This is a genomic window from Janthinobacterium sp. GW460-12-1-14-LB5 (assembly GCF_059423585.1).
The window spans coordinates 112,705-169,604 of record NZ_JBWKYD010000001.1 but is presented as its reverse complement, the minus strand read 5'-3'; the positions used below and the strand labels follow the sequence as shown (position 1 = coordinate 169,604).

Below are 56,900 nucleotides of genomic sequence, written 5' to 3'. Positions count from 1 at the left end.
AAAAGGCTGGCGGCAGGCATCGCGCTCGGTGCTAAAATCGGCCATCGCGCCTCCAGCCGGCGGCGCGCCCTGCCCGCGCCCCGGAGAAACCGCATTGGACGATCACAATACCCAGGAAAATACGCCCATTTTCCAGCGCATCAAGGATTTTCTGCTGGCCGGCATCGCCGCCGGACGCTGGAAGGAAGGCGACGTGATTCCCTCCGAGCAAGCCCTGGTGAAACAATTCGGCGTCTCGCGCATGACGGTCAACCGCGCCGTGCGCGAACTGACCAGCGAGCAAATACTGACGCGGCGCCAGGGTTCCGGCACCTATGTGGCGCAGCAAAAATACCAGGCGACCTTGTTGGAAATCAAGAGTATCGCCGATGAAGTGCGCGCGCGCGGGCATATCCACCGCAGCAGCCTGCAATTGCTGGAGCGCACCAAGGCGTCCGATTTGCTGGCCAAGCAATTCGGCCTGCCGCCGGAGCACCCGCTGTTCCATTCGCTGATCGTGCATTTCGAGAACGGCGTACCGATCCAGGTGGAAGACCGCTGGGTCAACCCCGAGTGCGCGCCCGACTACATGACGCAGGATTTTTCCAGCATCACGCCAAACGAATACCTGATGGCCGCCGCCCCCCTGCAAGGCGCCACTTACAGCATCGAAGCGCTGTCGGCGCCGCGCGACATCGCCGAAATGCTGGCCATCGACACGAAACAGGCGTGCCTGGTGCTGCGCCGCCAGACGCGCTCGGGCGGCAGGATCGCCTCGATCGCCACCATGTGGCATCCCGGACACCGCTATCAGTTTGCGGGAAGTTTCGCCTGAGGCTATCAGCTCAATTGAGTAGCACGATTTCGCGCCAACTTTCTCACGAATTCTCACCAAATCGCGAAAAAAAACAGCCATTCCGGGGCAAAAAAAGTCCCGTTTTGGCTGTTTCAGAACTTAACTACTCCGACTAAATATTCGATGCTATAGTTGCCGCCAGAAAGCGCCGCAGGCGTTTATTTGAACGCGCATCATGCACTGCCAGCCCCGTCCAATCACGCCCCAGAAAGGGATGCATTTGTCGTATTGCAGCCACACGAGTTTCGGCGCACCACGCCCACGGCGCCCTGCGCTGCGCCGGCTCGCGCGTACGATGCTGGCGGCGGGCATGGCATTCTCGCTGCCGGTGCAGGCGGCGGCACCCGGCATGGCGCCGGCACTGCTGTGGCCGTATGCAGCCGCCAGCGCCACCGCCCTGGCTGGACTGGCTTGCTGGCAAGCCTGGCGCTTGCGCCGGCAGTTGCAGCGCCAGCCCCTGCCCGCCCATGCCCTGGCCGAACACGATGCCATGCAAGCCTTGCGCGGCGCCACCATGGCTGGCTGGACCTGGCGGCGCCAGTCCGACCGGCTGCAATTCGCGCCCCAGTACCAGGACGTGCTGGGCGACAAGAATGCCAGGCTCGAGCATGCACTGGCCGACTGGCTGGCCGAAGTCCACCGCGACGACCGCGCACGGCTGAGTCTTGCCTTTCGCCAGCATCTGGATGGGCAAGCGCCCGGCACCTTCAATTGCGAATTCCGTTTGCGCCACAGCGACGGCCACTGGCGCTGGCTGCTGGCGCGCGGCGCCGTGCTGGCGCGTGCCTCGGATGGCGCCGCCACGCAGGCCAGCGGCATCGTCTGCGATATCAGCGAGCGCAAGCAGGACGAGGAATCGCGCATGCGCTCGATGCTGGAAGCGGCGCCCGAAGCCATGCTGGTGGCCGACGTCGAGGGCAAGGTGCATTACGCCAACCAGATCGGCGCGCGCTGCTTCGGCTATCCGCTGGCCGAATTGACGGGCATGTCGCTGGAGCAATTGGTACCGGAAAGCACGGCCAGCCACTCCGTGGGCGACCCGCAAGGACGGCACAGCCTGCCAGGCCGGGTGATGATGGCGCGCCGCCGCGACGGCACGCATTTCCCGGCCAAGGTCAGCCTGTCGCCGCTGCGCATGGCCGGGCAAGTGTTTTCCATCGTCTCGCTGCGCGACATGACGCAGCGGCAACGCGCCGAGGAAGCGCTGCACGCCAGTTCGGAACGCTACCGCCTGATCGTGCAGACGGCCGCCGAAGGCATCTGGATGACGGATGCGAACGGCAAGACCACCTTCGTCAACCCGAAGATGGCGCACATGCTGGGCTACACGGTGCAGGAAATGCTGGGCCGCCCCCTGCTCGACTTCATGGACCGCGACAGCCAGCTGCTGATGCAGCGCCGCCTGGCCAGCCACGGCAATGCCGCCAGCCAGCCGGACCAGGTCGATTTCCGCTTCTTCCGCAAGGACCAGTCCAGCCTGTGGGGCTTGCTGTCGAGCACCAGCATCCAGTCGGACAACGGCGAGCCGGGCGGCACGCTGGCGATGATTACCGACATCACGGAACGGCGCCAGGCGTCGATCGCCCTGTCGAACTCGAGCCAGCGCATGGCGTCCGTCTTCGGCGCCGTGACGAATGGCCTGGTGGTGCAGGACAGCCACGGCCACATCCTGGAAAGCAATGCCGCCGCCGAGCGCATGCTGGCGGCCAGTCCTGCCGGCAACAGCCTGTGGCAAGCCATCCGCGAAGACGGTTCCGCCTTCGATCAGCGCAGCCATCCCGTGCACATCACCCTGTCGACGGGCGAGGCCATGCGCGACGTGCTGATGGGCGTGCAGCAACCCGACGGCAGCCTGTCGTGGCTGTCCGTGAATACCGAAGCCATCCGCGATGAATACGGCAAGGTGGGCATGGTGGTGGCCAGCCTGACGGACATCACGTATCACAAGCGCAGCGAGAGCGCCTTGCGCGAGCTCAATGAACATCTGGAAGAGCGCGTGGCGCAGCGCACGGAGCAGCTGGACCAGGCCAAGCAGGTGGCCGAAGAAGCGAGCCTGGCGAAGGGACAATTCCTGGCCAACATGAGCCATGAAATCCGCACGCCCATGAATGGCGTGATCGGCATGGCCTACCTGGCCCTCAAGACGGACCTGGAACCGCGCCAGCGCGATTACCTGGAAAAGATCCGCTTCGCCGGCGAACATTTGCTGGGCATCATCGACGACATCCTCGACATCTCGAAAATCGAGGCGGGCAAGCTGGAAATCGAGCGCGTCAACTTCAGTTTCGACCACGTGGTGCAAACCCTGATGACGGTGGTGGCGCCGCGCGCCGCCGGCAAGAATCTGGAATTGCTGTTCGAAATCGACCCGCAGTTGCCCGCCGTGCTCGTGGGCGACCCGTTGCGCCTGGGGCAAGTGCTGATCAACTACGCCAATAATGCCATCAAGTTCAGCGAACAGGGCAGCATCACCGTGAAAGTGCGCAAGGTGGTGGCGGACGCCAGGCACTGCCTGGTGCGCTTTGAAGTGTGCGACCACGGCATCGGCCTGTCGCAGGATGAAATGAGCAAACTCTTCCAGTCCTTCCAGCAGGCCGACACGTCCACCACGCGCGAGTACGGCGGCACGGGCCTGGGCCTGGCCATCTGCAAGCAGCTGGCGCAGCTGATGGGCGGCGACGTGGGCGTCGACAGCCGTCCCGGCGCCGGCAGCACCTTCTGGTTCACGGCCAACCTGGGCATTTCCGACCAGGCGGCGCCCGCCATGCTCGACAGCATGGTGCAGACGGCGGCCGCCATGCGCGCCAGCGCCGACGCGGCCCTGGTGATGCGCACGCTCAAGCATGCGCGCATCCTGCTGGTGGAAGACAACACTTTTAATCAGCAGGTGGCGCTGGAGCTGCTGGAGGAGGCGGGCGCCTCCGTCTGCCTGGCCAACAATGGCGAAGAGGCACTCGATTTGCTGCGCCAGACGCAGTTCGACTGCGTGCTGATGGACGTGCAGATGCCGCTGATGGACGGCTTGCAGGCGACGCGCCACATCCGCGCCGACCCGCAGCTGGCGCACCTGCGCGTGCTGGCCATGACGGCCACGGCCACCAGCGAAGACCGCGTGCGCTGCCTGGACGCGGGCATGGACGATTTCATTTCCAAGCCCATCCAGCCGGCCATGATGTACCAGACCATCGCCAGCTGGCTGCCGGCGCGCGACACGCCGCCACCGCCGGCGCGCAGCCGCGCCGCGCCCGCCTTCAAGACCACGCTGGCGGGCGATCCTCAGGTGATCGACCTGTCCATCCTGGCAAAGTTGCTGGGTTACAACCCGGAAAAGGTGCGCAAATTCGCCTTCAAGTTCCTGCAGACCACGCAGGATGGCTTTGGCGACATCGATGCGGCCCTGGCGCGCGGCGACGTGCACCAGGTGCGGGAACTGGGGCACCGCATCAAGTCGTCGGCGCGCACCGTGGGCGCCCTGGGACTGGCCGAGCTGTGCCACAACCTGGAAACCCTGGCGCCGGGCGAACCTGCCGACGAGGCAGAGCGGGCCCGGCGCATCGTGGCGCGCCTGTGGCCCCTGCTGGAACAGATTACCGAACAAATCATGAATAACACCAGCTTTGCCAATGACGATTAGCTACCGCCAAATTCCGTTAAGGCAAGGTATCGGCATCGACAGCGATGCAGCATATCAATAGAAAGACAGGACGATGAACACTGTATCAAACCAAGCAAGCCGGGAACACAACGAAGCAGGCCTGGCGCCATTGCGCGTGCTGCTGCTGGACGATGACGTCTTCATGCTCGACGTGCTCAGCGACATGCTCGAGCAAATGGGCCCCTTCGACATCCGCTGCGAGTCGCACAGCGAACAGGCGCTGGCGACCCTGAAGCAGCACCAGCCCGACCTGCTGATCTGCGACCTGTCCATGCCCGACATCGACGGCATCGAATTTTTGCGCATGGCGGCGGACAATGGCTTCCGCGGCGGCGTGGTCCTGCTGTCGGGCCTGCATTCGGCCGTGCGCCTGGCAGCCGAACGCCTGGCCGTGGCCAATGGCCTGCATATATTAGGCACCTTCCGCAAGCCGATGGAAAGCGCGGAATTGCAGCTGATGGTGAACTTGCAACTGCAGCACACGGCGCGTCAGGCCAGCGTACAAGCCTGATCGCGGAGGGCGGGCATGGCGCTGCAGGCCAGCAGGCATGCGGCTTTGCCGCCCTGCCGGCACGTGCGGGGACGATATGCCTCAAGTTTTTCTGCAATAATCGCCACGCTTTGAAAAAATGGGTTATTATTTCAGCCATCCCCGCCTGCATACCTCTGGTCGCACCTTCCAAGAACATTGAAGTCGTGCCCATTGCCCCCATCTGCTAGCTGTACTCCAGGAAGCATGGATGGCGAACCAGCGTATGGTGAATTCCAGGCATTATTGATCCCACCCTCATTTGAGGAAAATATGAGCGAAAATATCAAACACATTAGCGATGCATCTTTTGAAGCAGACGTCCTGAAATCCGACTTGCCCGTCCTGGTGGACTTCTGGGCCGAGTGGTGCGGTCCCTGCAAGGCCATCGCCCCGATCCTGGAAGAAGTGGCCAAGGAATACGCCGGCCGCATCGTGATCGCCAAGATGGACGTGGACGCCAACCAGGCAGTGCCTGCCAAGTTCGGCATCCGCGGCATCCCGACCCTGATCCTGTTCAAGGATGGTGTTGCAGCAGCTCAAAAAGTGGGCGCCATGGCCAAGGGCCAGTTGACCGCTTTCGTCGACAGCAACATTTAATGTATGATAGGCAGCGCTGCGCCCGCAGCGCCGCCTGACTGGATAGACCGGGAAGCACTTTGCCATCATTCGTGCACAGCCTTCCCCAATAATTAATCAACGCCACGCAGTCCCCTCCCCTACCTTTACATCCCGTCTCGGGACACTCAACACATATGCATTTATCCGAACTAAAGGCCTTACACGTATCCGCCCTGCTTGAGATGGCGATCGGTCTTGACATTGACAACGCAGCCCGCTTGCGCAAACAGGAGCTGATGTTCGCTATCCTGAAAAAACGCGCCAAGTCCGGCGAACAGATTTTTGGCGACGGCGCCCTGGAAGTGCTGCCTGACGGCTTCGGCTTCCTGCGCTCGCCCGACGCCAGCTACATGGCGTCCACCGACGACATTTACATCTCCCCTTCGCAAATCCGCCGCTTCAATCTGCACACCGGCGATTCGATCGAAGGCGAGGTACGGACCCCGAAAGATGGCGAACGCTATTTCGCACTGGTCAAAGTAGACAAGGTCAACGGCGAATCGCCGGAAGCCTCGAAGCACCGCATCCTGTTTGAAAACCTGACGCCGCTGCACCCGAACGAGCCGCTGCGCCTGGAACGTGAAATGAATGGCCAGGAAAACATCACCGGCCGCATCATCGACCTGATCGCCCCGATCGGCAAGGGCCAGCGCGGCCTGCTGGTGGCATCGCCGAAATCCGGCAAATCCGTGATCCTGCAGCACATCGCGCATGCGATCACGGCGAATCACCCGGACATCACCCTGATCGTGCTGCTGATCGACGAACGTCCGGAAGAAGTTACCGAAATGCAACGCTCCGTGCGCGGCGAAGTCGTCGCCTCGACCTTCGACGAGCCGGCCACGCGCCACGTGCAAGTGGCCGAGATGGTGCTGGAAAAAGCCAAGCGCCTGGTCGAAATGAAAAAAGACGTGGTCATCCTGCTCGACTCGATCACCCGCCTGGCGCGCGCCTACAACACCGTCATCCCTGCCTCGGGCAAGGTCCTGACCGGCGGTGTCGACGCGAACGCGCTGCAACGTCCAAAACGATTCTTCGGCGCCGCGCGCAATATCGAAGAAGGCGGCTCGCTGACCATCATCGCCACGGCGCTGATCGAAACGGGTTCGCGCATGGATGACGTGATCTTTGAAGAATTCAAGGGCACCGGCAACATGGAAGTGCACCTGGAACGCCGTCTGGCCGAAAAACGTGTCTATCCGGCAATCAACCTGAACAAATCGGGCACCCGCCGCGAAGAACTGCTGATCAAGCCGAACGAGCTGCAAAAAATCTGGATCTTGCGCAAGTTGCTGTACTCGATGGACGAGATCGAGGCGATGGAGTTCATTCTCGACAAGATGAAAGCCACGAAGAACAACGCCGAATTCTTCGACATGATGCGTAGAGGCGGCTAAAACCTACTGCGCGGCCACATTTTCGATCTCCGTTGCTCACTGTACTATAAAGTACAGTTCCGCTACTCAATCGCAACTGTGGCCTGCTCGCTACGGTTTTATCTCGCCTCTCACGTAGGTGCAAGCCGCTCCCTGAGCGGCTTTTTTATTGCCGCCGGCCCGAAAGCGCTATATAATCTGCGGTTGCATTATTTTAACCCTGGCAAGTGATCGGCAATCGGGTCAAGAAGCTGGACGACCGACGAAGTGCTGTTTGGCTACCAAACTAGAGAGAAGACCATGAAAGTCGATACCCATCCAGAATACCGCGAAGTTGTTTTCCACGATCTGTCGTGCGATTTCAAATTCGTTACCCGCTCGACCATCCAAACCCGCGAAAAAATCACCCACGACGGTAAAGAATACCCACTGGTGAAGATCGAGGTTTCGGCTGAATCGCACCCATTCTTCACGGGCAAGCACAAAATCGTCGATACCGCCGGTCGCGTCGAGAAGTTCCGTCAGAAGTTCGGTTCGGTTGGTTCGAAAACCGCAGTCGCAGCAGGCTGATTTTTGCCGCTTTGCGGCAAAAAAGGGCAGCTTCGGCTACCAGAGAAAAAGGCAGCCACGGCTGCCTTTTTTGTCTTTGGCCGCTTTACTTTATACTCGCGCATACCCGACGCCATTCGTCGCGTCTTGCCACTATTCTGATACCGATTATCGATGAAGCCAGTCCGCCTTCCCGCCGCTGCCACACTCGCGCTGCCACGATGGGCCTTGTTTGCGCTCGGCCTGCTGTACATCCTGCCTGGCCTGATCGGCCGCGAACCGTGGAAGAACGATGACGCCGCCAGTTTCGGCATCATGTGGACCATGGCACATGGCGGCCTGAACGACTGGCTGTGGCCCAACGTGGCCGGCCTGTCGCTGCCCGATGAAGGCCCGCTGGCCTTCTGGCTGGGCGCCATCTTCATCAAACTGTTCGGCTGGATCGACGGCGACGTCTTCGGCGCGCGCATGTCGACCATCGGCATCTTCGTCGTCAGCACCCTGTCCGTCTGGTACACGGCCTTCAATCTGGGCCGCCGCAACGACGCCCAGCCGCTGCGCCTGGCCTTCGGCGGCCAGCCGGAGCCGGACGATTTCGGCCGCACCCTGGCCGATGCCGCCGTGCTCATCTACCTGGGCTGCCTGGGCCTGCTGCAGCACAGCCACGACATCACGGCCGAAGCGCTGTACGTCTCCCTGATGGCTTATTTGCTGTACCGCGCCGTGCGCTACATGGAAGGCCCGTCCGTGCGCAATGCGGCCCTGCTGGGCCTGGCGATGGGCGGCCTGACCCTGGCGCGCGGCTGGATCACGCCGGCGGCGCTGAGCATCGCCTTGCTGCTGTGCACCGTCTTCCTGCGCCTGCCCTTGCTGCGCAGCATACGCCACCTGGCGCTGGCCATCCTGATCGGCGTCGCGCTGACCCTCGTCTGGCTGCTGCCGGGCGAATGGCTGCAGCCGTACGGCCATTCGCCGCTGCAAGCCTGGATGGAATGGAATTGCCGCCAGTTCAGCGCGCCCAGCCTGAAAAGCGTGCAATATTTCTTGCGTGTCGGCATCTGGTTCTTCTGGCCTGCCTGGCCGTTCGCCGCCTGGGCCGTGTATGCCTGGCGCCGCCAGCACCACGTGCTGCACATCGTCGTGCCGCTGACCTTTGTCGCCATGCTGGCCATCCTGGGCCTGTGCCATCCCGATCCCGACCCGAGCCAGCTGCTGCCCCTGCTGCCGCCGCTGGCCGTGATGGCCGCGTTTGGCTTGCTGACCATGAAACGGGGCGCCATCAACGCCATCGACTGGTTCTCCGTGATGGTGCTGACCATCTGCGCCCTCGCGCTGTGGCTGTTCTGGTTCGCCATCCTGACGGGCTGGCCACCGAAACTGTCGCACAATGCCCTGAAACTCATGCCAGGCTTCAAACCTGAACTGGACTTGCTGGCCTTTTTCGTGGCCGCCTGCGCCAGCGCCGGCTGGGTAACGCTGGTGCACTGGCGCATCTCGCGCCAGCCTGCCGTGCTGTGGCGCGCCGTGGTGCTGTCGTCCGGCGGCCTGATCCTGATCTGGGTGCTGATCATGACCCTGTTCCTGCCGCCGCTGAACTACAGCAAGAGCTACGCCAGCGTGGCGCACCAGATTTCCATTCACCTGCCGCCAGGCAGCAGTTGCATCAACAGCAACGTCGGCGCCGCACAGCGCGCCTCGTTCGCCTACTTCGGCCACCTGCCGTTTGCCAGCGTGGGGCAACAGCAGTGCGATGTGTTCCTGTTGCAAGACAGCATCAAGGTTCCCGACAGCAAGGAAAAACTGCCCGAGCACCATGGTGCGGACTGGATCAAGCTGTGGGAAGGGCGCCGCCCCACGGATGACGTGGAACGTTTCCGCCTGTACCAGCGCGTCAGGTAGCACATGAAAAGAACCGGGCTAGCCCGGTTTTTTCTTGCCCGTAAAGCAAGCTTTGCAAACAGCAAAAGTGTTGCTTTTAAATATACTTAATTACCTAAATTGAACTAGAATTGTTTTTTAGATTATAATGATGGCTTGCGCGATGGCGGTGTCTTGCTTTCCCGCCCGATTCGTCCCCCCATTCACCATGAGATTGTCCATGAAATTATTTGCTACACGCACCTTGCCGCTCATCAGCGCCGCCCTGTTCGCTTTCTCCTTCAGTGCCTCGGCCCAGGCGACCGTGATTGACCTCGGCGTCGCCAACGGCTACTCGGCCTTCATCTTCGGCAACATCGGCAGCGGCTCGGCCAGCGGCTTCACCAGCGTCAGCGGCAGCCTGGCCGCTGGCGGCAATATCTACCTGGACAACTACAACGTTGGCACGAATAAAAAACCAGGCAGCGCGACCAACGCCATCGTTGCTGGCGGTAACCTGAACACGGGCTGGGGCACCATCGTCGGTTCCTCCGTGTATGGCGTCAGCAACCCCAACGCCACCTTGACAGCCCCACAATGGTTCCCAACCAGCAACATCAGCAAGGGCAATGCCTCCACCCTGGACTTTGCGGCCGCCCAGCAACAGCTGACGACCCTGTCGGGCGACGTTGCCAAGCTGCAATCGAACGGCACCGTGATTTCGCAATCGGGCGGCTTCAAGCTGGTGGGCGACGTCAACGCCGACGTGAATGTCTTCACCATCGCTGCAAACGACCTGCATAACCTGACCCTGGACGTGTCGTCGCTGAAAAGCACGGCCAGCATCATCATCAACGGCACGGCCACCAACATCACCATGAGCGGCGGCTTCGACAATTTCGGCAGCTTCGCCGACCGCACGCTGCTCAACTTCGCCAATGCCACCACCACCAACCTGAACAACGTCGGCATCAACGGCAGCATCCTGGCGCCGAACAGCGCGTTTTCCGGTTCGGGCAGCATGAACGGCACCCTGGTCGCCAATTCGGTCAGCTCGATCAATTATGGCCACGTCTCGATGAACGGCGCCGGCTTCAACACGGTGAACGTGTCGGCCGTGCCGGAACCAGGCACCTACGCCATGCTGCTGGCCGGCCTGGGCTTGCTTGCCTTCGTGCGCCGCCGCACGCCAGCGCGCGCACCGCAAGCGCAACTGGCTTAAGCTTTACGCTGAATCAATAAAAAACACCGGGCCGCGCGAGCGTCCCGGTGTTTTTTTTATGCGCGGGCGAAAGACTTAGTCCCCGCTCAGCCCCAGATCCGTCGCCACCTGCTGGCGCAACAGGTATTTCTGGATCTTGCCCGTCACCGTCATGGGGAATTCCTCGACAAAGCGTACATAGCGGGGAATCTTGTAATAGGCGATCTGCCCGTCGCAAAAGGCGCGGATGTCGTCGCTGGTGGCCTGCGTGCCCGGACGCAAGATGATGCAGGCGCACAACTCTTCGCCATACTTGGCATCGGGCACGCCCACGCATTGCACGTCGAGCACGCTCGGGTGGCGGTACAGGAATTCCTCGACTTCGCGCGGGTAGATGTTTTCGCCGCCGCGTATCACCATATCCTTCGAGCGGCCCACAATGCTGCAAAAACCGTTGGCGTCGATCACGGCCAGGTCGCCCGTGTGCATCCAGCGCGCCGCGTCGATGGCTTCGGCTGTTTTTTCCGGGTCGCCCCAGTAGCCCTGCATCACGGAATAGCCGCGCGTGAGCAATTCGCCCTTCTCGCCGCGCGGCACGATGCGGCCTTCCGCATCGACAATCTTGACTTCCAGGTGCGGGTGGACGCGGCCGATGGACGACACGCGCATCTCGCGCGGGTCTTCGATCGACGTCTGGAAGCTGACGGGTGACGTTTCCGTCATGCCATACGCAATCGTGATTTCCGCCATGTGCATCAATTCGATGACCCGCGTCATGACTTCCATCGGGCAGGGCGAGCCGGCCATGATGCCGGTGCGCAAATTCGACAGATCGTATTGCTTGAAATCAGGATGGTCGAGGATGGCGATGAACATGGTCGGCACGCCATGCAGCCCCGTGCAGCGCTCAGCCTGCACCGTTTCCAGCACGGCTTTCGGATCAAACCCTTCGCCGGGAAACACCATGGCCGCGCCGTGCGTGACGCAGGCCAGGTTGCCCAGCACCATGCCGAAACAGTGGTACAGGGGCACGGGGATGCACAAGCGGTCCTGTTCGGTCAGGCGCATGGCTTCGCCGATGAAAAAGCCGTTATTCAGGATATTGTGATGCGTCAAAGTGGCGCCTTTCGGCGCACCCGTGGTGCCGGAAGTGAACTGAATGTTGACGGCATCGTCAAACTGCAAGGTAGCGCTCACTTCTTCCAGGCGCGCCAGGTCGGCATCCGTGATGCCATCCATCAGGGCGTCGAAGCTGTGCATGCCCGGCGTGGCGGCCGCGCCCAGGCGGATGACGTGGCGCAATTGCGGCAGGCGCGGCGATTGCAGGGCGCCGGCGCGCGAACGGGCGATTTCCGGCACCACGTCTTGCACGATGGCCAGGTAATCGCTGGACTTGAAGCTGGGCGAGAGGATCAGCGCGCTGCATTGCACCTTGTCGAGCACGTATTCGAGTTCCGAGCGCCGGTAGGCGGGGTTGATGTTGACCATGATCAAACCGGCTTTCGCCGTGGCAAACTGCGTCAGCACCCATTCCGCGCAATTCTGCGACCAGATGCCGACCCGGTCGCCCGGCTGCAAGCCCAGTTTCAACAGGCCGGCGGCCAGGCGGTGTACGCGCTGCTGGAATTCCAGATACGTCCAGCGCACGTTCTGGTGCGCCACGATCAGGGCGTCGTGCTGGCCATAGCGGGCGGCGATACCGTCCAGGTAGGCGCCTATCGTTTCGCCGATCAACGGCGTCTCGTGGGCGCCGTGTACATAACTCATTACTTGCATGCTGTCTCCGGGGTGGGTGGCGCGCTGCGCTCTTGTTATCGTCTTCGATGCAGAAAATTATAGCCGCAACCGCCCCCGCCCTGCATCAGCTTGCTGTAATGTGCAGGCCAGCACACCAGACACTCACGCACCATGACAGGCAACGCGCAGCACCCGCCCGAACAGGGCTTTATCTTGACCCGCCACTGGCGCGACACGCGCGATGGCACGGAGGTCGATTTCTGGCTGGCAACAGACGCCGGGCCCCGCCACGTGCGCCTGCCCGTGCAGACAGCCGTCGCCTTTATCCCCATGGAGCAGCAGGAACAGGCGCAACAGCTGCTGCGCGGCGAGCGCCATGCCGAGCTGCGGCCCCTGTCGCTGTGCGATTTTCACCACCGTCCCGTGCTGGGACTGTACTGCAAGCAATACCGGCATTTGCTGAAACTGGAAAAGCAGCTGCGCGCACACGGCGTCGACGTGTACGAAGCGGACATCCGCCCGCCCGAGCGCTACCTGATGGAGCGCTTTATTACGGCGCCGGTGACATTCAGCGGAGAAACACTGCAGGAAGTGCAGTTGAAACCGGCCCCAGGCTACCGCCCCACATTAAAACTGGCATCGCTCGATATCGAGACGACGGCGCATGGCGAGCTGTATTCGCTGGCCCTGGAAGGCTGCGGCCAGCGCCAGGTCTACATGCTGGGGCCGCCAAACGGCGGCGATGAGCTACTCGACTTCGACCTCGCATACTGCGACACGCGCGCACAGATCCTCGAGCGCCTGAACACGTGGATGGAACGGCACGATCCGGACGCCATCATCGGCTGGAACCTGGTGCAGTTCGACTTGCGCGTGCTCAAGGAACATGCTGAGCGTTATCAAGTGCCCTTGCGGCTGGGACGCGGCGGCGCCGTGATGGAATGGCGCGAGCATGGCGGCAAGCAGGAGCATTACTTTGCCGCTGCCGCCGGACGCCTGATCATCGACGGCATCGAAGCCTTGCGCTCGGCGACGTGGAATTTTTCGTCGTTCAGCCTGGAAAACGTGGCGCAGACCTTGCTGGGCGAAGGCAAGTCCATCGACAACCCCTACCAGCGCATGGCCGAGATCGACCGGCGTTTCCGCGAGGATAAACCTGCGCTGGCCCGCTACAACCTCAAGGATTGCGAGCTGGTCACGCGCATCTTCGCCAAAACCGAGCTGCTGACCTTCTTGCTGGAACGGGCCAGCGTGACGGGCCTGGCGGCCGACCGCAGCGGCGGCTCCGTGGCCGCCTTCGAACATTTGTATTTGCCGCTGATGCACCGGCAGGGCTATGTGGCGCCCAACCTGGGCGATGTCTCCGGCGACAACAGCCCCGGCGGCTTCGTCATGGATTCGCAGTCGGGCCTGTACGATTCCGTGCTCGTGCTCGACTATAAAAGCCTGTACCCATCCATCATCCGCACTTTCCTGATCGACCCCGTGGGGCTGGTGGTGGGCACGGGCGGCGACGAAGCCGATACCGTGCCCGGCTACCGGGGCGCGCAGTTTTCCCGTGTAAAACATTGCCTGCCGGCCATCGTGGAACAGGTGTGGCAGGGCCGCGAGGCGGCCAAGCGCGAACGCAACGCACCGCTGTCGCAAGCGTTAAAAATCATCATGAACGCGTTTTACGGCGTGCTGGGCTCCAGCGGTTGCCGCTTTTTCGATCCGCGCCTGGCTTCGTCGATCACCTTGCGCGGCCACGACATCATGCACCGCACGCGCGAGCTGATCACCGCACAGGGTTACCAGGTGATCTATGGCGACACGGATTCCACGTTTGTGTGGCTGAAAACGGCGCATAGCGACGAAGAAGCGGGCAAGATCGGCCGCGCCCTGGTGGCGCACGTGAACGCCTGGTGGGATGCACATCTGCGCGAGGAATTCGGCCTGGACAATGCGCTGGAGCTGGAATTCGAGACGCATTACCGGCGTTTCCTGATGCCCACCATCCGCGGCTCGGAAGAAGGCAGCAAGAAGCGCTACGCTGGCCTCGTCGGCAAGCCCGACGGCAGCGAGGAGATGGTCTACAAGGGCCTGGAAACCGTGCGCAGCGACTGGACGCCGCTGGCGCAGCAATTCCAGCAAGAGCTGTACCGGCGCATCTTCCAGCGCGCCGCCTACCAGGACTATGTGCGCGACTACGTGGCGCGCACGGTGCGCGGCGAATGCGACGCTTTATTGGTCTACCGCAAGCGATTGCGCCGCCCGCTCGACGATTACCAGCGCAACGTGCCGCCCCACGTGCGCGCGGCGCGCACGGCCGACGCCTACAACCTGGCGCAGGGACGGCCGCTGCAATACCAGAACGGCGGCTGGATCAGCTATGTCATCACGGTGGCGGGGCCGGAACCGCTGGAAACGCAGCGCTCGCCCATCGACTACCAGCATTACCTGACGCGCCAGCTGCAGCCCGTGGCCGACGCGATACTGCCCTTCCTGGGCGACGATTTTTCGCGCCTGGTCTCGGGGCAGCAGGATTTGTTTTAGGTCAATTTTTCTGACCAGCATGGCCAAGCTGGGGTAATATCGGCGCCTGCCGGGCCAGTCCGCGGGCGCTGTGCGCCGCGGCAGCGTAAAATACGCCATGGCGAAAGAATAAGAGCTCCACCGCAGAAGAAGATGCCATTCCAGACGAGAATCGTTCGCAAGAAGATTTTTACGGCTGAAATGGCGCATAATTTACAACTATGTTGAACCTGCAGGCAGCGCGTTTAGCCGTCTGCCCTGCTAATTTTTGAATGAATTGACACCATGACCGAGATCACGTCCCTGAGAGACATCCCGCAAAAAAATATCTTCCGCAAGGGCGACACCTTTGTGCTGTTCGGCGAGCTGTTCGGCCGCGGCTATGTGAATGGCTTGCTGGACGAAGCGCGCAAGGCGGGCATGAATATCGTCGGCATGACGGTCGGCCGCCGCGATGAAAACATGGCGCTGCGTCCGCTGAACGCGGAAGAGCTGGCCGAAGCCGAAGCCAACCTGGGCGGGCGCATCATCAATGTGCCGCTGATGGCCGGTTTCGACCTCGACGCGCCGGCCGGCGAACCGACGCCGACGGCCCTGCTGGCCGACATGACCCTGAAAAGCTGGCAGGAAGACAAGCTGGACTGGGCGCAGATCGAACGCTGCCGCGAAGCCGGCATCGCCCGCTTCAGCGCTTCCGTGGCAAAAGCCATGGCCGAGCTGGACAGCCTGATTCCTGACGGCAGCAATGTGTATTTCGCCCACACCATGGCTGGCGGCATTCCGAAGGTCAAGGTCTTCCTGGCCATCGCCAACCGCATCTACAAGGGCCGCGGCGAGCGCTTCATGTCCTCGCGCGCCCTGCTCGACAGCGACCTGGGTAAATTGATCCTGATGAACTTCGACGAAGTCACGGCCAACACGCTGCAACACCTGATCGACGGCAGCGCCGCCATCCGCGCCCGCATCGAGCAAACGGGCGGCCAGGTGCGCTACAGCGCCTACGGCTACCACGGCACCGAGATCTTGATCGACGGCAAGTACCAGTGGCAAACCTACAGCAACTACACGCAAGGCCTGGCCAAGATGCGCCTGGAAAACGTGGCCAAGGCCGCGTGGGAAAAAGGCATCAAGGCCACCGTCTTCAATTGCCCGGAAATCCGCACGAATTCGTCCGACATTTTCGTCGGCGTGGAACTGTCGCTGTTCCCCCTGCTCGACGCGCTGAAAAAAGAAGGCGGCGGCGCCTGGGCCGAAGACCAGTGGAAAATCTGCCAGGGCTTGCTGGAAGACGGCGTGTCGCTGCAAGACTTGCTCGACCGTATCGCCGCCTACAACGGCGACGCCACCAGCGTGCAGTTCCGCAACTTCGCCGCCTGGCCGATGGACAACACGCCAGAGCTGGCCGACGTCATGATCGGCACCTCGGACGACATCACCAAGCTGCACAAGGACCGCAAGGAACTGATCACCGACCACCTGAGCTCGCTGGTGCTGGAAGGCACGGGTCCGCTGATGTTCCACACCATGTCGGAACCGCCAGCGCCCGTCGTCTGGCTCAACCACGACATCATCGCGCGCCAGCTGAACTCGGTTCACAACTGAGCTTGATGTAGCGTAAGGTAAGCTGCAAGACACCGACGGCCCGGCTCATCCCCGGGCCGTCGGCGTTTCTGCGCATGCCTTATGCGCGCACGACGGACACGCCGCCATCGGCCAGCAGCGCCGTGCCGGTGGTAAAGCTCGATGCATCGGACGCCAGGTACAGCGCCGAGCGGGCGATCTCGTCCGGCGTAGCCAGGCGTTTTAACGCATGCAAGCCCGCCACGAAGGCCAGCGCTTCGGGCGTGGCGGCCACCGCGCGCCCCATGGGCGTATCCGTACCGCCCGGCAACAGGGCGTTTACACGCACGCCGGCCGCGCCATACTCGGCCGCCAGGGCCTTCGTCAGGCCGATCACGCCCGCCTTGCTGGCCGCATACGCGGCCATGCCGGCCATGCCCAGCGTATGGCCGACAAACGTGGAGGTGAAGATCAGCGAGCCGCCGCCGCGCGCCGCCATGGCGGGCAGCTGGTATTTGGCCGCCAGGAAGGCACTGGTGAGATTGGTGCCGACCGCCGCTTGCCAGTCTTCCAGCGCCAGCTCCGGCGTGGGTCCCATGGGCCCCAAGGTGCCCGCATTGTTAAAAGCGATATCGAGGCCGCCAAAGCGTTGCAGCGCCAGCGCCACGGCCCCTTGCGCGCACGCGGCGTCGGCCACATCGCCCACGCAGGCCACGGCCTGCGCGCCGCCGTCCGCCAGCTGCGCCACCAGCGCCTCGAGTTCCTTCCGCCGCCGCGCCACCAGCACCAGCCGCGCGCCCTCGCCCGCGAACAGGCGCGCCGCCGCGTGGCCGATGCCCGAGCTGGCGCCCGTGATGATGGCGACCTTATTTTCCAGTTGCAACATTTGCTTCCCCTTCAAGTGGTTGAAAGGGAAAAGATAGGCCGGCAAGCCGGGCGCGGCACTCCGCTTCTTGCGCTGGAATCGGCATCGTCACAGATTCTGCAGGCTTGGGCAAAACGCACGCCAAGCATAAAACTTGCCAGATTGTGACAAATCAGTGATAATGCGTCTCGCGTTGCCGGGATGGCGGAATAGGTAGACGCACGGGACTCAAAATCCCGCGCTGGAAACAGCGTGCCGGTTCGATTCCGGCTCCCGGCACCACAGAACACATCAAAGAAGTACCGATCAAGCCATTAAATCCAATAAAATCAAGGATTTAGTGGCTTTTTTCTTGCCTGATCAAGCCGATCACTCCCGATTAAACCGGATAAAACGGATGGGCGTTACGCCATGAAACGCTCAGGGGACTGGTGCGCGGAAATTGCCGTACTCGCGTTCGAACGCTGGCGTGACAAAGTCTCCGCGCGCAAAGAAACGCCCGCTCAACTCAAAGCCAGCGGCAATTTGCCCATGCCCTGAGCAAGGGCCATGAAGCACATCAAGGCAATGCCTGATGGCATGCCGATGCGGCCCTGGCCGCATCGGGATTTGCGGCCGCATCACTGGATAGCGGCCGACGATTCCTTGCCATCAAAGGAAGGTCATTTCCAGACCGGCCATCCTGACGACGAAGAAGGTGACGATCCCCAAGGCCAGCAGCAATAGCATGAAGACTGCGACCACCTTGCCGCTTGCGCGCAGCACCGCGCGATTCTGCTTTGCCTTGTTCTCATCCTTCTTGCCTTGATCGTAATGCCACTTGATGGCGAAGAACATGCCCGTGATGAGCACGAAAGCCTTGAACGTCACGAAGACTATAGGGGTCCAATCGATCATTTTGCGTATTTCCAGTCTATTACTTGACACTATCTATCGCGGGGAGCACTGCCTCAACACGCCGCTTCAGCAGCTGCTGCTCAAACCATCCCCCCGGCATTCCCGGTTTGAGTCTTTCATTATATCCAGCTATGAAATAACCATGGCATCTTGCCCATTGATTTGCCGAATGCAAAGGAGAGAGGAAAAAACGTCAGCAACTGCCATGCAAGGATGGTGCTGCTGTACGTTCTGATGCATACTACCTGAAAACAATTTCCATACATTGAGACAAAATGTCCCAGTTAAAAACCATACAAGATGAGCATTTGACTATCTGGATGCCCCGCCTGGCCGGGAACAAAGGGCCACGTTTCTTGCAGATTGCGGATGCCTTGCAAGCGGCGCTGGCAGTCGGATCGGTGAAGCCGGGCGACCGCCTGCCTACGCAGCGCCAGCTGGCGGCACAGCTGGACGTCGACCTGACGACGATCACGCGCGCCTACGACGAAGCCAGGCGCCGCAACTTGCTCGAGGGGCGCGGCGCCCGCGGCACTTATGCCGCGGCGCCAAAAGTCGAATTGACCGCCATCCTCGACCTGAGCATGAATACCCCGCCACCGCCGGATGGCGTGGACTTCGACGACATGTTGAAACAAGGCTTGTCGCAAGTATTGATGAGGTCAGACAATGAATTGCTGATGACTTATCACCTGGGCGGGGGAAGCGACTCCGACCGCAAGGCTGGCGCCACGTGGCTGGCACCGATGTTCGGAGATCTGGATGCTCGGCAGGTTGTCGTGTGTCCGGGTGCGCAAGCGGCGATCGCCGCATTGATCCTTGCGCTGACGGAGCCTGGCGAGGTCATCCTGACCGAGCCAATCAGTTATCCCGGCTTGCGTACCGCAGCGACCCAATTCGGCCGGCACCTCATTGCCGTCGAAGCGGACAAGCACGGGATGCTGCCCCAGATGCTGGAGGAAGCGTGCCGCCGGCACAAGCCCGGGCTGGTCTACCTCAATCCGACCTTGCACAACCCGACCGCCATCACCATGCCGGAACACCGGCGCAAGGAGCTCGCCAGCGTCGCGCAGCGCTGCAATGTACGCATCGTCGAGGACGATCCCTACTGGCTCCTTGCCGAGGCCCCGCCGCCGCCGATTGCCACGTTTGCCCCGGAACAGGTGGTCTACATCTCCACCCTGTCGAAATGCCTGACGCCCGGCTTGCGTGTCGCCTTCGTGCTGCTACGCGACCCGTTCGAGCGCGAACGCTTCCTGGTCGCGCTACGATCCTTTGCGCTGATGGTCGCGCCTCTGACGGCCGCACTGGCCACGCAGTGGATACTCGACGGTTCGGCTGACGGCTTGATGGAAGGCGTGCGCAAGGAGGCGCGCCTGCGCCACCGGATGGCGCGCGATATCCTGGCGGGGCGCTACAGCGGCGCGGAAGACGGCCTGCATGTATGGATCGAGTTGCCAGCGTACTGGAACTCCTCGCAGCTGGCGCATGCCGCCGCCAGCTCCGGCATCGCCGTCACGCCGGCGGAGGCATTCGCCACCGGCGGCGCATCGGTGAATGCCATTCGGATTTCCCTGGGCAGCATCAAGGACCGTGGCCGCCTGCAGGCGGGTCTGCAACGGCTGTCCCATCTGCTAGCGCGGCGGCCCGAGTCGTTCAGCGCCGCCGTGGTGTAACTGACCAGGAAACACGGCGAGAAAGCCACGCCAGCCGCCGGCGACGATGCGCACCGAGTGCACGCCGAGGCACAGCAGCAAACCGGGTATCAGCACCATCATCGTCCACTCCTCCAGTCAATGCCCGCTACCGGGCATGGCCGACGCCATGGCCGGCGTCGTGCGCGCAGATCAACGTTCCTCGCGATAGTAGTCGCAGCCCTCGAACGTGGTGCGCAGCGCCTGCTGCAGCTGGGCATAGCGCTCGGGCGTCAAATTGAAACGCACGTCGATCTGGCCGTCGTCATCCATCTGCATGGCGGCCTCGGCATCCATCTGCACGGACAGGCGGTTCGGATGCAGGATCACGGCGTGCATGTGGCCATACCAGGCAAATTCCTGGCCGCAGTATTCGATATACGGCTCGTCCATGCCCGTGGCCACGTCCTGCTCGTCGTATTCGTCGGCGCGCTGCAGCATCAGGTAGACGGGCTCGCCTTTGCCGGCTGGCGCGGCCAGGGTGGTGATCAGGGCGTCGTCTTCATGGATGACGGACAATTCGGTGGCGGTAAATCCTGCGGACATGGCATGCTTTCAACAATTCTAGGGATGGCGCCACGATAGCGCAAAAGCGCCGCGCACGACATAGGGCGCGGCGAATAAAGCGTGCCGCCCCCAACCGCGCTGGCCGCCTATAATGGCCATTCCATCCATATTGCACAGGAGAACGCCTTGTCCGCAGCATCGTCCTACACCACCCGCCTGGCCATCCCCGCCATCGCCACCTACCAGCAGCTGCGCGTTGCCGCCGGGCTGAGCGCGAAAAGCACGGAGGCGGCGGCCAAGGGCTTGCCGAATTCCCTGTTCGCCGTGCAAGTGCTGCTCGGCGACACGGTGGTCGGCATGGGCAGGGTCATCGGCGATGGCGGCTGTTTTTACCAGGTGGTCGATATCGCCGTGCTGCCGGCCCACCAGGGCAAGGGCCTGGGCAAGCTGATCATGCGCGAAATCCGCCAGTTCATCGACAGCGACGTGCCGGACAGCGCCTACGTCAGCCTGATCGCCGACGGTCAGGCGCAAGACCTGTACGCGCAGTTCGGTTTCAAGCATACGGCGCCCGCCTCCGTCGGCATGGCGCTGAAGCGCTAGGCGCCCGATGCCTGCCTGGCTGCTATGCAGCATGGCGCTGGCGTTGCTGCTGGCGGCCGGCGCCTGGCGCGCCGAGCCTATGCTGCAGCGGCGCGGGCGCGCGACGCGCTGGCTGTGGCTGGTGGCCATCGCCGCGTCCGTGCTGCTGCCCCTGGCGTGGCTGCCCGGCGTGCTGAAGGCCATGCCGGCGGAGCAGGCGCAGCTGAAACTGGGCTGGTTTATGGCGTCTGCAGGCATGCTGACGCTGCTGGCGCTGCGCAGCGTCTGGCTGCTGTCGCACCAGCGGCGCTGGCAGAAAACATCGCTGCTGGGCACGCCCGTATACTTGAGCGGCGGCATCGGCCCCTGCGTGGCAGGCTTGCTGCGCCCCCGTATCGTCATGCCCGTCTGGCTGCAACTGATTCCGCCCCAGCAACAGGCGCTGCTGTTGGCGCACGAGCAATGCCGGCTGGCCGCGCGCGACCCGCAGCTGCTGGCCCTGGCCTACGCCTTGATCCTGATCATGCCGTGGAACCTGCCCCTGTGGTGGCAGCTGCACCGGCTGCGCTTTGCCATCGAGGTCGATTGCGACGCGCGCATGCTGGCGCACGGCCACGCGCTGCGCGACTACGCCACCGTCCTGCTCCGGCACGGCCAGTACTATTCGGGCTTGACGGGCGCCTCGCCCATCGTGCTGAACGACCCGCTGGCACTGCGCCGGCGGCGCCGGATCATGGCCAGAATTACCCGGGACCGGGCGGCGAACTTGCTATAGTAGCGGCAACGCCGCGCGGCATGCCCGCGCCCCTGGCTCCCCCCTTAGAAATCAGAGAGATACCATGCTTTACCTGCTTGCCATCGTGATCGTCATCGCCCTGCTGTACTACGTCTTCAGCGGCCGCACACCCGTCAAACCGCTGCACAAGCCGCTCGTCTCCGTGCGCCAGTACGTGCCGGCGATCCCTGCCGGCGCACCGGCGCACCACTGGAGCGATGAGGGGCGCTTTGCGTCGGAAGTGGAAAACGAAGCGATGTACCAGCCCGCCATCGCCAGGCTGGCCGGCGAGCACGGTCCCGGCAACGCGGAAGAAAAATGCCTGGCCCTGCTCGTCTGCGACGATGCCAACCCGTTCCAGGACAAGGCCATCGCCGTCTTCATCGATAGCCAGCTGGTCGGCTACCTGTCGCACAACGACGCGCTGCGCCTGCGCCGCAACCTGGGCCGCATGGATCTGGTGGGCCAGCTGACCTCGTGCGACGCCGTCATCCGCGGCGGCGGCCTGTGGAATGGCAAGCGCCTGTCGTATGCCGTCTGGCTGGACTTGCAGCCGTACAACTAATGACCGCTATGCCGCGCGCGCCAGCCTGACGGCCCGCGTGGCGATAAAGCTGGGCAGATACTTTTCAATTTCAAAGCGCGGGTGGGGATGCATTTCCTCGTGGTAACCCGCCAGCATGAAACCCGCCGCCAGCTGGCCGCCGATCTGGCTGTCCAGGCCGTGGCCGAAGACCAGCGCCTCCCCCTTCTCCATGCGCGCCGCCAGCGCATCGGCATCCATATCCTCCACATCCGAATACGGCAGCACGAAACGGGGGCGTATCAAGCCCTGCTGTGCCCATTGCGGATCGCGGTCGCCGATGAAGACGGCCGGATTGAAGAAACTGCTCAGCAGCACGCCGCCATCGGCCAGCACGCGCGCGCATTCGCGCCACACGGGGGCGATATCGGGCACGTACTGGTTCGACACGGGGTGGATGATGACATCGAAGCTGGCGTCGGCAAAGCGGGCCAGGTCGCGCATGTCGCCCTGGACGGTGTCCAGTTGCAAGCCGTCGCGTTCAGCCACCATGCGGTCTTGCGCGAGTTGCTGTTCAGACAGGTCGAAGACGGTGACGTGCGCGCCGGCGGCGGCCAGCACGGGCGCCTGCTGCCCGCCGGCACCGGCCAGGCACAGGATGCGCTTGCCGCGCACCTCGCCCAGCCAGCCGGCCGGCAAGGGGCCGGGCGTCAGATGGATTTGCCACTGCCCGGCACGAGCCGCGGCGATGGTGGCGCTGTCGACGGGCTGCGACCAGGGACTGTTGCGTGCAGCCTGCGCATCCCAGGCTTGCTGATTGTGCTGCAAGAAGTTGCTACCGTGATTACCTAAAGGCATCGTCATCCTTTCAGAAAAACAGGATGCGAATGTAGCATGACTCCAGGCAAGGTGCCGAGAAGTGAACTCCCGCCACGGCCAGCGTTGTTGCGTCACACAAGGAAGTGCCGGACAGATGGCGCCGGCGCCGTTGCAGACCACTGGAAGGGCAAGGAGTTCAAGGCCATTATGGCTGCTGGCGAACCCGGCATTTTGATGCACATCAAACACCTCGCAATTTCCTGGCGGCGGCCTTGCGAAAGGTCATGGCCCGTGTTTTTTTGACCCACGTCAAGCGCCGCATAAGAAAACCGCCGTCCAGCACGGCAATGCTGGACTTGCCCGTGTTGCCGTTCTAGCCTTGTTGCCATCCTGACTAGCGAATGACACCATGGCCTACAAATCCATCCTCGTCCACGCCGACCTGTCGCGCCATGCGCCGCAGCGCATCGCCATCGCGGCGCGGCTGGCGCACGCGCACCAGGCGCACCTGATCGGCGCCGCCATGACGGGCATGTCGCGCTTTACCCTGGAAAACAACCGCGGCATGCGCGGCAGCGCCGTGGCGGCGCAGATCAATGCCCTGCACGGCCAGGCGGAGCAGGCGCTGGACCAGTTCGAAACGCTGGCGCGCCAGGCCGGCGCCGTCTCGCTGGAACGGCGCCTGATCGAAGACGATGAAGATGGCGGCATGGCCGTCAGCGCCCGCTACAGCGACCTGACGGTGCTCAGCCAGCACGACGCCAGCGAGGCGCTGCCGGGCGCCATGAGCGACCTGGTGCCCTACGTGATGCTGAACGCGGCCCGTCCCGTGCTGATCGTGCCGCACAGCGGTCAATTCGGGCAAGTGGACAACACGGTGGTGGTGGCCTGGGACGGCAGCATGGAAGCGACGCGCGCCATCGGCCACGCCCTGCCGCTGCTGCGCGCGGCGCGCCTGGTGGTGCTGGCCCTGCTGCACCCGCCCGCGGGCCACGCGCAGCCGGCCCGCCATCCTGGCGCCGACATCGCCGCCTACCTGAGCCGCCATGGCGTGCCCGTCGAGGTGCGCCAGACCGTCGCCATCGGCGACATCGGTGCGGCGCTGCTGGCCATGGCCGCCGAGGTGCATGCGGACTTGCTGGTGATGGGCGGCTACGGCCACGCGCGCTTCCGCGAAATCCTGCTGGGCGGCGTGACGGAAACCGTGCTGCGCCAGATGACCTTGCCCGTGCTGATGGCGCACTGAGGTTCCGCGCGCCACGTTCTGTTGCACAATGGCTATACTTGCCTGATTTTCCATATCAAGGCAATGTAGATGAAGCAACAACTAATCAATTGGGGCAGCGCCCTGGCGCCGTTCGGCAGCGACCTGCTGTGGACCGTCCTGCCGTGGATGCTGCTGTATGGCGTGCTCGGCTTTGTGCTGGCGCTCGGCATCTGCCACCAGCTGGCAAAAAAATGCCTGCTGGTGCGCCGTCCGCCCGCCTGGCATGTGGCCGCCAAGCTCAGCTATGTGTTGATCCTGCTCGCGCTGCCGCTCCTCGGTAGCGGGTTTGGCGCCGTGCACAGCGTGCACCGCGTGGTCAACCAGGCCCTCGAGCGCGACCTGCAGCCCGTGGTCGAGGCGCAGATGCCGGCGCTGCGCGTCTACCTGGAGCAGCAGGTCAAGCTGATCGCCCCGGGCCAGCCCATCAGCGTGCGCAGCCTGCTCGAACCCTTCGTGCAAGGCATGTATTACCAGCCCACGTCCAGCAGCTACTGGGAACGCAGCAAGGCGCGCTGGATCAATGAATTCATCCTGCGCCGCGGCAGCGCGCTGCTGACGCAAGTGCTGCAGGAACAGCTGATCGCCAGGGTCGGCCTGCTCGGCGAAGCGCTCAAGGGCGCCAACTTCCGTGGCCAGGCGACGGGCGAGCTGGCCGCGCTGGGCACCGACCTGGCCGTGCGCCTGACCACCGACGTGGCGCGCCAGGCCGATTTCAGCAAACTCGATCAATCCGTGCCGATGATCTTCATCGACGCCATCAAGCGCCAGGCCGGCGCGTATTTCAATTCGCTCAAGATCACGCTGGGCCTGTTCGCCCTGCTAACGCTGCTGCTGGTGTGGGGAGAGATCATGCTGTACCGCCACTATTACCTGCGCCGCCAGCCGGCCGCCACGGCCCTGCCCGTGCCACCGGCGTAAAAAAGCCGCGCCTCCTTGCGGATGGCGCGGCCTTCAGGCGGCAGCTAAAAGCTTAGGCTTTGCGCTGTGCCACGGCGTCGACGACGCACAGGGCCGTCATGTTGACGATGCGGCGCACGGTGGCCGATGGCGTCAGAATGTGCACGGGCTTGGCGCAGCCGAGCAGGATCGGGCCCACGGCGATGCCGTTGCCGGCCGCCGTTTTCACCAGGTTGTAGGCGATGTTGGCCGACTCGATGTTCGGCATGACGAGCAGGTTGGCGTCGTTCTTCAGTGCCGAATTCGGCATGAGTTTTTGACGCAGCTTGCTGTCGAGGGCCGTATCGCCGTGCATTTCGCCGTCGATTTCCAGGTCCGGCGCGCGTTCCTTGATGATGGCCAGCGCGGCGCGCATCTTTTGCGCCGAGGCGCTGTCGCTGGAACCGAAGTTCGAGTGCGACAGCAGGGCCGCGCGCGGCGACAGGCCGAAACGGGTCATTTCTTCGGCTGCCATGATGGTGATCTCGGCCAATTGGTCGGCGTCCGGGTTTTCGTTGACGTGCGTGTCGACCATCACCAACTGGCGTTCCGGCATGATCAAGACGTTCATGGCGGCGTAGACATTGCTGCCCGCGCGCTTGCCCAGCACCTGGTCGATATACTTCAGGTGCAGCTGGGTGGTGCCGAAGGTGCCGCAGATCATGCCGTCCGCGTCGCCCTTGTGGATCATCATCGAACCGATCAGGGTGTGGCGGCGGCGCATTTCCAGTTTAGCGTATTCCTCGGTGACGCCTTTGCGGCTCGTCATGGCGTAGTACGTATTCCAGTAATCGCGATAGCGCTCGTCGAAGTCCGGATTGATGACGTCGAAGTCGACGCCTTGCTTGAGGCGCAGGCCGAACTTCTGGATGCGCGCTTCGAGCACGGGCGGACGGCCCACCAGGATGGGACGCGCCAGTTTTTCATCGACCACCACTTGCACGGCGCGCAGCACGCGCTCTTCTTCGCCTTCGGCGTAGACGATGCGTTTCAGTTCGGCCGGCGTGGATTTGGCCATCAGGAACAGCGGCTTCATGAAGGTGCCGCTGCGGTAGACGAATTGCTGCAGACTGTCCGCGTACGCCTGCAAGTCCTTGATCGGACGCGTGGCGACGCCGGAATCCTCGGCCGCCTTGGCCACCGCTGGCGCGATCTTGATCAAGAGGCGCGGGTCGAACGGCATCGGGATCAGGTATTCAGGGCCGAACGACAGGTTGCTGATGCCGTAGGTGGTGGCGACGATGTCCGACTGCTCGGCATGCGCCAGGTCGGCGATCGCGTGCACCACGGCGATTTCCATCTCGCGCGTGATGGTGGTGGCGCCGCAATCGAGGGCGCCGCGGAAGATGTACGGGAAGCACAGCACGTTGTTGACCTGGTTCGGATAGTCCGAACGGCCCGTGGCGATGATGGCGTCGCTGCGCACGGCCTTGACTTCTTCCGGCAGGATTTCCGGATTCGGGTTGGCCAGCGCCAAAATCAATGGGTTGGGCGCCATCTTGCGCACCATGTCCTGTTTCAGCACGCCGGCGGCGGAAACGCCGAGGAAGATGTCGGCGTCCGGGATGACTTCGCCCAGGGTGCGCAGCGGCGTGTCTTGCGCGAAGCGTTCCTTGTCCGGGTCCATCAGTTCCGCGCGGCCCTTGTAGACGACGCCGGCCAGATCGGTGACGTAGATGTTTTTCAGCGGGAAGCCCAGGTCGACGATCAGGTCCAGGCAGGCCAACGCCGCCGCGCCCGCGCCCGAGACGACCAGCTTGCAGTCCTCGATTTTCTTGCCGACGGCTTTCAAGCCGTTCAGGATGGCCGCGCCGACGATGATGGCGGTGCCGTGCTGGTCGTCGTGGAAGACGGGAATCTTCATGCGGTCGCGCAGCTGGCGCTCGATATAGAAGCACTCGGGCGCCTTGATATCTTCCAGGTTCACGCCGCCGAAGGTCGGTTCCAGCGAAGCGATGATGTCGACCAGTTTATCGGGGTCCATCTCGTTGATTTCGATGTCGAAGACGTCGATGCCGGCGAATTTCTTGAACAGCACGCCCTTGCCTTCCATCACCGGCTTGGCGGCCAGCGGGCCGATATTGCCCAGTCCCAGCACGGCCGTGCCGTTGGTGATGACGGCCACCAGGTTGCCGCGCGCCGTATATTTATAGGCATTTGCCGGATCGATGACGATTTCTTCGCAAGGAGCGGCCACGCCTGGCGAGTAGGCCAGCGCCAGGTCGCGCTGGTTGGTCAGTTGTTTGGTGGGCGTCACGCTGATTTTGCCGGGGCGCGGGCACTCGTGGTACTCGAGTGCGGCCAAGCGCAATTGTTGACGCAATTCTTCTTTTTTATCAGATGACGAATCCATGCTGTGCTGCCTTCCTGTTTGGTCGATCGGGGTGCTTCCGATTTTATCAGACCGAATCTTTCAATTAGCTAGGTATTTTCCGCTAGCCACAGTCTGATATCACGAAAACGCATAACCTAGCATTGTAAGGCCGTCCGGCGGCACAAACGTCCTCAACAGGAAAAACTATCAAATTTTAGATTTCAATTAGTTTTTATGATGACTGGCCGGGCGCGCGCCACAGCGGCAGCGCGGCGACGGCGCGCTCGAGATCGTCCATGTCGTCGTCGCCCAGGCGGGTGTCGAATGGCGCGGACAGGATGCGGCGCATCAGCGCCAGGCGCGTCGTCGCCTGCTGTGCGTCGATGAAATGTGTCGTCTCCGCGCAATACTGCGCGCGGCGCAGCACATCGGCGCCGTCATCGTCGCCGTCGGGATAATAATGGCGGCCGATATTATTGAGCGATATCAACAAAAATTCGATCTCGCGCAGGATGCGCAGCGCATCCTCGCCGGACAGCACGATGCGGCGGTTGGCGGGCAGCAGGGAGGGCGGCGCGGCCGGACTATTCAAAATTGTCCTCGATCAGGAAGCCGTAATCCTCATCGATCAGCATTTGCAGATAGGCATCGAAACTGTCCGCGATGACCTGGTAATTGTCGGGATCGTGCAGGAAGCGCACGACCTGTCCCACCTTGCCCGACGCCGCGGGCGTGAAATCGACATACAGCCGCGAGGAGCCGCCGTTGTTCATGCAATGCGAAAAACACAGGCGCTGGCCTTGCTTGATGCCCGCATCGATGCGGGCGTCGACGATGCCGGGGTCGTCTTCCAGGTAATGGCCGTAAATATCGGCGATGCTGCGCTGGTTCGCTTGCCGGTCTTCCAGGATCTGTTCGACGGAACTCAGGTAATACGGGTACTCAAACACGTCCGAGCCCAGCATGTACACCAGCACCATGCCGCCCGCATATTCCTGGTAATAGGTGCCGTTGTAGTGGCCCAGCAGGCGCAGCAGGCTGTCCGGGCACAGCGGATACGCCTGGCGCAAGCTGTCCAGTTGCGCCGCGCTGGCGCCGCTGGCCAGCGCCAGTTCCGCCAGCGGCTCCGGTGGCATGGCCTGGCGCAAGCCGGTTAAATAGTGGTCGACAATGTTCATAGCCGAAATATATCAGTTGGCCGATACGCCATGCGCACGCTAGCGCATAGCGGCCAGCCGCGCCCCCGGCGCGAAGCGCGTGGCAATCAGCAGCAACAGCACCACGCCGCCCGCCATCACCATCCACGCCTGGGCCAGGCTGGACGAATGCTGGCGGATCAACCCGGCGATGAACGGCATGCTGCTGGCGATGATGTAGCCGCCGCCCTGCACGAAACCGAGCAAGGCGCCGGCGCCGGCAGGCTCAACCACGTGATCCATGCTGACGATCAGCGACAGGGGAAACAAGGAGCCGATGCCGCAGCCGAGCAGGATCACGGCGGGAATGGCCAGTTGCGCGGGCGCCACGATCAGGCAAGCGAGGCCGGCCAGCACGGCCAGCAATACCGACAATAACAGGATGCGGCGGTCGGGAAAGCGGTGGATGACACTGGAAATGACCAGTCCCGCCAGCACTTCCACCAGGGTCAGGGCGCCCAGCAGCAAGCCGCTGTCGGCCGCACTCCAGCCCAGTTCCGTGTAAAACGGCGGCAGCCAGGCCAGCACCAGCGTGTAGGCGCCCGTGCCGACGCCAAAGAACACCATCAGCAGCCAGGCCCGTGTGCTGCCCACGGGCAGGCTGGCGCCCGCGCCGCCGGCCACGTCCACGCGCGCGGCGGCGGCGCGGCGCCACAGCAGCGCGGCGGCCACGGCGGGCAGCGCCCACAGGGCCAGCAGCGCCTGCCAGCCCAGCGACTGCGCCAGCGGTGAAGCGGACGCGGCGGCGATGGCCGCGCCGCCCATGATGCCCGTCGTATAAAACCCCATCAGCTGCCCTGCCCGCTCGGGGAAATGGCGCTTGATGAAGGCCGGCAACAGCGCCTGCACCAGCGCGATGCCCAGGCCGCCCAGGGCCGCCGTGGCGATCAGGCCGCCGCTGCCATGCAAGGGCCAGCGCAGCGCGCAAGCGGCAGCGATGATGGCGATGCCGATACCGATGCCGCGCGCCACGCCCAGGCGGCGCTGCAGTTGCGCGCCCGCCAGCGCGCACAGGCCCATGGCGAACACGGGCACGGTGGTCAGCAAGCCCGCGTCGGCATTGCTGATGCCCGTGCTGGCCTGGATGCTGTCGAGCAAGGGACCGATGGCGGCCAGGATGGGCCGCAAATTCAGGCCCAGCAGGATGATGGCGGCCACCAGCAGGGCCGAAGACGATGAGGAAGAGGAGGAAGCGGCAGGTCGTGCGGATGGCATGGGATAGTCCTTGCCTCGCTGGGAGGCACATGGTTTAATGCGTCATCAAAATATGACTCGATGAAAAGTATCTTAACATAAAGATAGAAATCTATCTTGATGTCGAGATACATGCATACACCATGACGGATACCCCGCAAGAACACACGCGCGCGCAATTTGCCGCAGCACAATGGCAGCGCGAGCTGCCGCAGATGGATACCGCCGCCATGCAGCTGGTGGGGCAATTGGGCACGGTGGCGCAGCTGATGGCGCGCGACTGGCTCAACCCGCTGTTCGCCGAACACGGCTTGCAGCCGGGCGAATTCGACGTGCTGGCGACCCTGCGCCGCTCGGGCGCGCCCTGCAGCCTGACGCCGACGGCCCTGTACGAGGCGGCCATGCTGTCGTCGGGCGGCATGACCAACCGCATCGACCGGCTGGAAGCGGCCGGCCTGATCGAACGGCAGAAACACCCGACGGACCGGCGCGGCGTGCTGGTGGCCCTGACACACAGGGGCCTGGAATTGATTGAAAAACTGGTGCTGCTGCACGTGGACAACGAGCGCGCGATGCTGTCGGCACTGAGCGCGGACGAGCAGCGCCTGCTCGACCAGTTGCTGGCCAAGCTGCTGCACGGCATGGCGCAGGCGAAGAAAGGCTAGGAAAGCAACTGCGCCAGCTCGCGCAGCGCTGCACTGCCGCGCCGGGCCAGGCGCCGCAGGTCGGCGGGATCGCGGCTGTCGTACAGGGCCTGGACGTGGCCCACGCTGGCCGCGCGCAAGTCGATGTCGCTGTCGCGGTCCGCAAGCTCGGCATCGGCCACGTGCCCCTCGACCAGGGTCAGGTAGTAATGGCGGGGCTTGCCGCGCAAATTGGCGGCAAACTGCAGCACCAGGCCGCTGTCGAACAGCAGGGCGCCGCTGCGGCCGCCCTGTTCCAGCAGCACGCGAAACGCCGGCAACGGTTGCCGCGCCGCGCGCAGGAAACCGGCCAGGTGCACCTGGTAACCGAGATCGAGTCCATTCGCGCCCAGCTGGCCGCGCTGCAGATACGCCTTGAACGACGCCAGCACGGGCCGCTGGCCCCTGCGGAACAGGCGCTCATCCTCGTACAGGCACAGCTGGCCGCCGTCGCTGATGGCGTCGAAGCCCCACGCCACCAGTTCCTGCGCCTCGAAGGTGTTCAAGCCGACGGCTTGCGGGTCGCGCAGCCAGCCGTGATCGAGCCAGGATTGCAGTAAGACGTGAATATCGAGAATGGGCATGGCAAGTTGTTCGGCAGTGGCAAAGACCCGTATTGTAGGCCAGCCTATAATAGCCGGGCCACACCATCATTCAACGACCAGACTACGCCATGGCCCCACACGACGCGCTTTCCGAATTCGACCTGATCAAACACTATTTCGTGCGCCAGCGCCCCGGCCGCGCCACCCTGGGCATCGGCGACGATTGCGCGCTGATGACGCCAGCGGCCGGCAAGCAGATCGCCATCTCCTCGGACATGCTGGTCGAGGACCGGCACTTCTTTGCCGGCGCCGACGCCCGCATGCTCGGCCACAAAAGCCTGGCCGTGAACCTGTCCGACCTGGCCGCCATGGGCGCGCGCCCCGTGGCATTCACTTTGGCCCTGGCCCTGCCGCAGGCGGAGCGCGCCTGGCTGGCCGGCTTTGCCGAAGGCCTGTTTGCGCTGGCCGACGCCTTTGATTGCGAACTCATCGGCGGCGACACCACCAAGGGCCCGCTGAACATCTGCATCACCGTATTCGGCGAACTGGCGCCGGGCCAGGCCCTGCGCCGCAGCGCGGCCGTGGCGGGCGACGACATCTGGGTCAGCGGGACTGTCGGCGACGCGCGCCTGGCGCTGGCCGGCTACCGCATGGAGCACGAATTGGCGCCAGCCGACCTGGCCACTGCCGCCGCGCGCATGCACACGCCGACGCCGCGCGTGGCGCTCGGCTGCGCGCTGGCCGAAGCGGGCCTGGCGCATGCGGCCATCGACATTTCGGATGGCCTGGCGGGCGACCTGGGGCACATCTTGAAAGCGTCGCGTGTAGGCGCCACGCTCGACGTCGACGCCTTGCCGGCCGGCCCCGTGCTGGCGCGGCAGGAAACCGCCCTGCGCCGCCGCTACACGGCCGCCGGCGGCGACGATTATGAGCTGTGCTTCACGGCGCCAGCGTCCTCGCGCGAGGCCATCGCCGCGCTGGCGCTCAGCTGCGGCACGCCCGTCACGCGCGTGGGCCGCATCGAAGCCCAATCAGGCTTGCGGCTGGTCGATGCGCAGGGACAGCCGCTGGATTTACAACTGAGCTCGTTCGACCACTTCAGCGATTAACTCGGCTAGCGCACCGCCGCCCGCGCCAGCCCCGGCTGGTTCACCATCCAGTAGTGCTGGAAGGCCAGGCGGATATTGTCGCGCAGCTGGGTGTCATCCCACGGTTTCGTATAAAAACGATAGATGGCGCCCCGGTTGATCGAGTCGAGCACGGCTTCAAGGCCCGTGTAGCCGGACAGGATGATGCGGATGGTTTCCGGATACAGCTCCTTGACCTTGCTCAAGAACTCCGTGCCGCTCATGCTGGGCATGCGCTGGTCGCAGACGATGACGTGGACCCGGTGCAGGGCCAGCATTTCAAAGCCTTCGGCCGGCGTGCTGGCCGTGAGGATCTGGTAGCCCTCGGGGCGGAACAGGCGGTGCAGCGAGGACAGCACGTTGACGTCGTCGTCGACGATGAGCAGGGTTTGCGCGGGCTGGGCGGCCGGGTCGTGGCCGGGCGGCAGGCCGGCGCCGGCGGCGATCATCTGCCCCAGTTCCAGCGCCGGCAGGGCGCGGCTGAAATAAAAGCCCTGGATTTCATCGCAGCGGTTGCGCCGCAGGTATTCGAGCTGCGGGCGCGATTCCACGCCCTCGGCCACCACGCTCAGTTTCAGGCTGTGCGCCATGCTGACGATGGCCAGTGCGATGGCCGCGTCGTTCGGGTTGCTGGTGATATTGCGCACGAAGGCGATGTCGATTTTCAGTTTGTCGATGGGGAAGCGCTGCAGATACGCGAGGCTCGAGTAACCGGTGCCGAAATCGTCAATGGCCACCTTCACGCCGATTTTCTTCAATTTGCCCAGCACGACGATGGTGCGCTCGGCGTTCGACATCAGCGCCGTTTCCGTCAATTCCAGTTCCAGCAATTCCGGCGCCACGCCGTACTGCGCCAGCGCGCGCGTTACTTCGCCCTCCAGGTCGCCCTCGGCAAACTGGCGGCTCGACACATTCACGGCCACGCGCACGGGTCCCACTTCGCTGTCGCGCCATTCGGCGATCTGGCGGCAGGCAGCCTGGATCACCCAGGCGCCCACGCGCACGACCAATCCCGTGTCTTCCAGCACGGGCACGAATTCAGCCGGCGCCACCAGGCCATAGCCGGGGCGGCGCCAGCGCAGCAGCGCTTCCACGCCGCTGATGCGGCCCGTGCGCAAATCCACCTTGGGCTGGTAGTACAGGATGAACTGGTCGTGCTCCAGTGCATGGCGCAGCGCCAGTTCCAGGTCCAGGCGCGCCAGCACCTGCACGTTCATGCCGGCCGTGAAAAAGCGGTAGCCGTCGCGCCCCGCCTGCTTGGCGCCGCCCATGGCCGTATTCGCGTATTTGATCAGCGTTTCCGGGTCGGTGGCGTCGTCCGGATACATGGCGATGCCGATGCTGGCCGTCAGGGTGGCAGCATGGCCGCGCAGGTCGAACGGCGCGCGCAAGGCTTCGCGCACCTGGTTGGCCACGGCCACGGCTTCCTGCTGGTTGCGGCTCATGGTCAATATCAGCGCGAATTCGTCGTTGCCCAGCCTCCCCACCGTGTCGCGCAGGCGCACGCATTCGACCAGGCGGTTGCTGAACTGGCGCAACAGTTCGTCGCCCAGCGCCGCGCCCAGGGTGTCGTTGATGCTTTTGAAGCGGTCCAGCGCGATGAACAGCACCACGATGCGCCAGCTTTTTTCCTGCGCCAGTTCGACGGCCTGGGCCAGCGTCTGGTAAAACAGGCTGCGGTTCGGCAGCCCCGTCAAGCCATCGTAATGGGCCAGGTGCTTCAGGCGCTCCTGCGCCTGGCGCCGTTCGCTGATGTCGCGCGCCACGGCGATCAGCAGCAGGCCGCCCGTGCCAGGGGTACCAGGATGGCCGCCCGCCACGGGCGCCTGCGCATACCAGTGCCAGCCCAGTTCCACGGGCACCAGGCTCAGGTCGCGCCGCACCAGCTCGCATTCCGTCACTTCCGTGGCCAGGTGGGCCGGGCCGCCCGGCAGCGCGGCCAGCGGCGGGGCCGGCGGCGACGGCAGCAGAGTGCCGGGCGCCAGCGCCAGCAGTTCGGCGCGCGCATAGCCGAGCAGGCGGCAGGCGCCGTCGTTGGCGTCGACCAGGGCCATGCCCAGCACGTCGACGAGGAAGATGGCGTCGCTGGTGGCGTCCATGGCGCCGCGAAAGCGCTGCAATTCGGCCGTGCGCTGGCCCACCGTGCGTTCGAGCAAGGTGTTGTAGTGGCGCGCGGCGCGGTGCAGCAGCCGCACTTCGAGCATGTTGCGGATGCGCGTGAGCACCTCGAGCGCATCGAAGGGCTTGCTGATGAAGTCGCGCGCGCCCGCTTCCAGCGCGGCCAGCTTGGCGTCCGGGTCGGCGGCGATCACCAGCACGGGCAGATAGCCTTCCAGTTCCAGCGGGCGCAAGGTATCCATCACCTCATAGCCGCTCATGCCGGGCATCACCAGGTCGAGGATGATCAGGTCGAACTGCTGGCGCTGGTGCAGGCCGGCCACGGCGCGCGCGTCGAGGGTGCTGCTGATGGCCGTGTAGCCGCCGCCTTCCAGCAAATGCGCGAGCAGGCGCAAATTGACTTCCTGGTCGTCGACGATGAGGATTTTCGCCGCATAGATATCGGCCTGGCTGATCACGGCGCCCCCTTGCCTTTCTGCCTGCGCTGCTGTGCCACATAGGCCAGGGTGCTGTTGATCGCCTCGGTAAATTCATCGAGGTTGATCGGCTTGGTCAGGTAGCGGTAAAAGCCCAGCGCCATGCTGCGCTCGACGTCGCCCGGCATGGCGTTGGCCGTCAGGGCGATGACGGGAATGTGCGCCGTGCGCGGATCGGCGCGCAGCAGTTTCAGCGCGTCCGTGCCGTTCACATGCGGCAGGTTGATGTCCATCAAGATCAGCTGCGGCAGGTGCGTGCGCGCCATCTCCACGCCCAGGCGGCCATCCGTGGCCGTCAGCAGCTGCAATTGCGGGCAGTAGCGCACGATTTCCTCGACCAGGGTCAGGTTGGCGGGATTGTCTTCCACGTACAGCAAGGTCACGGGGGCGCTGTGCTCGAGCAGCGCGCCGGCCAGGTCCGGGCGCGGCAAGGCCAGCGGTGCGGGCGCGGGCAAGGCATCGACCACGCGCAGCTCGATCCAGAACGTGCTGCCTTCGCCTGGCGCGCTGGTCACGCCGATGCTGCCATCCATCAGCTCCACCAGGCGCTTGGTGACCACCAGGCCGATGCCGCTGCCCTCTTCCGTGCCGCCTTCCTGCCCCAGCCGGTTGAAGGGCTGGAACAGCAGCGCCACCTGTTCGGCATCGAGGCCCACGCCCGTGTCGCGCACGCTGATGCGCACCCGCCCGCCCGCCTGCGGCGCGCAAGCGATGGCCACCTGCCCCTGCTCGCGGTTGTACTTGAGCGCATTCGACAGCAGGTTCAATAAAATCTGCTTGAGGCGCGTGCGGTCGGCCAGCACGTTCAGGGGGCAGGCGTCGGGAAAGTCCATGCCGATGCCGCGCTGGCTGGCCAGCGGCGCGATCATGTCGCGGCATTCCTGCAAGATGGCGTCCAGCGCCACCGGTTCCAGCGACAGGCTGACCGTGCCCGATTCCACCTTCGCCAGGTCGAGAATTTCATTGATCAATGTCAACAAGTGACGCCCCGATTTCAGAATATGCCCGGCAAATTCCTTCTTTTGTTCCAGGGTCGACGGCAGGCGGTCGGAACTGAGGATTTGCGCGAAGCCCAGGATGGCGTTCAGCGGCGTGCGCAATTCATGGCTCATCGACGACAGGAAGGCCGACTTGGCATAATTGGCGCTGCGCGCCTCTTCCATCGCCATGGCCAGTTCGCCATTCGTCATTTCCAGCTGCATCGTGCGCTCGTGCACGCGCACTTCCAGCTCCTGGTTCAGGCGCATGACTTCCTGCTGCGCCTGGGTGCGCTGCTCGCCCTCGCGCGCCAGCTCGCCGTTCGAGCGCTCCAGCGCCTGCGTGCGCAGCTCGATCTCGGCCAGCATCTTGTTGAAGGAATCGACCAGCTGCGCCACTTCGTCGACGCTGAGCTTGCGCGCGCGGCGCGAGTAGTCGCCCGTCTCGATCACTTCGCGCGCCACGTCGGCGATATCGAGGATGGGCTGGGTGATGACGAAATCGAGGCGGCGCAGCAGCAGCAAGGCCACCAGCAGCGCCAGCACCGTCACGCCCAGCGCGATGGCCAGGTAATCGGCCGTGCGGCCGGCCAGCTCGTAATCGGCGCGCAGGTAGACGGTGCCCAGCAGTTCGCCATTGTCGACGATGGGCTTGAACAGTTCCACCGAACTGCCCTGGATGGTTTCGCCTTCCTTGCCCACCTTCGCCGGCAGCTCGCCCACCTGCTCGTTTGCGCGGTAGCTGGCAAACAGGCTGCCGTCGGCCTTGTACAGGGCACCGGCCGTCACGCGCGGGCGGATGCGCATCAGGTTGAGGTTTTCCAGCGCCAGGCGTTCGTCGTCGAAGGCCAGCGCGGCCGAACTCATGTGCCCCAGCAGCTCGGCCTGGGTACTGATGTCGGCCACCAGGTTGCGGTGGTAGGCGCGCAAGTCGTAGACGACGATGGTGCCCAGCGAAATGACGAGCGCCACCAGGGTGGTCAGCAAGACCACCGACATCAGCTTGTGGCGGATGGAACGCAGTCGTATCATCAGGCGCCTCCCGTCTGCACGCGGTAGGCGGCCAGCAGCATGCGCGCGCTGATGCGGATATGCGCCAGCGCCACGGGTTTTAAGGCCACGTCGAAGCGCACCTTGTCTTCGGCCATGACAAAATTGATCATGCTGCCCATCGCGTAGACCTCATCCGAATCGGATACCGTCAGCAACGCCAGGCCACGGCTGGCGGCCAGCATCTCCTGCAGCGCCGTTTTCTCCAGCGCGCCCAGGTACAGCACGTGCAGCCCAGCCAGCGCTTCGCCGCGGCGCACTTTTTTCACCTGCACGGCGCGGCCGTTGACGCTGTGCCCGGCCACACTCTGTTCGAGCTGCTCGGCCAGCGCATCGGCGCCCGCCACGCCGATCACCAGCGGCGAGTCGGGCCGGGCAAAGCTGCCCTCGGGCCATTCGACATAGCCGGCAAACTTGTACAGGTACGCGGCCTTGACCTGGCGCTCCAGGTCGCCCGGCACTTGCGCCTGCGCCTCGGCGCACAGCGCGCCCAGGAGCAGCAATAGCCAGCCCCAGTGCAGGGAGCGATGGCCGCCGCGCACGGTGCGGCGCAGGGGGCCAGGATGACGCCACCAGGTCCAGTTCAGAATTGCCATGACAACCGAGTAAAGATAATGCATACGAAGGCGCGGCACCATGCCGCGTGCCTGTTCGGGCGATGCGCACCAGGGTAGCGCAGCGACAGAGCGCCTGCCGGACCGAAGTGGTAGCAAATGTATAAAAGAGTGTACGCATTTTCGCTGGTACCGGGGAAAGTTTCTTTTACCGTGGGCCATGCTACAGTCTTGCCACCCTTTTCCACCGCCTGCAGGAGTCATCCATGAGCAACGAACGCGTCCCCCTCTCCACCGCCGTCGGCCAGGCCCTGCAGGCGAAGGGCTTGCTGCTGGCCACGGCCGAATCGTGCACGGGCGGCGGCGTGGCGCAAGCCGTCACCGACGTCAGCGGTTCGAGCGCCTGGTTCGAGCGGGGCTTCGTCACCTATTCGAATGGCGCCAAGAGCGGCATGCTGGGCGTGCCCGCCGAGCTGATCGCCGCCCACGGCGCCGTCAGCGAGGAAGTGGCCGCCGCCATGGCGCAAGGCGCGCTGGCCCACAGCGAAGCCCAGGTGGCCGTCTCGACCACGGGCATCGCCGGCCCCACGGGCGGCGTGCCGGGCAAGCCCGTCGGCACCGTCTGCTTCGGCTGGGCCATGGACGGGCGCGTGCAGACGCAGCGGCTGGTGTTCGCGGGCGACCGCCAGGCCGTGCGTGAACAGGCGGTGGCGCACGCCCTGCGCGAACTGCTGCGTTTTATCCGGTAGCGTCGGCGATGCAGGCGCGGTCGCGCCCGGCCTGCTTGGCCGCGTACAGGGCACTGTCGGCGCGCATCAGCAATTCATGGCGGCCGGCGCCGTGGCGCGGATACTCGGCGATGCCGGCGGAAAAAGTGCAGCCGGACAGGCTGTGCGGCGCTTGCTGGATCAGCAGCTGGCGGTAGCGCGCGGCGATGTCGTCGATCTTGTGCGCGGCGATGCTGCTGTCGGCTTCGCGCAACAGCAGGCAGAATTCCTCGCCGCCATAGCGGCACACCATGTCGCTGCCGCGCAGCTGGCTCTCCACCAGGCGCGCGAACTGGATCAGCACCTCGTCGCCAAAGTTGTGCCCGTACGTGTCGTTGACGCGCTTGAAGAAATCCAGGTCGATGATGGCGATGGCCACGGGCGCGTTCGCGTCGGCCGCGTGCAGGATGGCATTGAGGCAGGTTTCGAAATGGCGGCGGTTGTACAGGCCTGTCAGGTGGTCGCGCATGGCCTGTTCCTTCAGGCTGTCCTGCAGCGAATTGACGTGCAGGATCTGGTGCGCCAGTTCGCGGTTCAGGTGCTCGAGCTTGGCGTTTTCCGTTTCGCGCGCCGCCTGCAGCTCCAGCGCCTTGTCGCGCTCGGCTTTCAGGCTGTGCATTTCCTTTTCCAGGTTACGCATCAGGCTGCGCGAGGCGCGCGCCGACTTGCTGCTGGCCTCGTACGCGGCCTGGTATTGCTGCAAAAAGCCATACGCGGCCTGCCATTCACCCAGCTGGGCATTGATATCGGACAAACCGCGCAGGATCTGCTGCTGGTGGAACGGATTGCGCGTCCAGCTCAGCAGGCTGTGCGCCTGCGTCAGCGACGCCAGCGCCTGCGCCGTCTGGCCCGCGTGCAGGTCGAGCTTGCCGCGCACCAGCCACGCGTGCATCTGCTCTTCCAGGTCCTGGCCGCGGCGCGCATACTCTTCGGCGCGCAGCAGCAGTTGCAGCGCGCTGTCGGGCCGCTGCAGCAGGATGGCGGCGTGGGCGGCGATGCAGAACAAAAAGGCGCGCACGGCCAGGTCTTCTTCCGGCCACTCGTAAAACGGTTCGACCAGCGCCAGCGCTTCGGCCGGCTTGCCCGTGGCTAATAAACACATGGCCAGGTTGGCCGAGACGATGGTTTGCTGGTATTTGAGCTTTTGCGTGCCGATGATCTCGAGCGCCTCGACCAGCAGGGGGATGGCGTCTTCGTCGTTGCCCAGGTCGTGCTGCGACGACGCCAGGTTCGACAGGCTGTTGACGCGGTGCGCGGGGCTGCCGAAGCGCTCGGCGATGTCCAGCGCCAGCAAAAAATTGCGCGGGCCGTCCTGCGTGTCGCCACGGTTCAGGGCATCGACGCCCAGGCGCGCGTACAGCATGAATTTATGCAGGGAATCGGGGATCTGCGCGGCCTGGCTGCGCGCCTGCAGGAAATGCTGCTCGGCATCGGCAAAATCGCCGCGCCGGCTCGCGTACGCGCCCTGCAGGGCCGCCACTTCCATGCCCCCTTCCAGGTCGCCGCTGTGCTGGAAATACGCGCGCAGCTGCTCGCACGACGGTTCGGCTTCGCCCGCGTAATACGCGAGCCAGCAATGATTCAGTTCCGCATACGCGCCGCCGCGCGCATACTGTTGCCGTTGCGCCGCCGCCAGCGCCATCTGCGCCAGCCGCCGCGCCTGGCGGCGGTTGCCCACCAGGCAAGACAGGGCTTGCTGATTCAGACGGTCAATGTCGGCTTTATCGAGACTGGAGATCGGCACTGCGTCCTCATACACACGCTGGGGTGGATTTTTCACACAAAACTTGCTCTGTATCAATGGTATCCTGATTAACATCATAACCAGATTCGCTGTTCCGCATGGCATATTTGCAAAGGATTGTGGTAAAAATGCCAGTCGTGGCCTGGCCGGGCGCCTGCGCCGCTGTCACGGATCTTTGATTGTCACTGACGCAACAACTTGGAGTAGTCGCAATGCAAAACACGGTACATTTCATCCTGCAGGGCAAGGGCGGCATCGGCAAGACCCTCGTCTCGACCCTGCTGGCCCAGTGGATAGGCGGCAAGGACGACACGCCTTTGCGCTGTTATGACACCGACCAGGAAAACGCCACGTTCTCGCGCTACAAGGCGATGAATGTCAAACACGTGCCCGTGATGACGGATGCGCGCAACATCGACCCGAAGCGCTTCGACGCGCTGATGATCGACATCCTCGACACGGACGGCAACTGCGTGGTCGACAATGGCGCGAACACGTTTTCGCCGCTGATGGGCTACCTGCTGGAAAACGACTGTTTCGCGCTGCTGGAAGAATCGGGCCGCAAGGTGTACATCCACACCATCGTCGGCGGCGGCGACACCCTGCACGACACGGCCACGGGCTTCGTCGCCACGGCACAGGCGACGAAAGTGCCGCTGGTGCTGTGGCAGAACGAACACTTCGGCCTGCTGCAATCGGCGTCGGGCAAGCAGTTTGTCGAATCGCAATCGTATGCCGACAACCGCGCGCGCGTGAAAGGCAGCATCACCTTGAGCCAGCGCAATCCCGACACGTTTGGCGCGGACGTCAAGAAAATGAATACGGCGCGCCTGACGATGCAGGAAGTGTTGCAGAACGACAAGTTCAACATCATGGAAAAGCAGCGCATCAAGGTCGTCTACCGCGACATCTTCGAACAGCTCGACAAGGTGCAATGGTAGATGGACCAGCACAAACTGCGCAGCCACGTGTTCGACAAGACGGGCATCAAGATCGACGTCGATGACCCGATATTCGCCCTGGTGGCGCTGAACGAAGCCGTGCTGGCGGAAACCGTCGAGCGCCAGCTGGCCTTGCTGGACGCCGCCACCCAGGCGCTGGCCACGCAGGCGCGCGCCACGGGCGGCTTGCCGGCCGAACCGGCGCCAGCCATGCCCCGGCCTGTGCCGCAAGCGCCCGGGCCTGCCCCCCTCTTTACGCCGCGCGAATGGCGTTTGCTGGGCGCGGCGGCCGTCGTCTCCGTCGCCTGCGCCCTGCTGGTGCTGGGCGGCGCGGCCCTGCTGTATAAACTGTAGCACCGACCGTAGCACCATCGCGCTGGGCCAGCCACGAGCGGGCCGCAGCGTCTTCCCCACCCTAGCCTGGAAGCATGCATGAAACCGATCAAACTGCTGGCCATACCCGCCCTGATGCTGTCGCTGTACGGCGCCCCGCTCACGCTCGCCCACGCCGCCGGCGCCGCTGCCGCGACGGCAGCCACGGCCGTGCCAAATGTTGCCTACGAAAAATACACGCTGCCGAACGGCCTCGACGTGATTCTCGTGGAAGACCATAAATTGCCCGTCACGGCCGTCAACATCTGGTACCACGTGGGACCGGCGAATGAAGCGCCGGGCCTGACGGGCTTTGCGCATTTGTTCGAACACATGATGTTTGCCGCCACCAAGCACGTGCCGCGCGGCATGGCCGACCAGCTGCTCGAAGGCGCGGGCGCCACGGATTCGAACGGCAGCACGGATTTCGACCGCACCAACTATTTCGACACGGTGCCGTCGAACCAGCTGGAACTGGCCCTGTGGGCCCATTCCGACCGCATGGGCTACCTGCTGGACGTGCTCGACCAGACGGCGCTGACGAACCAGCAGGACGTGGTGCGCAACGAGCGGCGCCAGAGCGTGGAAAACGCACCGTATGGCATCGTGCAGGAAGCCCTGTACCACCAGCTGTTTCCGAAGACCCACCCGTATTACGCCAGCGTCATCGGTTCGCACGCGGATATCCAGAACGCGAAACTGGCCGACATCAAGGAATTCTTTACCCAATACTATGGCCCCAACAATGCCAGCCTGGTGATCGCGGGCGACATCGACAAGGCAAAGACCAAGGAACTGGTCAACAAATACTTCGGCAGCTTCAAGAGCGGCCCCGCCGTGGCCAAGCCCGATGTCGTGACGCCGCCCATCACGCAGGAACGCCGCATCGTGGTGCAGGACCGGGTCGAGCTGCCGCGCGTCTTCATGGCCTGGCTGACGCCATCGGCCTACGCGCCGGACGATGCGGAACTGTCGATGGCCGCGCAGATCCTGGCCGGCGGCAAGTCCAGCCGCCTGTATAAATCCCTCGTGTACGACAAGCAGATCGCGCAGGACGTGGGCGCCAGCCAGAGCTCGAACGCCCTCACTTCCGTGTTCACCATCGACGTGACGGCCCGCCCCGGCCATCAGCCCGAGGAAATCGAGCAAGCCATGCAGGCGGAGCTGGAGCAATTGCGCGCCAAAGGCCCCAGCGAGAAGGAAATCGAGCGGGCCCGCAACGGCATCGAGACAGCCATGCTGAGCCAGGTGGAAAAAGTGGGCGGCAACGCCAACATGATGAACCAGTACAACCAGTACCTGGGCGACCCCGGCTACCTGGGCAAGGATATCGAACGCTACCGCCAGGTGACGGCGGCCGGCGTGCAGCGCGCCGTCGACACCTACCTGAAAAACCAAGCGCGCGTGGTCGTGTATGGCGTGCCGGGCACGCCGGACCTGGGGCCGGAAGTGGCGACGCCGGCGCCGGGCAAGGTCAAACCGGCGCCGGGCACGGCCATCAATGCGGACGAGCCATGGCGCAACGCAGTGCCGAAGGCCGGTCCCGCGCCGAAGATTGTTCTACCGCAAGCGACGTCCTTCACCTTGAGCAATGGCTTGACCGTGATCCACAATTACAACCCGGCCGTGCCGCTGATTTCCAGCCAGCTGGTCATCAAGAGCGGCTCGGGCGCCAATCCGCTGGCGCAGCCGGGCTTGTCTGGCTTTACGGCGCAATTGCTGCAGGAAGGCACCAGTACGCGCAGCGCGCCGCAGATCGCCGATGACGTGGCGCAACTCGGCGCCTTCCTCGGCACGGGTTCCGGTGCGGATGCCTCGTTCGCCCAGCTGACGTCGCTGAAAACCACCTTCCCGCAAGCGCTCGACGTGCTGGCCGACGTGGTGCAGCACCCGCAATTCCCGCAAGAGGAAGTGGAACGCCAGCGCGCCAGCCGCATCGGCGAACTGGCGCAGCAGCGCGAAAACGCGGGGGCCGTGGCGGCCCGCGTGGAAGCGGCCGCCCTGTACGGTCCGCAACATCCGTACGGCACCATCCAGCTGGGCACGGAAGCGGCCCTGAAAGCCACCAGCCGCGCCGACCTGCAGGCGTTCTGGCAACAGCATTATGTGCCCAACAATGCGGCGCTGATCGTCTCGGGCGACATCGATGCGGCGCAATTGAAGGCGCTGGCGGAAGCGAAATTCGGCAGCTGGAAGGCGGGCGCCGTGGCGCCATCCGTGACGGCGGCGCCGGCCACGACGAAAGCCAGACTGATCCTGGTCGACAAGCCGGGCGCGCCGCAGACGGCCGTGCGCCTGTCGACCATCGCCGTGGCCCGCGCGACGCCCGACTATGCGCCGCTGCAAGTGATGAACGCGGCGCTGGGCGGCTTGTTTACGAGCCGGCTGAGCAATAACCTGCGCGAAGAGAAGGGCTACACCTATGGCGTGCGCTCGCAATTCCAGTACCGCAGCCAGCCGGGGCCGTTCTCGATCGCGGCCGGCGTGCGCACGGACGTGACGGGCCCGGCCGTATCGGAAACCTTCAAGGAAATCCGCGCCATGATCGCCAAGCCATTAAGCGCCAAAGAATTGTCGAATGCGCGCAATTCGCAGGTGCTGTCGCTGCCGGGCCAGTTCGAGACGAATGCCAGCATCAGCGCCAGCATGGCCAACGTATATATCTACGGCCTGGGCCTCGACTACTACGCGACCTTGCCGCAGCGCTTTGCGGGCGTGACGGACAAGCAGGTGCAGCAGGTGGCAAAAAAATACCTGCAGCCGGAAAAGCTGATCGTCATCGGCGTGGGCGACAAGGCGAAGATCGCGCCGCAGTTGAGCAAGCTCAAACTGGCGCCCGTGGAATTGCGCGATGCTGAGGGTAACGTGAAGTAAAGACTAGCGGCGCTTGAACAGCGCCGCTTTATCCACCAGCGCCGCGATCACCACCCCGGCCGTGTAGGCGATCAAGTCGCCCCAGCCGAAGGTGGAACCGAGCGCCAGGTGTCCCAGCGGATGCGCGCGCAGCGCGACGAGCCAGGGCGTCTGGACCAGCTGGCCGAATTCGACGGCAAAGCAGATCAGCAGCGCAGTCAGCGCCAGCTGCCACGTGCGCATGCGCGTGGCGAAGATGCCCAGCGCAAAGACGATCATCATGGCCCACAGGGCGTCGCCCGGATACTTGCCCAGCGCGGCGGGGAGGAATTGGGGATAGGCGCGCGAGGCCAGGCCCAGCGCGATGACAGCCACGGTTGCGCCCACCTGCAGCAGGCGGCGGCGTTCAGGTTTTACCAGGAACATATTTCCATTCAAAGGCACGATACGGACCGAACCATTGCGGCCCGTCCGATATTGTACTGCGCGGCCGTGTCCGCCTGCAGCCTATCGCATCAAGCCAGCTCCACGTGCTGCGCCAGGAAGTCGAGAAAGACGCGCACGCGCAGCGGCACATGCCCGCCCTGGCCCACGAAGACGGCGTGCACTTCTTCGGTGTCGCCCGGATTGAATTCTTCCAGCACGGCCTGCAAACGGCCCGCCGCGATATCGGCGCGCACCTGGAAGGCGGCCAGGCGCGCCAGTCCCAGTCCTGCCAGCGCCAGCTGCCGCAAGGCTTCGCCATCGCTGGCCTGGGCATTGCCCACGACCGGCACGACGATGTCGCCGCCAGGCAGGCGCAGCGGCCAGCCCGAGCGGGCGCGCGCGTAATTGGCGTCGAGCAGATTGTGCGACGCCAGGTCGGCAGGCGTGGGCGGCGTGCCGCGCCGCGCCAGGTAAGCAGGCGCCGCCACGATCGCCATGCGCGTCTGGCCCAGCTTGCGCGCCAGCAAGTTGGAACTTTTCAGGGGACCGGCCCGCACGGCCACGTCCGTGCGCTGTTCGAGGATATCGACGACGGCATCGGTCAGCACGATGTCGAGCGTCACCTCGGGATAGCGCTCCAGGAACAGCGGCGCCAGCGGCAGCAAGAAATGCTGGCCGAACGGCACGTTGGTATTCACCCTAATCTTGCCGCGCGGCACATCCTGCACGCCCGCGCAGCGCTCGGCCTCGTCCAGCGCCGCCAGCACCTGCATGCCCCGTTCATACAGGCCGCAGCCTTCGGCCGTCAGCTGCAGCTGGCGCGTGGAGCGGTTCAGCAGGCGCGCGCCCAGGCGCTCTTCCAGCCGAGACACAAGCTTGCTGACGGCCGACGGCGTCATGCCGCAGGCGCGCGCGGCGGCGGAAAAACCGCCCAGCTCGACGACGCGCACAAACACTTCCAGCTCGCCGGAGCGGTTCACTTCCAGTCTGGCCATTGTGAATTCAACTCATAAATGTTCTTCGATAGGATAGTCTAGTGCATAAATGGCTTTGCTTGCATCATGCGCACATTCCCCTTGATGAAGCGAGCCGCCATGCAACGATCTTCCCTTCTCCCCACCGCCCTGCTGAGCCTGGCATTCAGCACCAGCCCCGCCCAGGCCGCCAATGCCGAACTCGCACCAGCCCCCGCCTTCAGCTGGCTGGCCAGCTGGACGGCCAGCCCGCAAGCCGTGTGGGGCAGCGACTTTGTGCTTCCCGCCAACGTGCCCGCCGTGCTGCACGAACAAACCGTGCGCCAGGTGGCGCGCCTCAGCGTGGGCGGCCCGCGCGTGCGCATCGTGCTATCGAATGCGTATGACAAAGTGCCGCTGCGCATCGGTGCGGCCAGCGTAGCCCTGGCGGCGAACGGCTCGGCCATCGAAGCGGGCAGCCTGCGCACGCTGACCTTTGCCGGCCAGCCGGCGGCCACCATGGCACCGGGCGCGCCGCTCGTCAGCGACCCTGTCGACCTGGCCGTGCCGGACCTGGCCCGGCTGACGGTGAGCGTGCACCTGCCGCAAGCCAGTCCCGTCGCCACGTTTCACTGGGATGGCCGCGAAACGGCGTGGATCGCGCCGCATGACCAGACGCGGGCCGCGCGCATTGACGAGGCGCAAACGGGCGTGCAGACCACCACGGCGCGCCTCTTGCTCAGCGCCATCGAAGTGGCAGCGGCGCCGGCGGCGCAAGCCGTGGCCATCCTCGGCGATTCGATCACCGATGGCGCCAGCGCCAGCCTGGGGATGGATGCGCGCTGGCCCGATTTCCTGGCCGAACGCCTGGCGCCGCACGGCGTGGCCGTGCTCAATGCGGGCATTTCCGGTGCGCGGCTGTTGTCCGATGGCATGGGAGCCAATGCCCTGGCCCGCTTCGAGCGCGACGTGCTGGCGCAGCCTGGCGTGCGCACGGTGGTCGTCTTGATCGGCATCAATGACATCAGCTGGCCCGGCACGGCGTTTGCGCCACGGGAACAGCGTCCCACCCTGGAGGAATTAACGGCCGGCTACGCCCAGCTAGTCGCCCAGGCGCGCAGCCGCGGCGTGCGCGTGGTCGGCGCCACTGTGACGCCGTTCGAAGGCGCCCTGCCCGGCACGCCATTGAGCGACTATTATCAAAAGGAAAAAGATGCGCTGCGCCAGCAACTGAACGCGTGGATACGCGCCAGCGGCCTGTTTGACGCCGTGCTCGACTTCGACGCCTGGGCGCGCGACCCGGCATATCCGCTACGCCTGCTGCCCGCCTACGATTCGGGCGACCATTTGCACCCGGGCGACGCGGGCAACCGGGCGCTGGCGGAAAGAATCGACCTGACGCTACTGTTTAACAGTAAAGATCAGTCGCCGAGGCCCGCGTACAAAGCCGTGCTCAAGTAGCGCTCGCCGAACGACGGGATGATGGTGACGATGGTCTTGCCCGCGTTTTCTGGACGGCGCGCCACTTGCAGGGCGGCCCACAGGGCGGCGCCCGACGAAATGCCGACCAGCAAGCCTTCATCGCTGGCGGCCAGGCGCGCCGTGGCGAACGCGTCGTCGTTCTTGACGCAGATGATTTCGTCGTAGATGGCCGTGTTCAAAATCTGCGGCACAAAACCGGCGCCGATGCCCTGGATCGGGTGCGGCCCCTTGGTGCCTTTCGACAGCATCGGCGACGCTTCCGGTTCCACGGCGATCACTTGCAGGCCGGGCTTGCGCTCCTTCAGCACTTCGCCGATGCCGGTGATCGTGCCGCCCGTGCCCACGCCAGCGACGACGATGTCCACTTGCCCATCCGTATCGCGCCAGATTTCCTCGGCCGTCGTGGCGCGGTGGATGGCGGGATTGGCGGGATTATTGAATTGCTGCAACATCAAATAGCGCGGGTCGGCCGCCACCAGCTCTTCGGCCTTGCGGATGGCGCCCAGCATGCCTTCGCTGCCCGGTGTGAGCACCAGCTCGGCGCCGTAGGCGCGCAGCAGGATGCGCCGTTCGCGGCTCATGGTGTCAGGCATGACGAGGGTGCAGCGGTAGCCGCGCGCGGCGCAGACCATGGCCAGCGCAATGCCCGTGTTGCCGCTGGTGGGCTCGACGATGACGGTATCGGGATGGATCTTGCCGGCCGCTTCCGCGGCGACGATCATGGACAGGCCGATGCGGTCCTTGACGCTGTGGGCGGGATTGTAGAATTCGAGTTTGGCCAGGATGGTGGCCACACTGCCGGCGGCGATGCGGTTGATGCGCACCAGGGGGGTGTTGCCGATCAGTTCAGTGACGTCGTTGGCGATGTTCATGGGAGTCTCCACAGCAATTACAGAAGAAACCAGTCTACCGCTTTTTCACGGCAGCGCACGTGGTGCGCTGCCGAAACTGAACAATTACTTCACGTCCAGCAGTTCCACGTCGAAGATCAGTGCCGAGTTCGGCGGAATGTCGCCATTGCCGGCGCCGCGCGGACCGTAAGCCAGTTCGCCAGGAATGATCAGGGTGCGCTTGCCGCCCACTTTCATGCCCGCCACGCCCTGGTCCCAGCCCTTGATGACCATGCCCTTGCCCAGCGGGAAGTCGAACGGGCCACGGCCCACGGAGCTGTCGAACTTCTTGCCGCGCGAATCTTTCGCCAGCGGACGGTACAGCCAGCCCGTGTAGTGCACGACCACGGTATTGCCGGCGGACGCTTCCTTGCCCGTGCCGACCTTGTTGTCGATCAAGATCAATTTATCGGCGACAGGGCCGGGGCTCAGCGATACGGCCGAGGCGGGAACAGGCGCTGGCGCCTGTGCCTGCGCCAGCGACGCGGCGACGGAGCAGATCAGGGCAAACAAAACGGAGCTACGCGTCATGATGTATTCTTTCAGTGAGTTTCGGTGAGATCTCTGCCAATGCAAGAGGCAGGGAACGCCAATCATAGCAAACCGCCGCAACGATAGGAAAAACTTGTCGCCCGATACCCATAGCCCCCGCCTGTTTTACGCGCTGTGGCCCGATGCGGCCACGCGCGCGGCCCTGGCCGCCTGGCAGGCGTTGCTGGACGGCAAGCCCGTGCGCCCGGAAAAGCTGCACCTGACCCTGGCCTTCCTGGGCCAGCGCCCGGCCGGCGAGCTGCCGGCCCTGCTGGCTATCCTGGAACAATTGCCGGCGCGCCCCATGCCCCTGCTGTTCGACCACGCCAGCCACTTTAGCAAGCTGGCGCTGGCCTGGGCCGCCCTGGCGCAACCGTCGCCGGCCTTGCTGGACTTGCGCGCGGCCTGCATGCATGCGCTGGCGCAACAGGGGCTGGCGCCGCGCTTCGAGCACGACCGTTTTACGCCGCACGTGACCCTGGCGCGCCAGGCGCCGCCGCCGGCCAGCCAGGACTTCGCGCCCATCGCCTGGCAGGCGGACGAGCTGGTGCTGGTGGAATCGCTGAAAAGCAGCGGCGACTACCGCATTCTGGCCAGCCGCAAACTGACTTAAGCGGCGTGGCTTAGGCGGCGTCCGGCACTGGCATTGGCGCTGGCACTTCAGCAACTTTGTCCTGGCGCAAGCTTTTCAGTGCATGGGCGGCCGCCACCATGCCGAAGCTGGCCGTCACCACCACGCTGGAGCCGAAGCCGGCGCAATTGAGGCCCGTGACGCCGGCAGGCGCGCTGCCATCGATGGCGCACGCTTCCGCGCTCTCTGGCGTGCTCAGCGGTTCCATGGAAAACACGGCGTCGACATTGAATTTGTTTTTGATGCCACGCGGAAAGCCATATTCGGTGCGCAACAGTTTGCGCACGCGCTTGAGCAGCGGTTCCTGCTCCGTCTTCGACAGGTCGCGCACGGCGATCAGGGTCGGGTCCGTCTGCCCGCCCGCGCTGCCGATGGTCAGCATCGGAATGTTGCGCGCGCGGCAATACGCAATCACGGCCGCTTTCGCCTTGGCATTGTCGATGGCGTCGACCAGGTAATCGAAATCGCGCCCGCCCAGCAACTGCTCCAGGTTATCGGGAGTAATAAAATCCTCGATCTGCGTGACCTGGCACAAGGGGTTGATCAATTCGATGCGTTCGGCCAGGGCCGTGATCTTGGCCTTGCCGATGGTGTCGCTCATGGCCTGGATCTGGCGATTGATGTTCGATTCGGCAACATTGTCGAGGTCGATCAGGGTCAGGCGGCCGATGGCGCTGCGCGCCAGCGCTTCGACGATCCAGGAACCGACGCCGCCCACGCCGATCACGCACACGTGGGCGGCGCGGAAGCGGGCCAAAGCGGGCGCGCCGTACAGGCGGGCAATGCCGCCGAAACGCCGCTCAAAATCGATCTCGGTCAAGTCCATGGAAATTAGTTCATTGGTGGAGGTATGCATGGCGCCATTTTAACGGACACTGCGCTGGCGGATATTCTAAAATAGCCGGATTGACACAGCGACAAGGCCAGACTGTCGCCGCGCCCCCACACCGCCCACCACGAGAACTCGCCATGACCACTCCCCTGTTCGACTCCGTTCCCGGCTTTGACCAGCCCATCGCCGTGCTCAAGCATTGCCACGACAAGATCCGCAAGCAGCTGAGCACGCTGCAAAACCTGCTGGCCCACCTGGCGCAGCACGGCAACACGGCGGATGCGCAGCAGGCGGCCAAGGCGGTGTTGCAATATTTCAATAAAGCCGCCCATCTGCACCATGACGATGAAGAGCAGGATCTGATGCCCATGCTGCAAGCCACCGCCACGGGCGAGGACGCCGCCCTGCTGGTGACGCTGGTGCCGGAAATCCTCGCCGACCACCAGCGCATGGACCAGGCCTGGCTGACCCTGCGCCCGGAACTCGATGCCATCGCGGCCGGCACGGGCGTGCAGCTGTCGGCCCATGGCGTGCGCGACTATGTGGCCGCCTACCAGGCCCACATGAGCAAGGAAGAGGGCCAACTGGCGCCGATGGCCAAGCGCCTGTTCAGCGCGCAGCAGATGGAGCAGCTGGGCACGGCCATGCAGCGCCGCCGCGGCATCGCGCCCGATGCAGCGGAAGCCCCCGTGCAGGCAGACCCGGCCGCCGTGCTGGCAGCCATGCGCACCGATTACGTCCAGTCCAGCCTGAGCGAAACGGATGTGCTGGCCGATCCCGTCGCCCAGTTCCAGAAATGGTTTGCCGAGGCCGTCAACGCGCAGGTGATGGAGCCGAACGCCATGGACCTGGCCACCGTCAGTGCGGACGGCAAACCCAGCTCGCGCATCGTGCTGATCAAGCAATTCGACGAACGGGGCTTTACCTGGTACACGAATTACAACAGCGACAAAGGCCGGCAGCTGGAACACAACCCGCACGCCGCCCTGCTGTTCTTCTGGCGCGAGCTGGAGCGGCAAGTGCGCATCGAGGGCACGGTGGTGAAAACCACGGCGGCCGAGAGCGACGAGTATTTCAATGTGCGCCCCCTGCAAAGCCGGCTGTCCGCCATTGCCTCGCAGCAAAGCGCGCCCATCGCCGACCGTGCCGCGCTGGAAAGCCATTACGAGGCCGTGGCCGCCGCCGTCGGCGACGCGCGGCCGCCGCGCCCTGCCCACTGGGGCGGCTACCGTTTGCAACCGGAACGCATCGAATTCTGGCAGGGACGCCGTTCGCGCTTCCACGACCGCATCGTGTTTACACGCGGTGCTGACGGGCAATGGAGCATGCAACGCTTGCAACCATAAGCAGGACAGTCAAGGCGGCGCAAAGCAAGCTGTGCAATATCAGTGTAGGCTATGAGGGTAGAAGTTACTAAATGACATTGTTTCTCAATTTGCGGCCGCAGCCTGGGCCGCATCATTGGAGGCCATTTTGTTTGTACAAAACCAACTCAAGTCCTGGATTGCCGGCATCCGCAGCAAGACCGCCTTGCCGCTGCGCATAGAATTATGGAACGGCCAGCACGTTGACCTGTCCAGCGAAGCGCCGCGCGTCACCATCCGCCTGCCGACTGTCGCCTCGGCCCGCTATCTGCTGAACCCCTCGCTGGCCAACCTCGGTTCGGCCTATGTGGAAGGCAATATCGAGGTCAAGGGGACGGCGATGGACATGATTTCCATCTGCAATGCCTTGGCGCGCAACACCTTGAAACCGGAAGGCAAGCTGGCCCGCATCGTGCGCAGCTTTACGCACGACAAGAGCAAGGATGCCGAAGCCATCCGCTACCATTACGACGTGTCGAATGCCTTCTACGAGCAATTTCTCGACCCCGCCCTCGTGTATTCCTGCGCCTATTTCGAACACGGCGATGAAACCCTGGCACAGGCGCAAGTCAAGAAGATCGACCATATCCTGAAGAAAATCCAGCTGCAGCCGGGCCAGACCCTGCTCGACATCGGCTGCGGCTGGGGCGCCCTCGTTATTCGTGCCGCGCAGCAATATGGCGCCCGCTGCGTGGGCGTGACCCTGTCGGAAAACCAGTACGCGCTGGCGCGCGAGCGCGTGGCGGCGGCCGGCCTGGCCCACCTGATCGATATCCGCCTGCAGGACTACCGCGATGTGACGGGCCAGTTCGACCGCATCACCAGCGTGGGCATGTTCGAGCACGTGGGCCTCAAGCATTTACCCGAGTACTTTTCCATCGTCAACAAGCTGCTGGCGCCGGACGGCATGGCGATGAACCACGGCATCACCTCCACCGACCCGGAGAATGGCGAAACGCCGTACGGGGGCGGCGAATTCATCGAAAAATATGTGTTTCCGCACGGCGAACTAGCGCACATCGGTAATGTCCTGAACACCATGCAGCAAGGGGGGCTGGAAGTGCTGGACGTGGAAAACCTGCGGCGCCACTATGCGCGCACCTGCGCCCTGTGGACGGAAAATTTCGAAGCCCATGCCGAACAGATTCGTCCGCTGGCGGGCGAGCGGCGCTTCCGCATCTGGCATGTCTACCTGGCCGGCTGCGCCTATGCCTTCGAGCAAGATTTGATCAGCCTGTACCAGATCGTCTGCGTCAAGGCGGGCCGGCGCTCTTCCACGCTGCCCTGGTCGCGCAACTACATGTATGCGCAGGAGAATACGCAGGAAACAAGGCCGGCGCCCGTGCTCACGCCCTGACAGGCGCGCGGAGCGTTTACTTCAGGCGCCCCGCATACATGGCGCGGAATTTCTCCACCTTGGGCGCGACGACCAGGGCGCAATAGCCCTGCAAGGGATGCTGTTCCACATAATTCTGGTGGTAATCCTCGGCCCGGTAAAAGACTTGCGCCGACGCAAGTTGCGTGACGATCGGCGCATCCCATACGCCGGCCATCTCGGCCAGCACCTTGCGCGCCACTGTTTCCTGTTCGGCCGACTGGTAATAGATGACGGAACGGTATTGCGTGCCGACATCGTTCCCCTGGCGATTCAGGGTGGTGGGATCGTGCAGCGTAAAAAAGATTTCCAGCAAGTCGTGATAGCTGATGACGGCCGGATCGAATTCCAGGCGCACCACTTCCGCGTGGCCCGTGTCGCCCGTGCAAATCTGCTCATACGTGGGATCGGGCACACTGCCCCCCGTGTAGCCGGACTCGACGCGCGTCACGCCGCGCACTTCCCCGTACACGGCGGCCAGGCACCAGAAACAGCCACCGCCCAGTACCGCCACTTCCGTCTGTTGATTCATGATGTCCTCCCGCAACGCTACTGCGACTTATCATTTCACCACTGTAACGCAAAGCCCCATGGCCTGCAGCGCCGCTTGAAACGGTGCGTAGCGCACCGCACATAGGGCCAGGCCGACCACGATTGCGCTGGCGCCGCCGATTTTTGGCATAATGTCAGCAAATAGACAGGTCACCCATGAACACACGCTCTCCCCGCGCGCCCGCGCAAGAATTCGATACGACACATTTCCGGCAGGCACTGTCGCAGTTTGCCACGGGCGTGACGGTCATCACGACGCGCCTGGCCGACGGCAGTTTCCGCGGCTTGACGGCCAGTTCCTTCAATTCCGTTTCGCTGTCGCCGCCTCTGGTGCTGTGGAGCCTCGGTTCCGTGGCGAACAGCATGCCCATCTTCAGCGGCAACTCGCATTACGTCATCAACGTGCTGGGCGCCGACCAGGCGGAACTGGCGACGCGCTTTTCGCGCCGCACGCCAAATCCCTTCGACGACGTCGAGTACGAACTGTCGCGCACAGGCCAGCCCATCCTGAAAGGCGCGTCGGCCTGGTTCGAATGCCACAACCGCAGCCGCTATCCGGAAGGCGACCACGTCATTTTCGTGGGCGAAGTGGAACAATGCGCGTTTGCCGCGCAAGCGCCCTTGATCTTCCACAATGGAAAGTTCAATACACCGCAAGCCTGAGCCGCGGCACAAAAAAAAAATCCGCCGAGGCGGATTTTTTTGCATTACAGGGTGAAGTTATACCCGATGCTGATGCTCACGGCGAGCGGATCGAGCTTGATGTCCTGCGTCTGCCCCGTCGAGAATTTCGCCTTGGTCTTCAGGAAGGTCTTGACCACGGCCACGTCGGCAAACCAGCGCTCGTTGAGGGCCAGGGTGCTGCCGACCACCAGGCTGCCTGCCAGCTTGTTGTCCATGCGGTAGGTAACGGGCGATCCACCCGGATCCAGCAAGGCCGTCATCTGGCCCGAGCCTTTTTCCTTCTGGAAATAGGCATACGTCAAGCCTGCGCCCACGTATGGACGGATCATTGCATTGGGCTGGAAGAAACGGTACTGGATGAAGGCCGTCGGCGGCAAGGCTTCCGCCGTGCCCAGCTTGCCCGTGCCCTTGATGGAACCATCGCCGATCAAGTCATGCTTGTACGGCACGCCCAGGATCATTTCAGCGGAAATATTGTCCGTGATCATGTAGGCAAAGGTCAGGATGGGCTTGGTATCCGCCTTGACATCGGCCTTCGTGCCCGGCAGTGCCGGTGCGGAAATGTCGCCACTGTCCACGTGCGGCGTGATCTTGTTGAGGCCAGCCTTGGCCATCCAGGTGCCTGCGCTTTGCGCCGAAGCGCCCGTCGCCATGGCCATCGCGGCAGCCGCGGCCAGCACGCGTACGGCGGTATTCAAACGATTCTTCATCTTGTCTCCTGATTCAGTATGTGCGGAGTGTTCCGCTTTCGAGTCTTGTCGCTGCCGGCACCGGCCTCGCCTCGCAGGCACAGCCGGTGCGGCCATCCCTTACAGCCAGCCCCGCACGACCATGTCCTTGGCCACATAACGGGCCAGCAACAGGTTGTTGAACGGCGTAGGATGCACGTCGTCGGCATACGAGTAGTGGCTGACGTCGCCTGCCTTCAGGTTCGTGCCATTGCACACGAGCGAGCTGCCCAGGAGATTGCCTGGCGCGTTCAGGTCGCACGCCGTTTCCGTGACGTTGGTCAAGCCGTACGGGCCAGGATTGACGCCCTGGTCATGGCTGACGGCAAACACGTCGACCAGCAAGACTTTCGCATTGCCATTCAGGCCGCCGCTCAGTTCGCCGTTGAAGGCGCTGACCATGGCATTGATGAGTGCCTTGGTATTGGCATCCTTGCCCAAGCCCGATGGCGTACCGGCCACGTCAGGCAGATTGTTGACCACCACATAATTGGCGCCCTTGGCGATGATCTGGTCCTTGACCAGCGCCACCAGCTCAGTACCCGCTTGTTTCATGGCGGCAATCAGCAATGGCCCTTGGGCCGCAGCGTAGTCGGCGCCGGCCTTGGCGCCGGCAGCATTGCCGGTAACCGTCGCATCGGCTTGCGCCTTGGTAACCAGCGGGCCATACACGGTGGGCGAGGCAACGGCCGTATTGCCAGCGATGACAGCAGCTTGCACGGCGGCACCGACGATGGTCGCCGACGTGGCGCCAGGCGCCGCGCTGGCCGTCTGGATAGCGGCGCCGATGGAGGCGGCGGCCGTGGTGGGATTGGGCGCGCCGGCGGCCAGGGCCAGGGTCAGGTTGGTGGCAAAAGCCTTGGCGCCCGCATCGGCGCCCGCCTTCGTGCCGGCCGCCGTCGCGCCGGCCTGCAATGCACCGAGCTGGTACAGCACGTCGTTACCGCCGGCCATCACGAAGACGGCTTCCGTGCCGCTGAACTTGCCGCCGGAGACTGCCAGGTGGTTCGCGATCTGCGTCACCACGGGCACGGTCAGGGCGCCCAGCGTACCGCCTGCCAATTTATTGTTCGGGCCGACGGGGTTGGTCACGCGCGAACCGCCCATGGCGTAGCCGAAGCAGCCGGCATGCTTGACGCGCGGCACGGACAAGCCCTTCGCCGCATCGCCCTCCAGACCGGTCTCGGCGGCGCATGGCGCGGCCAGGCCGAATTGCGCGGCCAGGTGCTCGGTCCAGTTCTTGCCCGTCAGTTCAGGATTGATCTTGGTATTGTCGCCATTGATGGTGAACTTGCCGCCACCGAGCTTGGCCACGGTGCCCACGGCATACGAACCGACGTCGGACAGGCTGTCGCCGAACGACACCTGCGCCGTGTATTTGACTTTCAAGGCTTGATCACCGCCACTGGCGCCGCCGCAACCTGCCAGGACAGCCGCAGCCAGCACGGCCAACGCGAATTTTGTTTGATGCATTTTGTCTCCTCGGTCTTTTTTCTGGTTTCTAAACGAACGGACGTGCTATTCGCTACCCAACTAATATGCCATCGTTCCTCGGGCTTGCATAGAAAATATGTTTTAAAAATCAACGAAATAACAACACCGACAGCGCCCTGTCACGACCGGACGATCCGCTGAATTATGGAGGATTTAATATGGTTCGTGGCAAGCATCTCTATTGCGCTGCATCAAGAAAAAGCCCCTTGCGGGGCTTTTTAGGATGCGGATAGAAATTGCTGCAAGATGCCACTCGAGCCGAAGGCGGCGCGCCGCAAACGGTCGTTGATGCCCAGCCACGCGGGGCCGGTGGGCGGTGCTTCGACGAGTATCAGCTCGGCGCCGACCTGGTCCATCGTGCGCAGCGAGGCATACAGCGCATGTGCGTAATTTTCCGGGTTGGCCGCCAGGCGCACGCTGGCGCTGGCCGGCGGCAGATCCGAGTAGTGGATCAGGGCCACGCGGCGTCCGTCGTTGAGCAGGCGGTTCAAGGTGGCGCGCACGTCGTCGCTGTGCTGCATCGCAACAGGCGTATGTGGCGCGTAGTGCGATTCCAGCGTGCCCGAGGCGCGCGGCGCGGCCGCGTCGGCAACAGCCGGCGCGCGGCCGATGACGGCGGCGATCTGTTCGCTGCTGATATGGCCGGGACGCAACAGCACGGGACCGTGCGTGGCCAGGCGCGACAGGTCGACGATGGTCGACTCGATGCCCACGTCGCTCTGGCCGCCATCGAGGACCAGGCCCAGCA

Annotated in this window: 50 protein-coding genes and 1 tRNA gene (1 of these 51 running past the window's edge); 28 read left to right on the top strand and 23 right to left on the bottom strand. The window is 63.9% G+C overall.

The features are described from left to right. The first annotated feature begins 94 nt into the window (after window positions 1–94). From hutC to AC07X6_RS00770, 8 genes are all read left to right on the top strand, one after another. Window positions 95–814, top strand: a complete 720-nt coding sequence (gene hutC / locus AC07X6_RS00805) for a histidine utilization transcriptional repressor HutC (protein WP_230539019.1) — start codon at window positions 95–97, stop codon at window positions 812–814. A gap of 331 nt (window positions 815–1,145) precedes the next feature. After that, on the top strand, window positions 1,146–4,469 hold the full coding sequence (locus tag AC07X6_RS00800; RefSeq protein WP_494789756.1) for a PAS domain S-box protein: 3,324 nt from the start codon (window positions 1,146–1,148) through the stop codon (window positions 4,467–4,469). Between the two features lie 73 nt (window positions 4,470–4,542). Continuing rightward, window positions 4,543–5,001, top strand: coding sequence for a response regulator (locus AC07X6_RS00795; RefSeq protein WP_230539021.1), 459 nt, complete (start codon window positions 4,543–4,545; stop codon window positions 4,999–5,001). Between the two features lie 291 nt (window positions 5,002–5,292). Next, window positions 5,293–5,619, top strand: coding sequence for a thioredoxin TrxA (gene trxA / locus AC07X6_RS00790; RefSeq protein WP_071075390.1), 327 nt, complete (start codon window positions 5,293–5,295; stop codon window positions 5,617–5,619). Between the two features lie 155 nt (window positions 5,620–5,774). Then, window positions 5,775–7,037, top strand: coding sequence for a transcription termination factor Rho (rho, locus tag AC07X6_RS00785; RefSeq protein ID WP_010401543.1), 1,263 nt, complete (start codon window positions 5,775–5,777; stop codon window positions 7,035–7,037). Between the two features lie 279 nt (window positions 7,038–7,316). Further along, window positions 7,317–7,586 (top strand): type B 50S ribosomal protein L31, encoded by a 270-nt coding sequence (locus tag AC07X6_RS00780; protein ID WP_034746247.1) that lies wholly within the window; start codon window positions 7,317–7,319, stop codon window positions 7,584–7,586. 153 nt (window positions 7,587–7,739) lie between these two features. Next, window positions 7,740–9,464: an ArnT family glycosyltransferase gene (locus tag AC07X6_RS00775; RefSeq protein ID WP_230539022.1), complete on the top strand. Its 1,725-nt coding sequence runs from the start codon at window positions 7,740–7,742 to the stop codon at window positions 9,462–9,464. A gap of 199 nt (window positions 9,465–9,663) precedes the next feature. Further along, window positions 9,664–10,644 carry a choice-of-anchor A family protein gene (locus AC07X6_RS00770; protein ID WP_230539023.1) on the top strand — a complete coding sequence of 327 codons (981 nt, stop codon included), beginning with the start codon at window positions 9,664–9,666 and terminating at the stop codon, window positions 10,642–10,644. 75 nt (window positions 10,645–10,719) lie between these two features. Here AC07X6_RS00770 and AC07X6_RS00765 read toward each other — a convergent pair whose 3' ends face one another. Next, a complete protein-coding gene (locus tag AC07X6_RS00765; protein WP_494789755.1) occupies window positions 10,720–12,399 on the bottom strand; it encodes an AMP-binding protein in 1,680 nt (559 codons plus the stop codon). 132 nt (window positions 12,400–12,531) lie between these two features. On the opposite strand from AC07X6_RS00765, the gene AC07X6_RS00760 reads away from it, so the two are divergent. Continuing rightward, entirely contained in the window at window positions 12,532–14,895 is a 2,364-nt protein-coding gene (locus AC07X6_RS00760) for a DNA polymerase II (RefSeq protein WP_494789754.1), read from the top strand. Between the two features lie 264 nt (window positions 14,896–15,159). Then, window positions 15,160–16,476: an enoyl ACP reductase FabMG family protein gene (locus tag AC07X6_RS00755; RefSeq protein WP_494789753.1), complete on the top strand. Its 1,317-nt coding sequence runs from the start codon at window positions 15,160–15,162 to the stop codon at window positions 16,474–16,476. Window positions 16,477–16,555: 79 nt separating this feature from the next. Here the strand turns inward: AC07X6_RS00755 and AC07X6_RS00750 are convergent, their stop codons facing one another. Beyond that, the gene (locus tag AC07X6_RS00750) at window positions 16,556–17,320 is read right to left on the bottom strand and encodes an SDR family oxidoreductase (RefSeq protein ID WP_494789752.1); all 765 of its coding nucleotides are present in this window, start codon (window positions 17,318–17,320) and stop codon (window positions 16,556–16,558) included. A gap of 174 nt (window positions 17,321–17,494) precedes the next feature. Here AC07X6_RS00750 and AC07X6_RS00745 point away from each other — a divergent pair. After that, window positions 17,495–17,581 (top strand) — tRNA-Leu (locus AC07X6_RS00745). Between the two features lie 369 nt (window positions 17,582–17,950). On the opposite strand, the gene AC07X6_RS00740 is transcribed toward AC07X6_RS00745, so the two are convergent. Beyond that, the gene (locus AC07X6_RS00740; RefSeq protein ID WP_494789751.1) at window positions 17,951–18,196 is read right to left on the bottom strand and encodes a hypothetical protein; all 246 of its coding nucleotides are present in this window, start codon (window positions 18,194–18,196) and stop codon (window positions 17,951–17,953) included. Window positions 18,197–18,471: 275 nt separating this feature from the next. Here AC07X6_RS00740 and AC07X6_RS00735 point away from each other — a divergent pair, with 275 nt between their 5' ends. Continuing rightward, window positions 18,472–19,872: an aminotransferase-like domain-containing protein gene (locus tag AC07X6_RS00735; RefSeq protein WP_230539029.1), complete on the top strand. Its 1,401-nt coding sequence runs from the start codon at window positions 18,472–18,474 to the stop codon at window positions 19,870–19,872. 171 nt (window positions 19,873–20,043) lie between these two features. On the opposite strand, the gene AC07X6_RS00730 is transcribed toward AC07X6_RS00735, so the two are convergent. Further along, a complete protein-coding gene (locus tag AC07X6_RS00730; RefSeq protein WP_474292985.1) occupies window positions 20,044–20,436 on the bottom strand; it encodes an Imm10 family immunity protein in 393 nt (130 codons plus the stop codon). Window positions 20,437–20,517: 81 nt separating this feature from the next. Between AC07X6_RS00730 and AC07X6_RS00725 the strand changes: the two genes are divergently transcribed. The 3 genes from AC07X6_RS00725 (at window position 20,518) to AC07X6_RS00715 (ending at window position 22,319) form a co-directional block, all read left to right on the top strand. Then, a complete protein-coding gene (locus AC07X6_RS00725) occupies window positions 20,518–21,000 on the top strand; it encodes a GNAT family N-acetyltransferase (RefSeq protein ID WP_494789750.1) in 483 nt (160 codons plus the stop codon). Between the two features lie 7 nt (window positions 21,001–21,007). After that, window positions 21,008–21,754 (top strand): M56 family metallopeptidase, encoded by a 747-nt coding sequence (locus AC07X6_RS00720; protein ID WP_494789749.1) that lies wholly within the window; start codon window positions 21,008–21,010, stop codon window positions 21,752–21,754. A gap of 64 nt (window positions 21,755–21,818) precedes the next feature. Continuing rightward, window positions 21,819–22,319, top strand: a complete 501-nt coding sequence (locus tag AC07X6_RS00715; protein ID WP_494789748.1) for a hypothetical protein — start codon at window positions 21,819–21,821, stop codon at window positions 22,317–22,319. A gap of 6 nt (window positions 22,320–22,325) precedes the next feature. Here the strand turns inward: AC07X6_RS00715 and AC07X6_RS00710 are convergent, their stop codons facing one another. Next, window positions 22,326–23,135 (bottom strand): class I SAM-dependent methyltransferase, encoded by an 810-nt coding sequence (locus AC07X6_RS00710; protein ID WP_494789747.1) that lies wholly within the window; start codon window positions 23,133–23,135, stop codon window positions 22,326–22,328. 370 nt (window positions 23,136–23,505) lie between these two features. Here AC07X6_RS00710 and AC07X6_RS00705 point away from each other — a divergent pair, with 370 nt between their 5' ends. Continuing rightward, a complete protein-coding gene (locus tag AC07X6_RS00705; protein ID WP_494789746.1) occupies window positions 23,506–24,342 on the top strand; it encodes a universal stress protein in 837 nt (278 codons plus the stop codon). Window positions 24,343–24,411: 69 nt separating this feature from the next. Continuing rightward, the gene (locus AC07X6_RS00700) at window positions 24,412–25,281 is read left to right on the top strand and encodes a hypothetical protein (RefSeq protein ID WP_494789745.1); all 870 of its coding nucleotides are present in this window, start codon (window positions 24,412–24,414) and stop codon (window positions 25,279–25,281) included. 52 nt (window positions 25,282–25,333) lie between these two features. Here AC07X6_RS00700 and AC07X6_RS00695 read toward each other — a convergent pair whose 3' ends face one another. From AC07X6_RS00695 to AC07X6_RS00680, 4 genes are all read right to left on the bottom strand, one after another. Further along, window positions 25,334–27,652, bottom strand: a complete 2,319-nt coding sequence (locus AC07X6_RS00695; RefSeq protein ID WP_494789744.1) for an NADP-dependent malic enzyme — start codon at window positions 27,650–27,652, stop codon at window positions 25,334–25,336. 193 nt (window positions 27,653–27,845) lie between these two features. Continuing rightward, window positions 27,846–28,205, bottom strand: coding sequence for a hypothetical protein (locus tag AC07X6_RS00690; RefSeq protein ID WP_494789743.1), 360 nt, complete (start codon window positions 28,203–28,205; stop codon window positions 27,846–27,848). Then, window positions 28,198–28,791: an SMI1/KNR4 family protein gene (locus tag AC07X6_RS00685; RefSeq protein ID WP_494789742.1), complete on the bottom strand. Its 594-nt coding sequence runs from the start codon at window positions 28,789–28,791 to the stop codon at window positions 28,198–28,200. Before AC07X6_RS00685 ends, AC07X6_RS00690 begins: the two co-directional genes overlap by 8 nt. 39 nt (window positions 28,792–28,830) lie before the next feature. Continuing rightward, window positions 28,831–30,024 (bottom strand): MFS transporter, encoded by a 1,194-nt coding sequence (locus AC07X6_RS00680; protein WP_494789741.1) that lies wholly within the window; start codon window positions 30,022–30,024, stop codon window positions 28,831–28,833. A gap of 122 nt (window positions 30,025–30,146) precedes the next feature. On the opposite strand from AC07X6_RS00680, the gene AC07X6_RS00675 reads away from it, so the two are divergent. Continuing rightward, the gene (locus AC07X6_RS00675) at window positions 30,147–30,668 is read left to right on the top strand and encodes a MarR family winged helix-turn-helix transcriptional regulator (RefSeq protein WP_494789740.1); all 522 of its coding nucleotides are present in this window, start codon (window positions 30,147–30,149) and stop codon (window positions 30,666–30,668) included. On the opposite strand, the gene AC07X6_RS00670 is transcribed toward AC07X6_RS00675, so the two are convergent. Next, window positions 30,665–31,270 (bottom strand): hypothetical protein, encoded by a 606-nt coding sequence (locus AC07X6_RS00670; RefSeq protein ID WP_494789739.1) that lies wholly within the window; start codon window positions 31,268–31,270, stop codon window positions 30,665–30,667. The two genes, AC07X6_RS00675 and AC07X6_RS00670, sit on opposite strands and share 4 nt — an antisense overlap. A gap of 89 nt (window positions 31,271–31,359) precedes the next feature. Here AC07X6_RS00670 and thiL point away from each other — a divergent pair, with 89 nt between their 5' ends. After that, window positions 31,360–32,340 (top strand): thiamine-phosphate kinase, encoded by a 981-nt coding sequence (thiL, locus tag AC07X6_RS00665; RefSeq protein WP_494789738.1) that lies wholly within the window; start codon window positions 31,360–31,362, stop codon window positions 32,338–32,340. Between the two features lie 5 nt (window positions 32,341–32,345). Here the strand turns inward: thiL and AC07X6_RS00660 are convergent, their stop codons facing one another. From AC07X6_RS00660 to AC07X6_RS00650, 3 genes are read right to left on the bottom strand one after another with little or no spacing between them, the layout of a single operon-like run. After that, window positions 32,346–34,934 (bottom strand): EAL domain-containing protein, encoded by a 2,589-nt coding sequence (locus tag AC07X6_RS00660; protein ID WP_494789737.1) that lies wholly within the window; start codon window positions 34,932–34,934, stop codon window positions 32,346–32,348. After that, on the bottom strand, window positions 34,931–36,961 hold the full coding sequence (locus AC07X6_RS00655; protein ID WP_230539043.1) for a sensor histidine kinase, YfiR-like protein-associated: 2,031 nt from the start codon (window positions 36,959–36,961) through the stop codon (window positions 34,931–34,933). Before AC07X6_RS00655 ends, AC07X6_RS00660 begins: the two co-directional genes overlap by 4 nt. Continuing rightward, entirely contained in the window at window positions 36,961–37,575 is a 615-nt protein-coding gene (locus AC07X6_RS00650) for a TOL_0243 family YfiR-like periplasmic protein (RefSeq protein WP_230539044.1), read from the bottom strand. The genes AC07X6_RS00655 and AC07X6_RS00650 overlap by 1 nt, the downstream gene beginning before the upstream one ends. A 224-nt stretch (window positions 37,576–37,799) precedes the next feature. Between AC07X6_RS00650 and AC07X6_RS00645 the strand changes: the two genes are divergently transcribed. Further along, a complete protein-coding gene (locus AC07X6_RS00645) occupies window positions 37,800–38,282 on the top strand; it encodes a CinA family protein (RefSeq protein ID WP_230539045.1) in 483 nt (160 codons plus the stop codon). Here AC07X6_RS00645 and AC07X6_RS00640 read toward each other — a convergent pair. Beyond that, a complete protein-coding gene (locus AC07X6_RS00640) occupies window positions 38,272–40,044 on the bottom strand; it encodes a GGDEF domain-containing protein (RefSeq protein ID WP_474293012.1) in 1,773 nt (590 codons plus the stop codon). The genes AC07X6_RS00645 and AC07X6_RS00640 overlap by 11 nt on opposite strands. Before the next feature lie 212 nt (window positions 40,045–40,256). Here AC07X6_RS00640 and AC07X6_RS00635 point away from each other — a divergent pair, with 212 nt between their 5' ends. The 3 genes from AC07X6_RS00635 to AC07X6_RS00625 all read left to right on the top strand — a co-directional run bounded on the left by AC07X6_RS00635 (window position 40,257) and on the right by AC07X6_RS00625 (window position 44,231). After that, window positions 40,257–40,985: a P-loop NTPase family protein gene (locus AC07X6_RS00635; protein WP_230539047.1), complete on the top strand. Its 729-nt coding sequence runs from the start codon at window positions 40,257–40,259 to the stop codon at window positions 40,983–40,985. Next, window positions 40,986–41,339: a conjugal transfer transcriptional regulator TraM gene (gene traM, locus AC07X6_RS00630; RefSeq protein ID WP_494789736.1), complete on the top strand. Its 354-nt coding sequence runs from the start codon at window positions 40,986–40,988 to the stop codon at window positions 41,337–41,339. A gap of 78 nt (window positions 41,340–41,417) precedes the next feature. Further along, window positions 41,418–44,231: a M16 family metallopeptidase gene (locus AC07X6_RS00625; protein WP_494789735.1), complete on the top strand. Its 2,814-nt coding sequence runs from the start codon at window positions 41,418–41,420 to the stop codon at window positions 44,229–44,231. Between the two features lie 3 nt (window positions 44,232–44,234). Here the strand turns inward: AC07X6_RS00625 and AC07X6_RS00620 are convergent, their stop codons facing one another. Then, window positions 44,235–44,636 (bottom strand): ribosomal maturation YjgA family protein, encoded by a 402-nt coding sequence (locus AC07X6_RS00620; protein ID WP_494789734.1) that lies wholly within the window; start codon window positions 44,634–44,636, stop codon window positions 44,235–44,237. 89 nt (window positions 44,637–44,725) lie between these two features. Continuing rightward, entirely contained in the window at window positions 44,726–45,631 is a 906-nt protein-coding gene (locus tag AC07X6_RS00615) for a LysR family transcriptional regulator (protein ID WP_494789733.1), read from the bottom strand. A 99-nt stretch (window positions 45,632–45,730) separates the two neighbouring features. Here AC07X6_RS00615 and AC07X6_RS00610 point away from each other — a divergent pair, with 99 nt between their 5' ends. Next, entirely contained in the window at window positions 45,731–47,050 is a 1,320-nt protein-coding gene (locus AC07X6_RS00610; RefSeq protein WP_494789732.1) for an SGNH/GDSL hydrolase family protein, read from the top strand. Here AC07X6_RS00610 and cysK read toward each other — a convergent pair. Continuing rightward, a complete protein-coding gene (gene cysK / locus AC07X6_RS00605) occupies window positions 47,011–47,943 on the bottom strand; it encodes a cysteine synthase A (RefSeq protein ID WP_230539053.1) in 933 nt (310 codons plus the stop codon). The genes AC07X6_RS00610 and cysK overlap by 40 nt on opposite strands. Before the next feature lie 84 nt (window positions 47,944–48,027). Next, the gene (locus AC07X6_RS00600; RefSeq protein ID WP_230539054.1) at window positions 48,028–48,492 is read right to left on the bottom strand and encodes an FKBP-type peptidyl-prolyl cis-trans isomerase; all 465 of its coding nucleotides are present in this window, start codon (window positions 48,490–48,492) and stop codon (window positions 48,028–48,030) included. Window positions 48,493–48,586: 94 nt separating this feature from the next. On the opposite strand from AC07X6_RS00600, the gene thpR reads away from it, so the two are divergent. Beyond that, a complete protein-coding gene (thpR, locus tag AC07X6_RS00595) occupies window positions 48,587–49,105 on the top strand; it encodes an RNA 2',3'-cyclic phosphodiesterase (RefSeq protein WP_494789731.1) in 519 nt (172 codons plus the stop codon). A gap of 10 nt (window positions 49,106–49,115) precedes the next feature. On the opposite strand, the gene AC07X6_RS00590 is transcribed toward thpR, so the two are convergent. Continuing rightward, on the bottom strand, window positions 49,116–49,979 hold the full coding sequence (locus tag AC07X6_RS00590) for a tRNA threonylcarbamoyladenosine dehydratase (RefSeq protein WP_494789730.1): 864 nt from the start codon (window positions 49,977–49,979) through the stop codon (window positions 49,116–49,118). A gap of 113 nt (window positions 49,980–50,092) precedes the next feature. Between AC07X6_RS00590 and pdxH the strand changes: the two genes are divergently transcribed. Together pdxH and AC07X6_RS00580 are read left to right on the top strand one after the other, a co-directional pair. Next, the gene (gene pdxH / locus AC07X6_RS00585) at window positions 50,093–51,301 is read left to right on the top strand and encodes a pyridoxamine 5'-phosphate oxidase (RefSeq protein ID WP_494789729.1); all 1,209 of its coding nucleotides are present in this window, start codon (window positions 50,093–50,095) and stop codon (window positions 51,299–51,301) included. Between the two features lie 127 nt (window positions 51,302–51,428). After that, window positions 51,429–52,676 carry a class I SAM-dependent methyltransferase gene (locus AC07X6_RS00580; protein WP_494789728.1) on the top strand — a complete coding sequence of 416 codons (1,248 nt, stop codon included), beginning with the start codon at window positions 51,429–51,431 and terminating at the stop codon, window positions 52,674–52,676. A gap of 16 nt (window positions 52,677–52,692) precedes the next feature. Here the strand turns inward: AC07X6_RS00580 and msrA are convergent, their stop codons facing one another. Then, window positions 52,693–53,226, bottom strand: coding sequence for a peptide-methionine (S)-S-oxide reductase MsrA (msrA, locus tag AC07X6_RS00575; RefSeq protein WP_230539059.1), 534 nt, complete (start codon window positions 53,224–53,226; stop codon window positions 52,693–52,695). Between the two features lie 176 nt (window positions 53,227–53,402). Here msrA and AC07X6_RS00570 point away from each other — a divergent pair, with 176 nt between their 5' ends. Next, a complete protein-coding gene (locus tag AC07X6_RS00570; RefSeq protein ID WP_230539060.1) occupies window positions 53,403–53,909 on the top strand; it encodes a flavin reductase family protein in 507 nt (168 codons plus the stop codon). A gap of 44 nt (window positions 53,910–53,953) precedes the next feature. On the opposite strand, the gene AC07X6_RS00565 is transcribed toward AC07X6_RS00570, so the two are convergent. The 3 genes from AC07X6_RS00565 to AC07X6_RS00555 form a co-directional block, all read right to left on the bottom strand. Beyond that, complete coding sequence (locus AC07X6_RS00565; protein ID WP_230539061.1) at window positions 53,954–54,640, bottom strand: OmpW/AlkL family protein; 687 nt, start codon at window positions 54,638–54,640, stop codon at window positions 53,954–53,956. Window positions 54,641–54,739: 99 nt separating this feature from the next. Beyond that, entirely contained in the window at window positions 54,740–56,131 is a 1,392-nt protein-coding gene (locus AC07X6_RS00560) for an SGNH/GDSL hydrolase family protein (protein WP_494789727.1), read from the bottom strand. Window positions 56,132–56,370: 239 nt separating this feature from the next. Beyond that, on the bottom strand, window positions 56,371–56,900 hold the 3' portion of the coding sequence (locus tag AC07X6_RS00555) for an L-threonylcarbamoyladenylate synthase (RefSeq protein WP_494789726.1). The gene runs 493 nt beyond the window's last position; the window shows 530 of its 1,023 coding nt (coding positions 494–1,023); its start codon lies beyond the right edge, outside the window; its stop codon occupies window positions 56,371–56,373.

Bases quoted from the DNA above. Each gene is read 5' to 3' on its own strand.
- AC07X6_RS00800 (WP_494789756.1), top strand. From the start codon at position 1,146: ATGGCATTCTCGCTGCCGGTGCAGGCGGCGGCACCCGGCATGGCGCCG.
- AC07X6_RS00795 (WP_230539021.1), top strand. From the start codon at position 4,543: ATGAACACTGTATCAAACCAAGCAAGCCGGGAACACAACGAAGCAGGC.
- trxA (WP_071075390.1), top strand. From the start codon at position 5,293: ATGAGCGAAAATATCAAACACATTAGCGATGCATCTTTTGAAGCAGAC.
- rho (WP_010401543.1), top strand. From the start codon at position 5,775: ATGCATTTATCCGAACTAAAGGCCTTACACGTATCCGCCCTGCTTGAG.
- AC07X6_RS00780 (WP_034746247.1), top strand. From the start codon at position 7,317: ATGAAAGTCGATACCCATCCAGAATACCGCGAAGTTGTTTTCCACGAT.
- AC07X6_RS00775 (WP_230539022.1), top strand. From the start codon at position 7,740: ATGAAGCCAGTCCGCCTTCCCGCCGCTGCCACACTCGCGCTGCCACGA.
- AC07X6_RS00770 (WP_230539023.1), top strand. From the start codon at position 9,664: ATGAAATTATTTGCTACACGCACCTTGCCGCTCATCAGCGCCGCCCTG.
- AC07X6_RS00765 (WP_494789755.1), bottom strand. From the start codon at position 12,399: ATGCAAGTAATGAGTTATGTACACGGCGCCCACGAGACGCCGTTGATC.
- AC07X6_RS00760 (WP_494789754.1), top strand. From the start codon at position 12,532: ATGACAGGCAACGCGCAGCACCCGCCCGAACAGGGCTTTATCTTGACC.
- AC07X6_RS00755 (WP_494789753.1), top strand. From the start codon at position 15,160: ATGACCGAGATCACGTCCCTGAGAGACATCCCGCAAAAAAATATCTTC.
- AC07X6_RS00750 (WP_494789752.1), bottom strand. From the start codon at position 17,320: ATGTTGCAACTGGAAAATAAGGTCGCCATCATCACGGGCGCCAGCTCG.
- AC07X6_RS00740 (WP_494789751.1), bottom strand. From the start codon at position 18,196: ATGATCGATTGGACCCCTATAGTCTTCGTGACGTTCAAGGCTTTCGTG.
- AC07X6_RS00735 (WP_230539029.1), top strand. From the start codon at position 18,472: ATGTCCCAGTTAAAAACCATACAAGATGAGCATTTGACTATCTGGATG.
- AC07X6_RS00730 (WP_474292985.1), bottom strand. From the start codon at position 20,436: ATGTCCGCAGGATTTACCGCCACCGAATTGTCCGTCATCCATGAAGAC.
- AC07X6_RS00720 (WP_494789749.1), top strand. From the start codon at position 21,008: ATGCCTGCCTGGCTGCTATGCAGCATGGCGCTGGCGTTGCTGCTGGCG.
- AC07X6_RS00715 (WP_494789748.1), top strand. From the start codon at position 21,819: ATGCTTTACCTGCTTGCCATCGTGATCGTCATCGCCCTGCTGTACTAC.
- AC07X6_RS00710 (WP_494789747.1), bottom strand. From the start codon at position 23,135: ATGCCTTTAGGTAATCACGGTAGCAACTTCTTGCAGCACAATCAGCAA.
- AC07X6_RS00705 (WP_494789746.1), top strand. From the start codon at position 23,506: ATGGCCTACAAATCCATCCTCGTCCACGCCGACCTGTCGCGCCATGCG.
- AC07X6_RS00700 (WP_494789745.1), top strand. From the start codon at position 24,412: ATGAAGCAACAACTAATCAATTGGGGCAGCGCCCTGGCGCCGTTCGGC.
- AC07X6_RS00695 (WP_494789744.1), bottom strand. From the start codon at position 27,652: ATGGATTCGTCATCTGATAAAAAAGAAGAATTGCGTCAACAATTGCGC.
- AC07X6_RS00685 (WP_494789742.1), bottom strand. From the start codon at position 28,791: ATGAACATTGTCGACCACTATTTAACCGGCTTGCGCCAGGCCATGCCA.
- AC07X6_RS00680 (WP_494789741.1), bottom strand. From the start codon at position 30,024: ATGCCATCCGCACGACCTGCCGCTTCCTCCTCTTCCTCATCGTCTTCG.
- AC07X6_RS00675 (WP_494789740.1), top strand. From the start codon at position 30,147: ATGACGGATACCCCGCAAGAACACACGCGCGCGCAATTTGCCGCAGCA.
- AC07X6_RS00670 (WP_494789739.1), bottom strand. From the start codon at position 31,270: ATGCCCATTCTCGATATTCACGTCTTACTGCAATCCTGGCTCGATCAC.
- thiL (WP_494789738.1), top strand. From the start codon at position 31,360: ATGGCCCCACACGACGCGCTTTCCGAATTCGACCTGATCAAACACTAT.
- AC07X6_RS00655 (WP_230539043.1), bottom strand. From the start codon at position 36,961: ATGATACGACTGCGTTCCATCCGCCACAAGCTGATGTCGGTGGTCTTG.
- AC07X6_RS00650 (WP_230539044.1), bottom strand. From the start codon at position 37,575: ATGGCAATTCTGAACTGGACCTGGTGGCGTCATCCTGGCCCCCTGCGC.
- AC07X6_RS00645 (WP_230539045.1), top strand. From the start codon at position 37,800: ATGAGCAACGAACGCGTCCCCCTCTCCACCGCCGTCGGCCAGGCCCTG.
- AC07X6_RS00635 (WP_230539047.1), top strand. From the start codon at position 40,257: ATGCAAAACACGGTACATTTCATCCTGCAGGGCAAGGGCGGCATCGGC.
- traM (WP_494789736.1), top strand. From the start codon at position 40,986: ATGGACCAGCACAAACTGCGCAGCCACGTGTTCGACAAGACGGGCATC.
- AC07X6_RS00625 (WP_494789735.1), top strand. From the start codon at position 41,418: ATGAAACCGATCAAACTGCTGGCCATACCCGCCCTGATGCTGTCGCTG.
- AC07X6_RS00620 (WP_494789734.1), bottom strand. From the start codon at position 44,636: ATGTTCCTGGTAAAACCTGAACGCCGCCGCCTGCTGCAGGTGGGCGCA.
- AC07X6_RS00615 (WP_494789733.1), bottom strand. From the start codon at position 45,631: ATGGCCAGACTGGAAGTGAACCGCTCCGGCGAGCTGGAAGTGTTTGTG.
- AC07X6_RS00610 (WP_494789732.1), top strand. From the start codon at position 45,731: ATGCAACGATCTTCCCTTCTCCCCACCGCCCTGCTGAGCCTGGCATTC.
- cysK (WP_230539053.1), bottom strand. From the start codon at position 47,943: ATGAACATCGCCAACGACGTCACTGAACTGATCGGCAACACCCCCCTG.
- AC07X6_RS00600 (WP_230539054.1), bottom strand. From the start codon at position 48,492: ATGACGCGTAGCTCCGTTTTGTTTGCCCTGATCTGCTCCGTCGCCGCG.
- AC07X6_RS00590 (WP_494789730.1), bottom strand. From the start codon at position 49,979: ATGCATACCTCCACCAATGAACTAATTTCCATGGACTTGACCGAGATC.
- pdxH (WP_494789729.1), top strand. From the start codon at position 50,093: ATGACCACTCCCCTGTTCGACTCCGTTCCCGGCTTTGACCAGCCCATC.
- msrA (WP_230539059.1), bottom strand. From the start codon at position 53,226: ATGAATCAACAGACGGAAGTGGCGGTACTGGGCGGTGGCTGTTTCTGG.
- AC07X6_RS00570 (WP_230539060.1), top strand. From the start codon at position 53,403: ATGAACACACGCTCTCCCCGCGCGCCCGCGCAAGAATTCGATACGACA.
- AC07X6_RS00565 (WP_230539061.1), bottom strand. From the start codon at position 54,640: ATGAAGAATCGTTTGAATACCGCCGTACGCGTGCTGGCCGCGGCTGCC.
- AC07X6_RS00560 (WP_494789727.1), bottom strand. From the start codon at position 56,131: ATGCATCAAACAAAATTCGCGTTGGCCGTGCTGGCTGCGGCTGTCCTG.